Origin of the sequence: Bacteroides ilei, assembly GCF_900128495.1 — a bacterium.
In the GTDB taxonomy this organism is placed as follows: domain Bacteria; phylum Bacteroidota; class Bacteroidia; order Bacteroidales; family Bacteroidaceae; genus Phocaeicola; species Phocaeicola ilei.
Genome location: NZ_LT635801.1, coordinates 3,096,388 through 3,154,058 on the forward strand (window position 1 = coordinate 3,096,388; position 57,671 = coordinate 3,154,058).

At 44.5% G+C, this 57,671-nt stretch carries 55 protein-coding genes and 1 tRNA gene (2 of these 56 only partly in view); 36 read left to right on the forward strand and 20 right to left on the reverse strand.

The features are described 5' to 3' along the window. The 16 genes from BQ7489_RS13160 to BQ7489_RS13235 form a co-directional block, all read left to right on the forward strand. Positions 1-635, forward strand: partial view of a hypothetical protein gene (locus BQ7489_RS13160; RefSeq protein WP_072531373.1) — the 3' portion only. Its footprint begins 328 nt before the window's first position; only the last 635 of its 963 coding nucleotides appear in the window; its start codon lies beyond the left edge, outside the window; its stop codon occupies positions 633-635. Beyond that, on the forward strand, positions 632-1,279 hold the full coding sequence (locus BQ7489_RS13165) for a hypothetical protein (RefSeq protein WP_072530126.1): 648 nt from the start codon (positions 632-634) through the stop codon (positions 1,277-1,279). Before BQ7489_RS13160 ends, BQ7489_RS13165 begins: the two co-directional genes overlap by 4 nt. A 3-nt stretch (positions 1,280-1,282) precedes the next feature. Beyond that, positions 1,283-1,504, forward strand: a complete 222-nt coding sequence (locus BQ7489_RS13170) for a hypothetical protein (protein WP_072530125.1) — start codon at positions 1,283-1,285, stop codon at positions 1,502-1,504. 3 nt (positions 1,505-1,507) lie between these two features. Beyond that, positions 1,508-1,804 (forward strand): hypothetical protein, encoded by a 297-nt coding sequence (locus BQ7489_RS13175; protein ID WP_072530124.1) that lies wholly within the window; start codon positions 1,508-1,510, stop codon positions 1,802-1,804. Further along, positions 1,791-2,093, forward strand: coding sequence for a hypothetical protein (locus BQ7489_RS13180; RefSeq protein ID WP_072530123.1), 303 nt, complete (start codon positions 1,791-1,793; stop codon positions 2,091-2,093). The genes BQ7489_RS13175 and BQ7489_RS13180 overlap by 14 nt, the downstream gene beginning before the upstream one ends. After that, positions 2,069-2,869, forward strand: coding sequence for a hypothetical protein (locus BQ7489_RS13185; protein ID WP_072531374.1), 801 nt, complete (start codon positions 2,069-2,071; stop codon positions 2,867-2,869). Before BQ7489_RS13180 ends, BQ7489_RS13185 begins: the two co-directional genes overlap by 25 nt. A 2-nt stretch (positions 2,870-2,871) precedes the next feature. Continuing rightward, on the forward strand, positions 2,872-3,327 hold the full coding sequence (locus BQ7489_RS13190) for a hypothetical protein (protein ID WP_072530121.1): 456 nt from the start codon (positions 2,872-2,874) through the stop codon (positions 3,325-3,327). Next, a complete protein-coding gene (locus BQ7489_RS13195) occupies positions 3,324-4,103 on the forward strand; it encodes a hypothetical protein (RefSeq protein ID WP_072530120.1) in 780 nt (259 codons plus the stop codon). Before BQ7489_RS13190 ends, BQ7489_RS13195 begins: the two co-directional genes overlap by 4 nt. Then, positions 4,100-6,199, forward strand: a complete 2,100-nt coding sequence (locus BQ7489_RS13200; RefSeq protein ID WP_072531375.1) for a hypothetical protein — start codon at positions 4,100-4,102, stop codon at positions 6,197-6,199. The genes BQ7489_RS13195 and BQ7489_RS13200 overlap by 4 nt, the downstream gene beginning before the upstream one ends. A 425-nt stretch (positions 6,200-6,624) precedes the next feature. Beyond that, positions 6,625-7,914 carry a reverse transcriptase domain-containing protein gene (locus BQ7489_RS13205; protein ID WP_072531376.1) on the forward strand — a complete coding sequence of 430 codons (1,290 nt, stop codon included), beginning with the start codon at positions 6,625-6,627 and terminating at the stop codon, positions 7,912-7,914. A gap of 198 nt (positions 7,915-8,112) precedes the next feature. Continuing rightward, complete coding sequence (locus tag BQ7489_RS13210; protein WP_072530117.1) at positions 8,113-8,355, forward strand: hypothetical protein; 243 nt, start codon at positions 8,113-8,115, stop codon at positions 8,353-8,355. Between the two features lie 70 nt (positions 8,356-8,425). Then, a complete protein-coding gene (locus tag BQ7489_RS13215) occupies positions 8,426-9,064 on the forward strand; it encodes a thymidylate synthase (RefSeq protein WP_072530116.1) in 639 nt (212 codons plus the stop codon). A gap of 98 nt (positions 9,065-9,162) precedes the next feature. Beyond that, positions 9,163-10,020, forward strand: coding sequence for a DNA adenine methylase (locus BQ7489_RS13220; RefSeq protein WP_072530115.1), 858 nt, complete (start codon positions 9,163-9,165; stop codon positions 10,018-10,020). Positions 10,021-10,243: 223 nt separating this feature from the next. Beyond that, positions 10,244-10,699 (forward strand): radical SAM-associated putative lipoprotein, encoded by a 456-nt coding sequence (locus BQ7489_RS13225; RefSeq protein ID WP_072532194.1) that lies wholly within the window; start codon positions 10,244-10,246, stop codon positions 10,697-10,699. Next, positions 10,696-11,796 carry a TIGR04133 family radical SAM/SPASM protein gene (locus BQ7489_RS13230; RefSeq protein ID WP_072531377.1) on the forward strand — a complete coding sequence of 367 codons (1,101 nt, stop codon included), beginning with the start codon at positions 10,696-10,698 and terminating at the stop codon, positions 11,794-11,796. Before BQ7489_RS13225 ends, BQ7489_RS13230 begins: the two co-directional genes overlap by 4 nt. A 74-nt stretch (positions 11,797-11,870) precedes the next feature. Then, on the forward strand, positions 11,871-12,449 hold the full coding sequence (locus BQ7489_RS13235) for a non-canonical purine NTP diphosphatase (RefSeq protein ID WP_072531378.1): 579 nt from the start codon (positions 11,871-11,873) through the stop codon (positions 12,447-12,449). 162 nt (positions 12,450-12,611) lie between these two features. Here the strand turns inward: BQ7489_RS13235 and BQ7489_RS13240 are convergent, their stop codons facing one another. The 5 genes from BQ7489_RS13240 to polA all read right to left on the reverse strand — a co-directional run bounded on the left by BQ7489_RS13240 (position 12,612) and on the right by polA (position 18,843). Beyond that, the gene (locus BQ7489_RS13240) at positions 12,612-13,271 is read right to left on the reverse strand and encodes a chloramphenicol acetyltransferase (RefSeq protein WP_072531379.1); all 660 of its coding nucleotides are present in this window, start codon (positions 13,269-13,271) and stop codon (positions 12,612-12,614) included. Then, a complete protein-coding gene (locus BQ7489_RS13245; RefSeq protein WP_072532195.1) occupies positions 13,268-14,182 on the reverse strand; it encodes a ketopantoate reductase family protein in 915 nt (304 codons plus the stop codon). Before BQ7489_RS13245 ends, BQ7489_RS13240 begins: the two co-directional genes overlap by 4 nt. A gap of 10 nt (positions 14,183-14,192) precedes the next feature. After that, entirely contained in the window at positions 14,193-15,296 is a 1,104-nt protein-coding gene (gene ychF, locus BQ7489_RS13250; RefSeq protein WP_072531380.1) for a redox-regulated ATPase YchF, read from the reverse strand. Between the two features lie 237 nt (positions 15,297-15,533). Continuing rightward, complete coding sequence (locus BQ7489_RS13255) at positions 15,534-15,920, reverse strand: DUF3836 domain-containing protein (RefSeq protein WP_072531381.1); 387 nt, start codon at positions 15,918-15,920, stop codon at positions 15,534-15,536. Positions 15,921-16,071: 151 nt separating this feature from the next. Beyond that, positions 16,072-18,843, reverse strand: a complete 2,772-nt coding sequence (gene polA / locus BQ7489_RS13260) for a DNA polymerase I (protein ID WP_072531382.1) — start codon at positions 18,841-18,843, stop codon at positions 16,072-16,074. Positions 18,844-18,934: 91 nt separating this feature from the next. On the opposite strand from polA, the gene BQ7489_RS13265 reads away from it, so the two are divergent. After that, a complete protein-coding gene (locus BQ7489_RS13265) occupies positions 18,935-19,909 on the forward strand; it encodes a polyprenyl synthetase family protein (protein WP_072531383.1) in 975 nt (324 codons plus the stop codon). Positions 19,910-20,010: 101 nt separating this feature from the next. On the opposite strand, the gene deoC is transcribed toward BQ7489_RS13265, so the two are convergent. From deoC to BQ7489_RS13305, 8 genes are all read right to left on the reverse strand, one after another. Continuing rightward, a complete protein-coding gene (deoC, locus tag BQ7489_RS13270) occupies positions 20,011-20,967 on the reverse strand; it encodes a deoxyribose-phosphate aldolase (RefSeq protein ID WP_072531384.1) in 957 nt (318 codons plus the stop codon). Between the two features lie 9 nt (positions 20,968-20,976). Continuing rightward, positions 20,977-21,297: a nucleotide pyrophosphohydrolase gene (locus BQ7489_RS13275; RefSeq protein ID WP_072531385.1), complete on the reverse strand. Its 321-nt coding sequence runs from the start codon at positions 21,295-21,297 to the stop codon at positions 20,977-20,979. 1 nt (position 21,298) lies between these two features. Beyond that, positions 21,299-21,751 (reverse strand): D-aminoacyl-tRNA deacylase, encoded by a 453-nt coding sequence (dtd, locus tag BQ7489_RS13280; protein ID WP_072531386.1) that lies wholly within the window; start codon positions 21,749-21,751, stop codon positions 21,299-21,301. A gap of 67 nt (positions 21,752-21,818) precedes the next feature. Next, positions 21,819-23,639 (reverse strand): excinuclease ABC subunit UvrC, encoded by a 1,821-nt coding sequence (uvrC, locus tag BQ7489_RS13285; protein WP_072531387.1) that lies wholly within the window; start codon positions 23,637-23,639, stop codon positions 21,819-21,821. A gap of 91 nt (positions 23,640-23,730) precedes the next feature. Beyond that, positions 23,731-24,255, reverse strand: coding sequence for an adenine phosphoribosyltransferase (locus tag BQ7489_RS13290; protein ID WP_072531388.1), 525 nt, complete (start codon positions 24,253-24,255; stop codon positions 23,731-23,733). A 57-nt stretch (positions 24,256-24,312) separates the two neighbouring features. Beyond that, positions 24,313-26,184, reverse strand: a complete 1,872-nt coding sequence (mnmG, locus tag BQ7489_RS13295) for a tRNA uridine-5-carboxymethylaminomethyl(34) synthesis enzyme MnmG (protein WP_072531389.1) — start codon at positions 26,182-26,184, stop codon at positions 24,313-24,315. Positions 26,185-26,359: 175 nt separating this feature from the next. Further along, complete coding sequence (ybeY, locus tag BQ7489_RS13300) at positions 26,360-26,791, reverse strand: rRNA maturation RNase YbeY (RefSeq protein WP_072531390.1); 432 nt, start codon at positions 26,789-26,791, stop codon at positions 26,360-26,362. A 9-nt stretch (positions 26,792-26,800) separates the two neighbouring features. Beyond that, positions 26,801-28,033, reverse strand: coding sequence for a nucleoside recognition domain-containing protein (locus tag BQ7489_RS13305; RefSeq protein WP_072531391.1), 1,233 nt, complete (start codon positions 28,031-28,033; stop codon positions 26,801-26,803). Between the two features lie 135 nt (positions 28,034-28,168). Here BQ7489_RS13305 and BQ7489_RS13310 point away from each other — a divergent pair, with 135 nt between their 5' ends. The 8 genes from BQ7489_RS13310 (at position 28,169) to BQ7489_RS13345 (ending at position 38,603) form a co-directional block, all read left to right on the forward strand. Then, entirely contained in the window at positions 28,169-29,215 is a 1,047-nt protein-coding gene (locus BQ7489_RS13310; RefSeq protein ID WP_072531392.1) for a DUF3810 domain-containing protein, read from the forward strand. Positions 29,216-29,628: 413 nt separating this feature from the next. Then, positions 29,629-30,759, forward strand: a complete 1,131-nt coding sequence (locus BQ7489_RS13315) for a GNAT family protein (RefSeq protein WP_072531393.1) — start codon at positions 29,629-29,631, stop codon at positions 30,757-30,759. 21 nt (positions 30,760-30,780) lie between these two features. Then, positions 30,781-32,724: a DNA topoisomerase IV subunit B gene (locus BQ7489_RS13320; protein WP_072531394.1), complete on the forward strand. Its 1,944-nt coding sequence runs from the start codon at positions 30,781-30,783 to the stop codon at positions 32,722-32,724. A gap of 18 nt (positions 32,725-32,742) precedes the next feature. Further along, the gene (coaD, locus tag BQ7489_RS13325; protein WP_072531395.1) at positions 32,743-33,201 is read left to right on the forward strand and encodes a pantetheine-phosphate adenylyltransferase; all 459 of its coding nucleotides are present in this window, start codon (positions 32,743-32,745) and stop codon (positions 33,199-33,201) included. Between the two features lie 10 nt (positions 33,202-33,211). Continuing rightward, a complete protein-coding gene (locus tag BQ7489_RS13330; protein ID WP_072531396.1) occupies positions 33,212-34,795 on the forward strand; it encodes a S41 family peptidase in 1,584 nt (527 codons plus the stop codon). 311 nt (positions 34,796-35,106) lie between these two features. Further along, complete coding sequence (locus BQ7489_RS13335) at positions 35,107-35,796, forward strand: succinate dehydrogenase/fumarate reductase cytochrome b subunit (protein ID WP_072531397.1); 690 nt, start codon at positions 35,107-35,109, stop codon at positions 35,794-35,796. 33 nt (positions 35,797-35,829) lie between these two features. Beyond that, positions 35,830-37,812, forward strand: a complete 1,983-nt coding sequence (locus BQ7489_RS13340) for a fumarate reductase/succinate dehydrogenase flavoprotein subunit (protein WP_072531398.1) — start codon at positions 35,830-35,832, stop codon at positions 37,810-37,812. A 35-nt stretch (positions 37,813-37,847) separates the two neighbouring features. Further along, positions 37,848-38,603: a succinate dehydrogenase/fumarate reductase iron-sulfur subunit gene (locus BQ7489_RS13345; RefSeq protein WP_072531399.1), complete on the forward strand. Its 756-nt coding sequence runs from the start codon at positions 37,848-37,850 to the stop codon at positions 38,601-38,603. Positions 38,604-38,855: 252 nt separating this feature from the next. Here the strand turns inward: BQ7489_RS13345 and tnpC are convergent, their stop codons facing one another. The 5 genes from tnpC to BQ7489_RS13370 all read right to left on the reverse strand — a co-directional run bounded on the left by tnpC (position 38,856) and on the right by BQ7489_RS13370 (position 43,175). Then, positions 38,856-40,634 carry an IS66 family transposase gene (gene tnpC / locus BQ7489_RS13350; protein WP_072529584.1) on the reverse strand — a complete coding sequence of 593 codons (1,779 nt, stop codon included), beginning with the start codon at positions 40,632-40,634 and terminating at the stop codon, positions 38,856-38,858. An 87-nt stretch (positions 40,635-40,721) separates the two neighbouring features. Next, positions 40,722-41,066, reverse strand: a complete 345-nt coding sequence (tnpB, locus tag BQ7489_RS13355) for an IS66 family insertion sequence element accessory protein TnpB (protein WP_072529583.1) — start codon at positions 41,064-41,066, stop codon at positions 40,722-40,724. A gap of 1 nt (position 41,067) precedes the next feature. Further along, on the reverse strand, positions 41,068-41,436 hold the full coding sequence (locus BQ7489_RS13360) for a hypothetical protein (protein WP_204352755.1): 369 nt from the start codon (positions 41,434-41,436) through the stop codon (positions 41,068-41,070). Between the two features lie 222 nt (positions 41,437-41,658). Next, on the reverse strand, positions 41,659-42,771 hold the full coding sequence (gene dprA / locus BQ7489_RS13365; RefSeq protein WP_072531401.1) for a DNA-processing protein DprA: 1,113 nt from the start codon (positions 42,769-42,771) through the stop codon (positions 41,659-41,661). After that, positions 42,768-43,175 (reverse strand): acyl-CoA thioesterase, encoded by a 408-nt coding sequence (locus BQ7489_RS13370; protein WP_072531402.1) that lies wholly within the window; start codon positions 43,173-43,175, stop codon positions 42,768-42,770. The genes dprA and BQ7489_RS13370 overlap by 4 nt, the downstream gene beginning before the upstream one ends. 77 nt (positions 43,176-43,252) lie before the next feature. On the opposite strand from BQ7489_RS13370, the gene BQ7489_RS13375 reads away from it, so the two are divergent. Continuing rightward, positions 43,253-44,176, forward strand: coding sequence for a tRNA-dihydrouridine synthase family protein (locus BQ7489_RS13375; protein WP_083580723.1), 924 nt, complete (start codon positions 43,253-43,255; stop codon positions 44,174-44,176). 14 nt (positions 44,177-44,190) lie between these two features. Here the strand turns inward: BQ7489_RS13375 and BQ7489_RS13380 are convergent, their stop codons facing one another. After that, positions 44,191-45,462 carry a DUF2851 family protein gene (locus BQ7489_RS13380; RefSeq protein ID WP_072531404.1) on the reverse strand — a complete coding sequence of 424 codons (1,272 nt, stop codon included), beginning with the start codon at positions 45,460-45,462 and terminating at the stop codon, positions 44,191-44,193. Between the two features lie 81 nt (positions 45,463-45,543). On the opposite strand from BQ7489_RS13380, the gene dapB reads away from it, so the two are divergent. From dapB to secDF, 8 genes are all read left to right on the forward strand, one after another. After that, positions 45,544-46,299: a 4-hydroxy-tetrahydrodipicolinate reductase gene (dapB, locus tag BQ7489_RS13385; RefSeq protein WP_072531405.1), complete on the forward strand. Its 756-nt coding sequence runs from the start codon at positions 45,544-45,546 to the stop codon at positions 46,297-46,299. Positions 46,300-46,301: 2 nt separating this feature from the next. Beyond that, positions 46,302-47,726 (forward strand): S26 family signal peptidase, encoded by a 1,425-nt coding sequence (locus tag BQ7489_RS13390; protein WP_072531406.1) that lies wholly within the window; start codon positions 46,302-46,304, stop codon positions 47,724-47,726. 30 nt (positions 47,727-47,756) lie between these two features. Continuing rightward, complete coding sequence (lepB, locus tag BQ7489_RS13395; protein WP_072531407.1) at positions 47,757-48,668, forward strand: signal peptidase I; 912 nt, start codon at positions 47,757-47,759, stop codon at positions 48,666-48,668. Between the two features lie 2 nt (positions 48,669-48,670). Further along, the gene (locus BQ7489_RS13400; protein WP_072531408.1) at positions 48,671-49,312 is read left to right on the forward strand and encodes a WbqC family protein; all 642 of its coding nucleotides are present in this window, start codon (positions 48,671-48,673) and stop codon (positions 49,310-49,312) included. A 16-nt stretch (positions 49,313-49,328) separates the two neighbouring features. Beyond that, positions 49,329-50,009, forward strand: coding sequence for a rhomboid family intramembrane serine protease (locus BQ7489_RS13405; protein WP_072531409.1), 681 nt, complete (start codon positions 49,329-49,331; stop codon positions 50,007-50,009). Further along, entirely contained in the window at positions 49,981-50,877 is an 897-nt protein-coding gene (locus BQ7489_RS13410) for a rhomboid family protein (RefSeq protein ID WP_072531410.1), read from the forward strand. Before BQ7489_RS13405 ends, BQ7489_RS13410 begins: the two co-directional genes overlap by 29 nt. Positions 50,878-50,922: 45 nt before the next feature. Beyond that, complete coding sequence (locus BQ7489_RS13415; RefSeq protein WP_239496957.1) at positions 50,923-52,032, forward strand: endonuclease/exonuclease/phosphatase family protein; 1,110 nt, start codon at positions 50,923-50,925, stop codon at positions 52,030-52,032. Between the two features lie 182 nt (positions 52,033-52,214). Continuing rightward, positions 52,215-55,205, forward strand: a complete 2,991-nt coding sequence (gene secDF, locus BQ7489_RS13420; RefSeq protein ID WP_072531411.1) for a protein translocase subunit SecDF — start codon at positions 52,215-52,217, stop codon at positions 55,203-55,205. Between the two features lie 214 nt (positions 55,206-55,419). Here the strand turns inward: secDF and BQ7489_RS13425 are convergent. After that, positions 55,420-55,491, reverse strand: a tRNA-Arg gene (locus BQ7489_RS13425). Between the two features lie 193 nt (positions 55,492-55,684). Here BQ7489_RS13425 and BQ7489_RS13430 point away from each other — a divergent pair. Beyond that, the gene (locus BQ7489_RS13430; RefSeq protein ID WP_072531412.1) at positions 55,685-57,538 is read left to right on the forward strand and encodes a 2-oxoacid:acceptor oxidoreductase subunit alpha; all 1,854 of its coding nucleotides are present in this window, start codon (positions 55,685-55,687) and stop codon (positions 57,536-57,538) included. Between the two features lie 3 nt (positions 57,539-57,541). Continuing rightward, on the forward strand, positions 57,542-57,671 hold the start of the coding sequence (locus BQ7489_RS13435; protein ID WP_072531413.1) for a 2-oxoacid:ferredoxin oxidoreductase subunit beta. It continues 881 nt past the right edge of the window; only the first 130 of its 1,011 coding nucleotides appear in the window; its start codon is at positions 57,542-57,544; the stop codon falls past the right edge of the window.

Consider the following 57,671-nt stretch of genomic DNA (forward strand, 5'->3'; position numbering starts at 1 on the left):
TTTTCAGCAAGAAGGAAACAACGTTAAAAGAGTGTTTGAACAGTGTTTTAACGGGTGTTCAAATGGGTGAAGTCGTTGACCTGACGCTGAAGAACTTCGTCATCAACAACAAGCCAGGAAGCTGGGTGCTCGGTCTTCTGAAAAAGGAATACGGGCTGGTCGCCTACTTTGATATTGACGGCAAACTGAATGTCGGCAAGGCAAACGACGTGAAAGGCGAAACAGTGAAATACGTCCTCCGTGAGAACGTGATCAGCGACGATGAACTGAAATACCAGCTGGCAGAAGACATAAAATTGAAAGTTAAGGCTGTCTGCTATTATAAGGACGGTACGAAGATAGAAGGCGAGCTGGGCGAGGGCGGCGGAGAAACACGTACCTTTTACTATTACGATGTGAAAGACGCAGCGGAACTGAAAACGCTTGCCCGGGAAGAGCTGAAACGGTATTCGTTTGACGGCTACCGGGGCAAGATAAAAACCTTCCTGCTTCCTTTTGCCCTACCGGGAGGCGTTGCGAGCATCGAGGACAAAGTGTATAACGAACGGAGCGGCGACTACTTTATCGAAAGCGTGGAAACGGCTTTCGGGACAGGTGGCGGCCGTCGCACCGTAGAAATAGGTATCAAGGCATGAGCAAGGAAATGGAAGAATTACGCCGGAAGTTCCATGAGCGGTTCGGCGAAAGTGGCGACCAGGTATTCCTGGGAACCGTTACCGAAGTAAACGAGGATGAGTTTACCTGTACCGTCAAACGCGACGACCAGGTGGATTATTTCGATGTCCGCCTCCGTGGCCTGGTCAAGGCGGAACTGCAAGGCTTTGCCTTTATCCCACGCCTGCAAAGTACAGTACTGGTCTGCCGTATCGGGAAAAGTAACGAACTATTCGTGTGCCAATTCACTGAGATAGACAAGATGATATTTACCGACAATGATCTGGAGGTAAAGGTTGATACCGAAAACATCGATATCAAGAAAGGGAAAAAGATAACCATTCATGTGGATGCGGGAAAGTTGGAAGTGACAAATGACAAGGTGAAAGCTCTGCACGAAGCCGACAAACTAACCGTCACAGCTGACAGTACCATCGTCAAGGCATCAACAGCCGGCGTTACGATCACCCGCGGCAGCAGCGGCCTGAAAAGGACTTTGGAACAGATACTGGACGGGATTTGTGCCTTGACAGTTCCGACGGCTGTCGGTCCGTCCGGAGTTCCCATCAATATAACAACATTTCAACAAATCAAGGCGGATTTGCCTAATTATATGGAGGGATAGCGTATGGCATTAATAAAATCGACAATCAAATCAGAGATAAAGGAAGCCTTTACCCAAGTGATGAACCAGCAGGACGATGACCGGGAAGGGGCTATCGACAAGGTAGCGGACAAATTGGCTGATGCCGTCATGAATGCCATCAAGAGTGCCACAATCACCTATACAACCGGCCTGGCTACATCGATGGGCCCCGTAACAGGCACATTTGGAAACAAAATATCATAGCGTATGAAAGACTATAAGCAACAGCCAGACGGTGACCTTGATTTGACAACCGGTGATTTGCTGGTAACGGAAAGCACCTACCAGCACCAGCGGGATTTGCTGTACAGTGACAAAGGTCATATCCGGCAAAAACCGGAAGCCGGTGTCGGGGCGGTAAATTACATGATGGATAACGATCCGGAAGGCCTGCTCCGTGCCACACGCAAGGAATTTACGGCCGACGGTATGAAAGTACGGAAGGTTGCTTTTGCGGCCTATTCAAACGATTTAAATGTGGAGGCGACGTATGAAGGTGATTGAGGTACAGGATGAACAGCAACTGCTGGACATTGCCCTGCAACATTATGGGACGGCAGAGGCAATGGGTGAAATCATGGCGAACAACCCGGAGATGAAAAATGAACCTTCGGCCGTGGTTGAAGCCGGACGCTCTCTCGGCGCTTTCTACCCGGACATTAAGTTGAAGGTAGGACAGCGGATAAGCATTGACGATGACAGCCGCCTTGTAAAAAAGACGGTAGTCAAGAAAATAGACAGGGATATCACCACTTACATGGAAACGCAATGGCAAGAACAATACAACAGATAGAGGAAAGCATTACGGGAAGGCTGCAAGCGACATTCAGCCTGTCCACATCGGCCGCATCCGAGTGGCGGCTTTGGGTACACTGTGTGGCATACTGTATCTACAGTTTTGAACTGGTATTGGACGCATTCAAACGGGAAATGGATGCGGACGCGGAAAAGGAGGTGGCGGGTACGCTGACCTGGTATAACGATAAATGCTACGAGTTCCAGATGGACCATGAACTGGTGTTCGACACGGTAACCGGCCTGTTGGAGTATGAGAAGGTGGATGAATCCGCGCGTGTGGTAAAGATAGCCTCCGTGAACGTGGCAGAGGATAACACAATCATGTTTCGCGTGGCCACCGAGGACGAAGAGGGGAAGATTGTGCCGCTTACGAGCAATCAACTGTTGAACTTCAAGAACTATATCGATGCGGTCAAGTTTGCCGGCACAAAGTCGGAAATCATATCGACGGATGCCGATGAAGTGAAGTATGACATCAAAGTCTATTATAATCCGGCCAACCCGGTAGATACGGTACGCGAAGCCGTATTGGCTTCACTGGAGGAGTTTAAGACATCCCAGCGTTTTGGCGGTGTCATTTACTCCCATAAGATGCTGGAGGCGGTTACGACGGTTGCAGGCGTTGTCACGGCCAAGATGCTTTCCCTCTCCCGCAAGGGTACGGAGGATGAGGATTTCATCCCGATTGACACGATGGCCTACCTGTATGCCGGTTATTTCAACTATGCCGGGGACAGCCGGCTGGAGATGGTTTCAATAAATGATATATAGCCATGAACATTATCCTGAACTTCAAAGAACTCATCCGGCAGTATGTCGCCCCGCACCGCAGGCAACCGAACCGTCTTGCGTGGCTATGGTCGCTTGTGGACTTGGACGGTGTATGGCAGTCCTTCTCCGACTGGCGCGATTACTACCGGTATAAGGTGCATGTAACGAGCCAGCACCGCTCATTAGAGGGGCACCTGAACAAGACATTCGGCGGCGGTATCCTGATCAAGAGTTACGAGGACCAGTTCCTCGCCATCGGACTAAACTCGGAGCCGGCTCACTGGGTGCTTTTTGAACCGATGCAGGAAATAGCCCTGGAGGGTGAGGGTGGACAAAGCTTCAAAGATGTGGACTTTATCGTTTATGTGCCGGAAGGTATAGACCTGAGCCTTGTACGGGCGGAAATCGAGCGTTATAAAATTGCAGACAGAACCTATAAAATAGTAACAAAGAAATGAAACGGCATGTACAATACCCCGGCGTAAGGAAATGGTCGGGAAATGATTTGTTGGAGTTGCAGAGCGAAGGCCTTCGCATAGCTGACGACTTCTTCTCACAGTACGGCAACTGTGTAATCTGCGGCTGCGCGGTATCGGAAACCGGCATCGATGCCGGGCTGGTCAACATTGACGGCATGGTGCTGCCATTGGCGGCTACGAGTGTGGAAGTATTCCCCGTCTATTTAGTCAAGGACGAGGAACACGTCCAACGTGAATACGCAGACGACAAAGTCCGTGACATTGCCGTCCGGTATTTTGCGAAGGTGGTCCAGGCGAAACCGTCCGATACAGGCTTTATTGAGATTACAGCCGACGGATCATCCACATTCTTTGATAAAATCGAGGCTGTTTGGCTGACGGATATACTAAACCGGCTGGAGTCCCTGAAGAAGGCTGACAAATCCCTGTCCGATGCCATCGAACTGTTGAAGGAGGCTGACAGGAAAGCCGCAGAACGCATCGTCACGCTCGAAAAGAAGATGCCATCCTACCTTGACCATATCCCGACGGTAAATGATGACAGCTACTTTGTAGGAGTCGAGGTTTGGACAGTGGACGAATACGGGAATAAGACGTTCTGGAAGTGCCACGACAACACGGAAGGCAAAGCCGTATGGAAACGCAGCGGTGAAGGTTCCGGAGGTGGTGGCAGTTACGGAGGAGCGGTTTACCTTACCGGACAGACTGATTTTTCTAAAGCAACAATTATAATTAAGGAGGGCTATTTAAAATGAGTGAATCAACAACCGGTGCATACGTGTACCAGCAAATCGTGAAGAGTACGGCTCAGTGGGCAGCCGATAAAACCGTCATCGTTGAAAACGTCTGGCTTTTCGAACGCAGGAGCGACGGCAAGATTATAACCAAACTGTCCGACGGCAAGCACTGTTATGCCGACCTGGACGAATACGGCCTGAGCGCATGGGATGCGGCGCAGCTTGGCGGCTACAAGGGAACTAAGGAGGAGTTTTATTTGTCGCTTGGCACCCTTGATGAAAAAGTGGAGCAGGTGACAAACCTTGTATCATCGCTCGACGGTAAATTCGCAGAAACTCCGGATCTGCCGTCAACACCCGGGGAAGATACACTGACCTACCAGTCAGGGGAAGCAACCCGTAAATTCGCAATCGGCCAGCAGTGCCGCGTGTATGAGACAAAAGAGAAAGACTATGTCTTTTATCAGCTATACAATATCACGGAAGGGAATAAAGCCGACTGGCGTGTTGCCGGTTCCGGTGGAACATCCGCTTTTCAGGAGAAAGCCATCATAACCCTCACAAGTAACCAGGGTTTGAACGACGCCGACCTGAACGGCAAGAAGGTGACTGTTTCCTACTCCGGCCAGCACTCCGAACTGGTCTGGAACGGTGAAGCGCTGGAGATTGCCATCCCCATGCAGGTGGAATATACCGTTTCACCGGAAGCCGCCTCCGGTTATGCCTCTCCGGAAGAACAACAGTACGTGGCTGTCGGGGGTAACGAAAGACAGATAAACCTGGTTTACTCTGCGGAGAAGGTGACGGTCAATGTAAGCACGGACGACAGTGCGGACTGTTCCGGTCGTACTGTGACCATAAAGAAAACGTCAGGCGGCGAAGTGATTGGAAGCGGCAAGGGATCCAGTGTAGTTATAAAAGTGCCGTCGGGAACCGGATATACGGTATCCGTCGATGCTTTTGCAGGATACACCAAACCGGCAGACCAATCATTTACCGCAAACCCCGCGAGCCGTAACGTGTCTTTCGTGTATGCAAAAATCAAGGATGCCGGTATTGTATTTGACAAATCCAAAAGCGACCCGCAGAATATCACCGGTGAAATCAACAGCGGGGTTCTGAAAACCATCCTGTCGAAGTTCCGCCGTTGCCTCTGCAAGAAAACGAAAGACGGTGAGGTTACAATTTCGTATCTTCGTGATGACAACAGCAATTTCTACGCCGATGGCTCAGCAGCCAAGTTGGACGGCACAGAGGGCGATGTGATGGTGGATTTTCCGGAGTTCTATTACAAATGGGAGCAGGTGGACAGCAACAAATTCCGTTACCGCTTTGCCGAATACAACGTGGACGGAACATTCAAGCATGTGCCACGCTCTTTAGTCGGTGCGTATAAAGGTTATATGACTTCGAATAAGCTGTATAGCCGAAGCGGGGTTCGTCCTACAGTTAGTAAATCCACTAATGATTTTGATGGGTACGCAACGGCTCGTGGTAAAGGTTATCAGCGTATCGACTTCCAGCAGCACTGTGTGATTGCCTTTATGCTTTATGCGCGTTATGGAAACAGAAATTTACAGGCTGTTCTTGGTGTGGGCGGTGCTGTTAGTGGCTCGTCAGCAACGATGACGGGAACCAGCAATGCGACAGGAATTGCGGATACAAAGAATGAAACAAGCAAGTATGTTTGCGGCTTGGGGCTTGAAGGTGTATTCGGGGGTATTTACGAATGGGTGAAAGGCGTTGAAATTAACAATCGCGTTTGGAAAATCACTGACCCGGACGGGGCAACCCGCAATGTGAACGCCGGAACAGAAGACGGTTGGATAACGAATGTAGCTGCGGAAAACGGGCCTTTCTTCGACATGGTGCCTACGAAAGTGGGTGGCAGCGAAACGACACATTATTCGGATTACTATTGGCAGAGTTCGGGCGGCCCCCTTGTTTTGGCGCGCTCCTATAGCGACTCGAATACGTATGGCGGCGTGGCGTATGCGTATGCGTATGACGATGCCTCGTACACGAATTCGTACTACGGTTCGCGTCTCGCTTTCAGGGGCGTTATCCGCGAAGCGGCGAGCGTAAGTGCGTTCAAAGCACTGTCAGTGCTTTGATACTAATACCGGCGTAAGCCGGTCGATTTATAATATTTTTAAGTCGTTATCCATTAAAACCTTTTGGATATTAAGGATTCACGGAAAATCGAAGTACATTTGCGATGTAAATGTAAAAATGCGATGTTAAGATACAGGTAGAATTCCTCCGGCCCTTGTTTTGGCGCGCTCCTATAACGACTCGAATACGAATGGCGGCGTGGCGTATGCGAATGCGAATAACGATGCCTCGAACACGAATTCGAACTACGGTTCGCGTCTCATATTCAGGAAAGAAAATATTATATTATGGCTCTTGGCCGGGATGTGTTCCCCAGTCCAACCCATAGAGGAATGCACCTTGCCTCTTGGCAAAAAACAAATTGGGTTATGTTGTGTGGTAGGTTGATTCTCGAAGCACATAGATTTCTGAAAGCGACAATAAAATGAAGCGGTACGGACATTTGATAGAAAAGATTATAGAGGAAAGCAACCTTTTGGAGGCTTTCTCTATGGTCATGCGGGGCAAGAAGCGCAGCCGCACTGTCCGCTATTTCAAAAAGAACCGGGATAAGATCCTGGCAGACCTTGCCGATGAAATAAAGTCCGGCAAGTATGCACCGGAATGTTTCCGGGAATTTGAAGTGGTGGAAAACGGGAAGGTGCGCGAAATCCAGTCCCTGCCGTTCAAAGACCGCATCGCCCTTCACGCGATAATGGCAGTTCTATACAGGGATGTTTTAGGCGGTATGATGATTCGCGACACGTATGCCAGCTTGCCGAAACGTGGTATCCACGACGGTTTGAACAGGCTTCGAAAAGCATTAAAGGATCGTTCGAATACTGAATACTGCCTGAAACTTGACCTGAAGAAGTTCTACCATTCAGTCGACCAGGAAGTCCTTATCGGACGGCTACGTCGCAAGATAAAGGATGAAACGCTAATGCAGACCCTTATCCGTATAATCAGAAGTTATGGTCCCGGCCTGGCCATTGGCTACCATTCCAGCCAGTTGCTCGGTAACTTTTACCTCTGTCTGTTGGATCACTACATGAAAGCGGAATTGGGCGTCAAGTATTACTTCCGGTATTGTGATGATATTGTCGTTCTCGGCCCTGATAAAGCGTATCTGCATGACATTTTTGCAAAGTTGCGCAAAGTGGTGGAGGAAGAACTTCACCTTACCATCAAACAGAACTGGCAGATATTCCCGGTAGAAGCACGCGGCATTGATTTCTTGGGGTACGTTACCTGGCATGATTATGTCCTGGTACGGAAACATATCAAGCAGAAAGTTGCCCGGCGGCTACAGAAGGTGAAAAGCAAGAAACGGAAATACGTTGTGCTTGCGTCGTTTTGGGGATGGGTGAAACGCTGCAACGGGAAACACTTATTTTTTAAACTAACAAATATGAAGTCATTTAAAGATTTAGGCGTCACTTACAAACCGGCTGACGGAAAGAAACGCTTCGAAGGCAACCTTACGCCTTTGGGCAATTTGCAAAACTGTAAAGTTACTATTGTGGATTTTGAGACCGACATCAAAACAAAACAGGGTGAAGGCCGCTACGTGGTCCAATACGAGATGGATGGCCAGAAAGGCAAGTTTATTACAGCTTCGGAAGAGATGAAGAATATTCTCGACCAAATCAAAGAAATGAATGAGCTGCCATTTGAAACGGTAATCAAACGGGAAACATTCGGAGGCAATAAGACGAAGTATGTATTCTCTTAAGAAGTAACAAGCCTTTGAGGGCAAGGTGTGAAAAAGGCCCTCAGCCATTGAGTAAGTATCGACGCCAATCATATACTTATACGCAAATGCGCAAACCCGCAGAGCTGAGGGCCAAAGCCCTTTTCCACTGCGGGTTTGCGCATTTTGCGCGTATAAAATATGATTGGCACTGCAAATATACTTTAATTTTTGGAGATTATGACAATATACGAGATACTTTCTTTCAATAAAGAGCTGTTGCGCCGGCTTTCTGAGTCGGGCATACGGGTTGAAGATTACCGATATGTGGACCTTTTCCATGATTTCACGAAAATGGTAGAGGATGGAAACAAGACGACATACGCTGTTGCCGTTCTCTCTGAAAAGTATGCAATAAGTGAACGAAAGGTGTATGATGTACTCCGTCACCTCAGAACTGACTGCAAGGGGCGTTCAGTGTGATATAAGGGTATTGTTGCTCCTGTAGATAGATTTTGAAGGTATCTTTATGGTGAATCAAATCTTTAAACCCATGAACAAATATCATCAAATTCTTTGCAAGATCCTGAATGCAGGAAAGGAACAACGAAACAAAAAGGGAGTTATTCGGTATCTGTTGAATGAATGTCTTACTCTGACACCTGCCGACCTGCTCGACATCTTCGAGACGCACGGCATCGCCCGAAAGAAGCTGCGACAGGAACTTCAACTCTTCATGCAGGGAGAACGTAACGTGGAGCGTTACCGTGAAGCCGGCATCACCTGGTGGGATTATTGCGGTCAGACTCTTGTGAACAGTTATCCGACCTACTTTGAGAAACTGCCTCCTCTCATCGAAAAGATAAACCGGGAAAAGCGGACCAGCAAGAATTATGTCCTCTTCCTTGGTTCTACAGGAGCGGAAACCAACCAAGCCCCATGTCTGAGCCTTGTACAGTTCCAGATAGAAGACGGCGAACTGGTATTGTCGGCTTATCAGCGTAGCAGCGATGCCAATTTAGGCCTCCCGGCCGATATTTACCATCTCTATCTGATGGCCCGGCAAATAGACCTGCCTCTGAAATCGATTACCCTTAACCTTGGCAATGTCCATATCTATGAGAACAACCTGGAGCGTACCGGTGCCTTGCTTGCCGGTGATGAAGGGGTTCGGTTCGACCTGAATGTATAAGAAACGTTGCAAACCCTGTGCAGCATGGTTTGATTGTTTTCTTTAGACGACTGGGATAAAATGGGGAATTTTGCAATCCGTTTTAAAACCAGGAACAAATGAGAAAGCAGTATTTATCAGCCCCACTTCCGTTTGTGGGGCAAAAACGCATGTTTGCCAAAGAATTTATCAAGGTATTGAAACATTACCCGGATGATGCCGTATTCGTCGATTTGTTTGGCGGATCCGGTTTATTAGCCCATATCACGAAGTGTCAGAAGCCGGGCTCTACCGTTGTCTATAATGATTTCGACAACTACAGACGCAGATTGGAGAATATACCGCAGACCAATGCTTTGTTGGATAGGATTCGAGAGATAACCCAAATTGTACCCCGGAAGAAGGCATTGCCTAAAGAGTTGAAAGAATCTATCCTGCGTCTTATCGAGCGTGAAGAGGTAGATAACGGTTATGTGGATTACATCACGCTTTCTACCTCCCTGCTCTTTTCCATGAAGTATGCCACCAATTTGGACAGGCTGCGAAAGGAAACGTTTTATAATACCGTGCGCAAATGCAGCTACGACCTTTGCTTTGACTATCTGGACGGACTGGAGGTTGTTTCCTGTGATTATAGGGGGCTGTTCAACAAATATAAGGATATCCCGAATGTTGTATTCCTGATAGACCCGCCATATCTTTCCACTGAGGTTGGCACCTATACAATGGACTGGGGGCTTACTGATTATTTGGATGTGTTGCAGACGCTCGTAGGTACGAACTATATTTATTTCACCTCCAACAAGTCATCCATCATAGATCTATGTGAATGGATGGGCAGGAATAACACCATAGGCAACCCCTTTGCAGGCAGCGAGAAGATAGAATTTAACGCGCACATGAATTACAACTCCTCCTACACAGACATCATGCTGTTCAAGAAAGCAGATGAAACAGTACGCAAAATGGCATCTTAACCACTATGTAAAGATACGAATTTTTGCTGAATTGGCAATGGGTTTAAGGTGTTATTTTAGACTGGGGATCAAACAAAAGCGTCATTCAAATGCCATTTAAAGGTTGTTTGAGTGACGCTTGTGTTTTGATGAAAATTGAACGCTTCGTTTTGAAACCCCAGCGAAAAATAGAACGCTTCGTTTTGAAACAGTAGACCTTTCGATTTGCGGATTATAGATGGATATGAAAAGAAATTTGAGCTGGCTGAAATTTTTCAATGGCCTTTTATCATCTGTATTAGTTTTGCTGGGGTATACTTCTTGTAATTCATCGGATGGCTCGGATGAGACTCCGCTTGAATATGGCAGTCCTTATGCCAAATATGAAATTAAGGGGAAAGTGGTCGATAAGGAAAGCCAGGCTGGAGTAGAGGGTGCACGTGTCATTGTGAAGCCTCTTTTGGACTCCGAGCCGGTTTCATATTATAACGATACAGTCTATACAGACAAAGATGGCGGATATTCCTATCAGAAAGAGATGGGGGCATATAGTGATTTCCGTGTAGTATGTGAAGACCCTTCAGACACCTATAAAGCCGATTCCACACAGGTCAAGATGAGTCCTGAGGGAGGTGAAGGCTGGTATCTGGGAAGTGACAGCGAGACAGTTGATTTCGGACTGGAGAAGAAGGGCGAATGAAGACACCTGTAGAACGACTTCCCTTGCGTAAACGGCTTGCATTGGAGGTAGCCCGGCAGATACGCAAGAACCGGAAAACTTTGCATCCGCTCAGGCAGCTTTTCTGGGAATGTACGCAGCGTTGCAATGTCCGTTGCAAGCATTGCGGTAGCGACTGTAAGAGTACTACGGACATTCCTGATATGCCGGCCGAAGATTTTCTGCGTGTGATAGACAGTATCACGCCTCATGTCAATCCGCATGAGGTGAGTATAGTCATTACCGGAGGGGAACCGTTGGTCCGTGATGATCTGGAAAAGGTAGGACTGGCTCTGTATCACCGCGGTTATCCGTGGGGTATGGTAACTAACGGACTTTATCTGACGGCTTCCCGTCTGCAACGTCTGCAGGAAGCCGGACTCCATTCCATAACTGTCAGTCTGGACGGTTTTGCCGATGATCATAACTGGTTGCGAGGGCATCCTGAAAGCCATGCACGGGCGATGAATGCTATCCGTATGCTGGCCCATGAACCGGATTTGAAATGGGATGTGGTAACGTGTGTGAACCGCAGGAATTATCCTTATCTGGAGGAATTGAAGGATGCATTGTATGAAGCGGGTGTCCGTCATTGGAGGTTGTTCACCATTTTCCCGGTCGGACGTGCAGCCCGTTATCCTGATTTCCAGTTGGACGACAAGGATTTCCTGGGCCTCATGGAATTTATCAAACATACCCGTCGGGAGGGGAAAGTGATGGCTAGTTATGGCTGTGAGGGTTTTCTTGGCAGCTATGAGGCCGAAGTACGTGACGGTTTCTATGCATGTAATGCGGGGATCAGTGTCGGTTCGGTATTGGTAGACGGTTCCATATCCGCTTGTCCGAGTATCCGGGCCAATTATTCCCAGGGAAATATCTATCATGATGATTTCATGGATGTATGGGAACATCGTTTCCAGGCCTTCCGTGACCGTGCCTGGATGAAGAAGGGAACCTGTGCTTCATGCAGTTTCTTCCGTTATTGTGAAGGGAACGGGATGCATTTGCGTGACAACAATGGAGATTTGTTGTTCTGTCACCTGGAACGTCTGAAAGGGGCATCGGGCTGCAAACCGTGATTTTCAGGCCTGTAGTTTGGCCGGTAAGATTATTTCCGTATTTTTGTGGGGTTGAATACGAGTGACATTAATTTATGAGAAAATTAGTTTTTGCAACCAATAATGCCCATAAGTTGGAGGAAATCCGGGCAATTCTAGGGAATAAGGTGGAAGTCTTGAGTCTGAATGATATCAGTTGTCATGCCGATATACCGGAAACGGCCGATACACTGGAAGGTAATGCAGCATTGAAGGCCCAATATATCTATGAGCATTATGGGTTGGATTGTTTTGCCGATGATACGGGGCTGGAAGTAGAGGCATTGGGTGGAGCTCCCGGAGTGTATTCCGCGCGTTATGCAGGAGGTGAGGGACACGATTCGGAAGCCAATATGAAGAAACTGTTGAAGGAGCTTGAAGGGGGAAATGACCGTAGAGCGCAATTCCGTACCGTTATTTGCCTGATCGAAGACGGAAAGGAACATTTCTTTGAGGGCATCGTAAAAGGCGGAATAATCGAAGAAAAACGCGGTGCTTCCGGCTTTGGTTACGATCCGGTATTTGTCCCTGAAGGTTACGAAGAGACCTTTGCCGAAATGGGGGGTGAAGAGAAGAACCGTATCAGTCATCGTGCTCGTGCCGTTCGGCAGCTTTGTTCATATCTGGACAAGTGATACAAGTAAGTGTTTTTATCGTTTACGGTAGGGTGGACATACGTCTGCCGTATCATGTACGGTCGTTTGCCATACCATAGACGCCTGTTCACCATACCGTAGGCAATGTATCCAACTTGAATTATTCGCATTTCCTGTCATTGTAGATTCCGTCAGTAATAATCACCGGACTGAGATTTCTTTCAGGAACAGTTCTACTTTCTCAAAGAACAGGGCGATATGTGCTCCATCTACAAAGGCGTGACTGACTGTCAATGCTATCGGCATTACCCGTTTCCCTTCCCTTTCAATTGCTTTTCCTGCGTTCATCAGCGGATAGTCCATGGAATGTCCTACCTGGTATTGGGTATAGGTTACGGACGTGAAATATAGCTTGGGAATGGCACTTAACAAAATAACATCGAAATCTCCTTTTTCTGCAATACGTTTGTCGGTTTCATAAGGGTCTCCATCGGCTGGAATGGAGGTGATGATCCGGCGGGCCTCGTTATGGAAAGTACTGAAGTCTTTGTGATAAGGGATGCGCACCGTATAGAAGGTCTTTCCGGGAACAGCTATCGGAGTGATGACATCTACCTGGTCATGGTAAACTACATTTCCTTCCTTATCATTCCGGAAGCGGAACTCCTTGATTTCATTGGCTGCCCGCAGGATAGCATACAGATAATACAGGAAAAAGGAGCGTTCGGTTGATTTGGCCGAACTGTAGGCTTCCGTACACTCCACTTCACTGGTAATGGCAATCCATGGGTTGGCAAAGTTCTGGAAGAACCGGTAGTTGTCCTTGCGTTCCCATGTTTCTATGTCGATAATGTGTTTCATACTTTTCTGAACTTTTGGGCCACTTTATAGTAGGTGTTGAGTTTTACACCCAATTTCTCTCCCAAATCAATCATGTCAAAAAGCATCCCCTGTATTTCCGACTGATGTCCGCGTGCCAGGTCTTTCTGCATGGAAGCGGTAGAGTGGGGGTCCAGCTTGTCAATTACCTTCAGGTTGTAGGCAACCGGATCTTCGAGGTATTTTACGCCCAGTTTCCGGCCGATTGCAGCACTTTCCTGTGACAGGCCGATGAAGGTATCACGTACCTCTCCTTCGTGCTGTACTTCGCCCATAGGGACGTCGTGGTAGGCACCGGTGCAGGCCATGGCCGAAATGAACGCCCATTTGATAAAGGTATCGCGGTTTATATCGTCGGATACGTCGACTTTGATGCCACATTCACGCAGTTCTTCGGCTATGGATTCGATGCGTTCCCGGGCTATTCCCTGTTCGGGACGGGCTCCACATACCAGACGGAAGATGGTGCCCATCTGAGTAATTTCCCCTTCCCCTGAGACGAATCCTACAATGTAGATGCAGCCGTCTATGACAGTTACAGAAGGAACCATACGGCCGATACGCGGTCCGGTTCCGTAGACATTCAGGATGGGGATGACCAGCGTGTCGGGGGTTGAGGCCTTTTCCAATACATCTTTGATGGAATCGATGGAATATCCTTTTACGCAGACAAAAATGACATCGGCCTTACCTTCGAATTCTTCGGAAGTAAAGGCCTTGACGGGCAGATAGTGGTCGCCTTTCAAGTCGGATTTCAGATGAAGTCCGTTGCGGCGTATGGCTTCGAGGTGTTTTCCACGGGCAATGCAGGTGACATCCTTACCTGCCAATGCCAAGAAACCGGCGATGCTACCTCCCACACCGCCGGTTCCTATAATCAGGTATTTTCTCATTGTACAATGGTTATACATTGAAACGGAAATGCATGATATCTCCGTCTTCTACTATGTAGTCTTTTCCTTCTACGTTCAGTTTACCGGCTTCGCGTACGGCGGCTTCCGAACCGTATTTGATAAAGTCATCGTATTTGATGACTTCCGCACGGATGAAACCTTTTTCAAAGTCGGTATGGATGACACCTGCACACTGGGGAGCTTTCCATCCTTTGTGGAAAGTCCATGCGCGGACTTCCATCTTTCCGGCGGTGAAGAACGTCTCCAGGTTCAGCAGTCTGTAGGCCGAACGGATCAGACGGCTTACACCCGATTCCTCCAGACCGATTTCCTGCAGGAACATCTGGCGGTCTTCGTAAGTCTCCAGCTCGGCGATGTCGGCTTCGGTCTTGGCGGCGACAATCAGGATTTCAGCTCCTTCTTCCTTTACGGCTTCACGCACCTGTTCTACATACTTGTTGCCGGTTACGGCACTTGCCTCGTCTACGTTACATACATACATGACCGGTTTTGATGTCAGCAGGAAGAGATCATGAGCGATTTTCTGTTCGTCCTTGCTCTCGAACTGTACAGTACGGGCCGATTTCCCTTGTTCCAGCGCTTCCTTGTATCTTACCAGAACTTCGTAAGTCTGTTTTGCTACCTTGTCGCCACCAGTCTGAGCCTGTTTCTGTACACGTTGGATACGGCTTTCAATTGTTTCTAGGTCTTTCAGCTGCAACTCCGTATCGATAATTTCCTTGTCGCGTACAGGATCGACGCTTCCGTCTACATGTGTGACATTTTCATCGTCAAAACAGCGGAGTACATGCAGGATTGCATCGGTTTCCCGGATGTTGGCAAGGAACTTGTTTCCCAGTCCTTCACCTTTGCTGGCACCCTTTACCAGTCCGGCGATATCTACGATCTCTACGGTGGTAGGGACGATCCTTCCCGGATCAACCAGTTCAGCCAGCTTGTTCAGGCGGTCGTCCGGTACAGTGATTACACCCACATTGGGTTCGATTGTACAGAATGGGAAGTTGGCTGCCTGAGCCTTTGCGTTCGATAAGCAATTGAAAAGAGTCGATTTGCCCACATTCGGCAGACCGACAATACCACATTGTAATGCCATAACTATATTTAGTTTCTAATTTATTCTGTTGATAATCATGTAAGAGTGCTGCAAAGGTACTGATTTTTTTGGTATCTCACTTATTTTAGGAAGTGGAAATACAGATGACAGAGACATATAAGGATTGTTGTAGTATTATTCATAGAGGTAAAATAAAAAGGAACAAGTGGATTCGTCGCGAACTACTTGTTCCTTTTTTATAAGAGAGTTTATGAAAATGTTATTTTGCTTGTTGTTTTATTTCTGCATGGTAATGGTTCTGTTAGGTAACAGAATGAAATCATTTTTCTTATTGTTCCATTCATAATATTCTACGGTAACGTCTGAATCATTATAATGGTATTTAATGCACATGTGGTTTTGCCAGTCATTTTCACTGCTGTCCCATTTCTGCATTACATTTTCTGTAAGTTGGTTATTATCATCATATTTATAGTTGTATTTCTCATAATTAGTGAGTAATCCTCCATCCATTTTATATACTGTTTCCGAAACTTTTACTCCATCAATTTCTTCTGCGTTATAGATCAGGTTGTTTTCAGGACGATTTGCGAAAACTGTTACATTAGCGATAAATACAAGTGCAATAACTAATAAGGCTTTCAAGGAATTAATTGTTTTCATATTTTTAAATTTTAGGTTTGACTTTCATTTTGTCTTATTTGACACTACAAAAATAGTTATTATTTTGATATGGTCAATGAATTTCTGCAATAAAAATGCAGAATATTAGCAAAATGTCACAATTTAAAAATATTTTAACAATTGGTAATTATCAGTGTGCTTCCAGCCAATTTTTCCCCCATCCGCAGTCGGCAAGTAAAGGTGCTTTCATTTTGTAAGCAGATTCCATTTCTGATATTACAATTTGTTGTACTTTTTCTTTTTCCTCTGGCAAAACGCTGAAATTCAGTTCGTCGTGTACTTGGAGTATCATTTTCGATTTGATATTTTCTTCTTTAAAGCGCCGGTAAATGTTGATCATGGCTACTTTGATGATATCGGCCGCACTTCCCTGTATCGGAGCGTTGATTGCGTTCCGTTCGGCATATCCCCGTACTACGGCATTCCGTGAATTGATATCGGGCAGATAGCGTTTCCGCTTGAATATGGTTTCAATATATCCCTTTTCGCGTGCTATCTGGATACTGTGGTCCATATATTCCTTGACTTTCGGGTAGTTTTCGAAATAGCCGTCAATAAGTTCTTTCGCTTCTTTGCGGTCTACGTTCAACCGTTCTGCCAGTCCGAATACAGAAATGCCGTAGATAATGCCGAAATTAGCCGTTTTTGCCTTGCTCCGTTGTTCCCGGGTTACATCTTCCAGCTTTTCCTTATATATTTTAGCTGCTGTAGCGGCATGGATGTCCTGTCCTTTTTGGAAAGCTTCTATCATATGGGGGTCTCCGCTCAGATGTGCCATGATACGCAGCTCGATTTGTGAATAGTCGGCCGAAAAGAATTCGCATCCGTCGTCTGGAATGAAAGCTTTCCGGATTTCTTTTCCGTCCTCATTGCGTACCGGAATATTCTGGAGGTTAGGATTGCTTGAACTGAGCCTTCCGGTGGCGGTTACAGTCTGGTTGAATGAAGTGTGTATCTTACCTGTATGCGGGTTGATCAGTTGGGGAAGGGTATCTATATAGGTGCCTAGCAGCTTTTTCAATCCGCGGTGCTCCAGAATCTTTCCTACGATTTCGTGTTTGCCTTTCAGACTCTCAAGTACTTCCTCGGATGTTACGTACTGGCCTGTTTTTGTCTTTTTGGCTTTTTCAACGATTTTCAGGCGGTCGAACAGAACTTCACCTACCTGTTTGGGAGAAGCGATGTTGAACTCCATACCGGCCAATTGGTGTACTTCTTCTTCTATCTGGTGCATACGTGCCGTAAAATGCCGGGAAGTCTCTTTCAGGGCTTCGGTGTCGATGCGTACTCCATTACGTTCCATATAAGCCAATACCGGGACCAATGGCATTTCAATGGTATAGAACAGTTGCTCTACTCCGTTTTCTACCAGTTCCTTTTCCAGGATATTTTTCAATTTCAATGTTACGTCGGCATCTTCACATGCATATTTGTAGACTTGGGTAGGGGAGAGGTCACGCATGTTCTTCTGGCCTTTTCCTTTCGGGCCGATCAGTTCTTCAATCTTGATGGTGTCGTATTTCAGGTAGATTTCCGCCAGGTAGTCCATCCCGTGCCTGAGTTCGGGTTGGAGTACGTAATGGGCAATCATGGTATCGAACATGGGGCCGCTTACCGTAATTCCATAGTTCCCCAAAACAAGCATGTCGTATTTGATATTTTGTCCCACTTTCAGCGTTTCTTCATTTTCGAGTAAGGATTTGAATTTATTAACTATTTTTAAAGCTTGGTCCCGATCGGCAGGGACAGGTACATAAACTGCCTGGTTTTCGGCATAGCTGAAGCTCATTCCTACCAGTTGTGCACTGATTGGATCGGTTCCAGTTGTCTCCGTATCTAGACTAAAAATCTTCTTTGTAAGTATATTTTGTAAAAAAACATCTATTTTCTCTTCTGTATCAAGTAGTTGGTAATCATATTTGAGGTCATCAAGCCTCATGAGATTTGAATTTTTGGTTTCTTCTGCATTCCCGGCCGCAAATAAGTCAAAGAGATTGCCTTGTGTCGGGGTTGGAGAAGCAACTGTTTTCTTTTCATTCTTCAGTACCCGGTCCAACAGTGTCCGGAATTCCAGTTCTTCAAATATTTTGCGTAGTTCCTCTTCATCGGGCTCTTCCCGTTTGAGTTCTTCCATATTGAGGTTGATGGGAACATCTGTCTTGATGGTTGCCAGGAATTTTGAAAAACTGATCTGTTCTTTGTTGGTCTCTACTTTTGTCTTGATGGAACCTTTCAGCTTGTCTGTATTCGATAACAGGTTTTCGATGCTTCCAAATTCGGCTATCAGTTTTTGTGCTGTCTTTTCGCCCACTCCCGGACAGCCTGGAATATTGTCGGCTGTGTCGCCCATCAGTCCGAGCATGTCAATGACCTGGGCGGGGGATTCAATATTGAATTTTTCTTTCACTTCTTTGACTCCCATCACTTCGAATTCCTTGTCGCCGTATTTAGGCCGATACATGAATACATGGTCCGATACCAGCTGGCCGTAGTCTTTGTCTGGAGTCATCATATAGGTAGTAATGCCACGTTTTCCGGCTTCGGTTGCCAATGTGCCGATTACGTCGTCGGCTTCATACCCCATGACTTCCAGTATCGGAATGCGGTAAGCACGGATGATATCTTTGATAATAGGAACGGAGAGACGGATAGCTTCCGGTGTTTCTTCACGTTGTGCCTTGTATTGTTCGTATGCTTCATGACGGAATGTCGGTCCGGCAGGATCGAATGCAATCCCTATGTGGGTAGGATTCTCCTTTTTCAATACGTCTTCCAGTGTATTGACAAATCCCATGATGGCTGAAGTGTTGAAGCCTTTTGAATTGATCCGTGGATTTTTGATGAAGGCATAATAAGCGCGATAGATTAATGCATATGCATCGAGTAGAAAGAGTTTCTCCATTCGTGTAAAAATATTAAGTTTTGTACGTAAAAGTACAAAAAAATACCATATTAGCTGTTTTATTATTAATTTTGTCCTCAAATTAATCTCCATGGACAAGATAGCTTTAATTAAGGAACCGATAAAGAGGGAATTGAGTGATTTTAAAGAACTTTTCGATCATTCTCTTCAGAGTGATATACCCTTATTGAGAGATGTTTTAGAATACGTGAGGCAACGCAACGGTAAAATGATGCGTCCTATTCTTGTCCTGCTGATGGCCAAACTCTATGGAGGTGTAAATGATGCTACGCTCCATGCTGCCATTTCTTTGGAACTGCTCCATACGGCCAGTCTGATTCATGATGACGTGGTAGATGAGAGCGACAAACGTCGTGGCCAGTCGTCAGTCAACGCTTTATATAACAACAAGGTTTCGGTTCTGGTCGGTGATTTTATGCTGGCTACCAGTCTGGCTCATGCCGCTATCACCAATGAAATAGAATTGGTCGGAATCGTTTCACATTTGGGGCAGAAACTTTCGGAGGGAGAGATTATCCAGTTGGTAAATACGTCGAACAAAGATTTCTCGGAAAACGTGTATTTTGATGTAATCCGTAAAAAGACTGCTGCATTGTTTGCTGCGAGTGCCGAGAGTGGGGCACTTTCGGCCGGTGCGTCAGAAGATAATGTCCGGAAGGCAGCCTTGTTCGGGGAGATGATCGGCATTGCTTTTCAGATAAAGGACGATATTTTTGATTATTTTGAGAATCCGGAGCTCGGTAAGCCGACAGGAAATGATATGGTGGAAGGTAAGCTTACGCTGCCCGCCTTGTATGTCCTGAACCATACGGCAGGTGAGAAGGAGAGGGATCTGGCTTTGCGGATCCGTTCCATGAAAGCAACTAAGGAAGAGATTGCTGGATTTGTGGAATATGTCAAGGATGAAGGTGGAATAGAATATGCGGAGAAAGTCATGTGGGATTATCGCAATAAAGCGCTTGATCTGCTTCCGGAAACAACCGGAACTTCCCTGAAAGAAGCATTTGCTGCCTACATTGATTATGTGATAGAACGTAATAAATAAGAACTTTGGTTTGACTTGAATAAGAAAGTCCCGCTGTATCCGGATGGATCAGTGGGACTTTTACTTAGTTGCTTTTTTATTATTCGAGAGAAAAGTATGTCTTAGAAGAATTTGGTTTCCTGACCCAGAATGTCAGATAGTAACAGGTTGGCCAAACGACTGGTTCCTAGACGGAACAGTTTATTATTCAACCATTCCTTGCCTAATATTTCCTTTACGATTGTATAATAGATTAATGCGTCCTGTACGGTATTGAGACCTCCAGCCGGTTTGAAACCCACTTTACGGCCTGTTTCAAGGAAATACTCCTTGATGGCCTGGCACATCACATAGGCTGCTTCCGGAGTGGCGGCTGGTTTTTCTTTTCCTGTAGAAGTTTTGATGAAGTTGGCGCCAGAATACATGGCGAGGATAGAAGCTTTCTTGATGTTGCTGGCGCTTTCCAATGCACCGGTTTCCAGAATTACTTTCAGATGCTTGTCGCCGCATACGTCTTTCAGTTCCTGAATTTCGTCGCACATGCCTTCATAGTCGTTTGTCAGGAATTTACCGACAGAGATGACGATATCTATTTCATCAGCTCCCGCATGAAGTGCCATGGCAGTTTCGGCCACTTTAATTTCGGTGAAAGTTTGTGATGAAGGGAAGCCGCCGGATACACAGGCTATGTTTACGCCATCCGCTTCCAGTGTATCATTTACAATTTCGGCCATGTTCGGATATACGCAGATGGCCGCCACATTTTCCAGATCAGGATATTTATCGACGAAATCATTGACGTGCTGGGTAAATTTCATGACGCTCAGCTCGCTGTCTGTACATTTCAGTGTAGTCAGGTCAATGCAGTGGAGCAGGAATTTTTTGACTTCCTGGGTATCGTTTTCCTTTACGTACTTTTCGATGATGTGGGCTGTTTTGGCAGCTACTTCATCATCTTTCAGATCTGTGTTGTACTTGCTGAGTGCAACATGGTATTTGTCTGGCTGATGTAAATTTTCAGGATCGAGATTCTGGTCCTCGATACCGAATCCACTTTCAAGATCTTGATTATACTTCATATTCTTCGTTTATAATTTGGGGTTGTTTTTATGTCTGTCTTTGTCACGTCTTGTCTTTTTCTCCAGATTCTTGTGAAAAGCTTCGGTCAGGTCGACACCTGTCTGGTTGGCCAGGCAGATCAGCACCCATAAGACATCGGCCATCTCATCTCCTAAATCTGTATTTTCACCGGCCTTGAACGACTGGTCTCCATATTTGCGGGCCATGATTTTAGCCAGTTCGCCTACTTCTTCGGTCAAGACTGCCATATTGGTCAGTTCACTGAAATAGCGTACTCCATATTCCTTTATCCATTGGTCCACTGTTTTCTGTGCTTCTTCCAGTGTCATGTCATTCTTTGTTTTTGGTATCGATACAAATGGTGACCGGGCCGTTGTTCAGCAGCTCCACTTTCATGTCGGCTCCGAATTCACCTGTTCCTACTTCTTTACCTAGCCCTATACTTAATTCGTTGCAGAAATATTCATAGAGCGGTATTGCCGTTTCATGGCAGGCTGCCCGTATATACGACGGGCGGTTGCCTTTCTTGGTAGAGGCCATTAGCGTGAACTGGCTGATTACAAGGATTTCGCCTCCTACATTGAGGATAGACTTGTTCATTACTCCATTTTCATCATCGAAGACCCGTAATCCGATTATCTTTTTGCAAAGCCAGTCGGCGTCTTCTTTTGTATCGGCTTCTTCTATTCCCACTAAAACCATGAATCCTTCTTTGATGGCCGATTTGCATACTCCGTTAATGGTAACCGAAGCATGGCTTACACGCTGAATAACTACTCTCATTTTAGCACTACTTTGTACAAAGGTAGAAAATAAATTTATATTATCCGTTTGTTTTACAATAAATTAATTATTCATTATCTCCTAAGGCTTCTTTTACGCTTTTTGCAGCGCTTTCTCCGATTACTTTGGCCAGCTCTTCAAAACTGGCTTTCTTTATCCGGGCAACACTTTTGAATTCTTTGAGAAGGGCTGTTTTCCGTTTTTCTCCGATACCTTTTATGTTGTCGAGTGCGGAAGCTATCTGGCTTTTACTCCGCTTGTCGCGGTGGAATGTGATGGCAAAGCGATGGACTTCATCCTGAATGTTTTCAAGCAGATGGAATAGGGGAGTTCCCTGTTTGATTCCGATTGTTACCGGAGGAAATCCAAAAAGGACTTCGGATGTGCGGTGACGGTTGTCTTTGGCAAGTCCGGCTATGGGAATATCCAGTTTCAACTCATCTTCTATAACCTGTCTTACAACTTCCATCTGCCCTTTTCCTCCATCGGTCAGGATCAGATCCGGTAATTCTCCTTGTTCTTCCAATATCCGTGTATAACGACGACGTACAACCTCCTGCATGGAAGCGTAATCGTCGGGCCCTACTACAGTCTTGATGATGTATTTCCGGTAATCCTTCTTGCTTGGACGTGCTTTCTTGAATACTACGCACGCGGCTACGGCATCGCTCCCTTGTATATTTGAATTATCGAAACATTCGATGTGGACAGGCATTTTCTTCATATGTAGCTGCTCCTGTATTTCTTTCATGAGTCGCACGCTTCTTTGTTCCGGGTTGAGCTTCTCGGCTTGCTTCAACCGGTCTACCTTGTATTGCTTTACATTCAGGATGGACAGTTCCAACAGATGTTTCTTGTCTCCTCGTTGAGGGATTGTAAAGGTAACTCCATTCAGTTCCATATCAAGCTCGAAGGGTACTATTATTTCTTTCGAGAGACTTTTGTACCGTTCGCGCATTTCGATAATTCCCAGCTGCAGTAATTCTTCTTTTGTTTCATTCAACCGTTTTTTATATTCAAAAGTGAAGGCCTGGTTGATACATCCGTTAGTGATATGAAGATAATTGATGTAGGCCGAATTATCGTCTGTTTCAATGGAGAATACATCAATATTGTGGAGGATAGAGCTTACAACTTCACTTTTTGAACGGTAACCTTCAATCAGATCGTACTTCTCTTTTATTTTCTGCGCTTCTTCAAACTTCAGCTCTTCTGCCAGATGCATCATCTCATCCCGGAGCATATCACTGATGGTTTGTGTATTCCCTTTTAATATTTCTTTTATCTCTGCAATATTCTTCATGTATTCATCGTGACTTTGCAGTCCGATGCATGGTCCTTTGCAGTTTTTAATATGGTATTCAAGGCAGACGTTGAATTTTCCGTTATGTATGTTTTCTGGAGTCAGGGCCAGGTGGCAGGTACGTAGAGGATAGAGCCGTTTAATCAGGTCGAGCACTGCCTGCATACTCGGAATATGGCTATAAGGGCCGAAATAGGTAGATCCGTTCCGTATGATTTTCCTGGTTTTGAAAATCCGGGGGAAATACTCGTTGCTTACACAGATGGAAGGATAGCTTTTATCGTCTTTCAGCAGAACATTGTACCTGGGTTTGTATTTCTTAATAAGATTATTTTCCAAGAGAAGGGCGTCTTCTTCGGTGTTGACAACTATGTATCGTATGTCGGCAATCTTGCTTACCAGAATGCGTGTTTTGGCCGATTCATGTTCTTTAGAGAAATAGGAATATACCCGTCGTTTCAGGTTCTTGGCTTTTCCTACATAGATGATGGTCCCTTCCTTGTTCAGGTATTGGTAGATACCAGGCCCTGTGGGCAGGTTTAAAACGATACCTCTTAGATATTCATTGGTGTTGAGCTCTTCCATGATATGTAAGTTCTATGGTTCGAATATAAAAGCGGATTGTGCAGACGTTTGCCTGTGCCAATCCGCTTCCGGTAACTTGTACGGAATACCGTTACAGTTGTAATAATGTCTCTACTTCTACGTCGTTGGTAAACGCTTTTCTTCCATTCAGGTCTTTTAGCTCGATGACAAAGTTTACATAGGCCTTTTTAGCACCGCTCTTTTTTACAAGCCGGTAGGTTGCTGCCATAGTACCTCCTGTAGCCAGCAGGTCATCATGTAAGAGTACTACGTCGTTTTCATTGATGGCATCCTTATGGATCTGGATCGTATCTGTCCCGTATTCTTTCGCATAGGTCTCTTCAATTACTTCGGCCGGTAATTTCCCAGGCTTGCGGGCCATGATAAAGCCAGCGCCTAATCGTGCAGCCAAAGCTCCTCCTAGAATGAAACCTCTCGATTCTATTCCTACCACCTTGGTTATGCCTTTGTCTTTGTACATTTCATAGAGCTCGTCTATCATTCCTTGCAGGCATTCTGTGTTTTTGAAGAGAGTGGTCACGTCATAAAACAGAATTCCCGGGATCGGGAAATCTGGAATCTCCCGTAAGTTCTTCTTTAATGTTTCTTTATTCATATCCAGTTATTTATATATATTCTTTAAACTACTTGTTTCACGTGAAACATACTTGGTTTAACGCCCTAGGAGAACTAGCAGCACATTAACGTCGCTGGGCGAAACTCCTGGGATACGGCTTGCCTGTGCCAGCGTTTCCGGATCTATCTTGATCAGTTTCTGCCGGGCTTCGGTTGATAAGGAATTGAGGCTGGCGTAATCAAATTTTCCTTTGATCCGTATACTTTCCAGACGATGGATCTTGTCGGCTATCATACGTTCCCGGTCAATATATCCTTGGTATTTGATCAGGACCTCGGCCGCTTCGATGATTTCATCTTTCCGGTCTTCAATTTCATTGAGGATGGATTGGAATGCGGGGATATGTTCTGCTATGTTCCCGATGCTGATTTGCGGACGGCTTAACAGATCTATCAGCTTGCAGCCATGTGAGAGCCGTGCTGTTCCTAACTCTTCCAAGGTATCGTTTATCTTATCGGCCTTGATGGAGTAGGATTTGGTGAATTCAATGATCCGCCCGATCATTTCACGTTTCTTACAGAGTAGATCATATCGGTCTTGTTTGGCCAATCCTAGTTTATAGGCACGTTCGGTAAGACGCATGTCGGCATCATCTTGCCGGAGCAGGATTCTGTATTCAGCACGGGAAGTGAACATACGGTATGGCTCATCGACGCCTTTTGTTACCAGGTCATCGATCAATACGCCTATGTATGCTTCGTCGCGGCCTAGAATAAATGGCTCTCCTCCATGGCAGTTGATGTGTGCGTTGATTCCGGCAATGATACCTTGTCCGCCTGCTTCTTCATAGCCGGTTGTCCCGTTTACTTGTCCTGCAAAGAACAAGTTCTCTATTATTTTCGATTCCAGGGTATGTTTTAATTGAGTAGGGTCGAAATAGTCGTATTCAATGGCATATCCAGGACGATATACCACCAGATTCCGGAAACAAGGGATTCTTTTCAGTGCCTCTAATTGGATTTCCATAGGCAATGAAGATGAGAAACCGTTAAGGTAAAGTTCACGGGTCGTTTCTCCTTCTGGTTCCAAAAACAACTGGTGCTGGGGCTTGTCGGGGAATGTTACAATTTTAGTCTCTATGCTGGGGCAATATCTTGGCCCGATACTTTTTATCTGTCCGTTGAACAACGGTGAATCGGCCAGTCCGCTACGCAGTACTTCATGTACTTCTTCATTAGTATAGCAAGTCCAGCATTGCAATTGCTTCAGTTTCCGGGGCTCACTGGTAAATGAGAAACGATGGAAATCGTTTTCTCCGTCCTGTGTGTCCATCAGACTGAAATCTACGCTGCGTGCGTCAATACGGACCGGAGTTCCTGTCTTCATCCGGCCAGCTGTGATTCCATGGCGTGTGATGGATTCTGTAAGATGATAGGATGCAGGTTCAGCACAGCGGCCGCCTGGTAACATTTTATGTCCGATGTGCATGAGTCCGTTCAGGAATGTACCAGCGGTCAAGATTACGCATTTTGCATGAAAGGTGACTCCCCAGCATGTGAGTACACCGGTTACTTTTCCGTTTTCAACCAATAATTCTTCGACTGTATCTTGCCAGATATGTAAGTTGGGGATATTTTCCAGAACCTCACGCCAGGCCCAGATGAATTTACCTCGGTCGCATTGGGCGCGCGGGCTCCACATGGCCGGGCCTTTCGACCGGTTCAGCATACGGAATTGGATGGCGGTCTTATCGGTCACCATTCCCATATATCCTCCGAGGGCATCAATCTCTCTTACAATCTGTCCCTTGGCTATTCCACCTACAGCAGGGTTACAGCTCATCTGTCCGATCTTGTTCATATCCATTGTAATCAGGCAGGTTTTGGAACCGAGATTGGCTGCTGCCGCTGCCGCTTCACAGCCGGCATGTCCGGCACCGATAACAATAACGTCGTACTTGAATTCCATGAATCTTCAAATTATATTTCTGTTGCAAAAATACGAAAAATAAGTGGGTTAGCTTGTTTCGGCTAAAAAAAAGAGTTGGGGAGACGATTATGGAACTGGATATTGTTCCTGCAAAATCAGGGAAAGAATCTGCCTGATTTTGCAGGAATTGTAGTGAGGGATAAAGATGAAAGGATTACTTTTGTTGTTGGATATCTTTTAGCATTGCCAATGCTTTGTCTTCGGCTGCTTCCATGATTTCGCGCTCTCCCGGCCCTTTGTCATTGATGCCACATAAATGAAGGATTCCGTGGATGATGACACGGTGAAGCTCTGTGTCGTATGGAGCGTTGAACTGTTCGGCATTGGTACGGACAGTATCCAGACTGATGAACAGATCACCTGAGATACGGTTGCCTTCACAATAGTCGAAAGTAATGATGTCTGTATAATAGTCATGTTGGAGATACTGCCGGTTTACTTCTATAATCTTGTCGTCTGAACAGAAAATATAAGCAATTTCGCCGACTTTCTTCCCGTAAGTAGCTGCGACTGCTTTAATCCAGTCTGTCGTTTCACGTTTCTTGATAGCGGGCATTTCAACCCCTTCGGTCTGATAGGTAATCATATATCTGTATCAATTAAAGAATAAGTAACAAATCAAGATTGCGGCTATAATCCCGGCCAGATCAGCCAGCAGTCCGCAAGGGACGGCATGGCGGGTCTTGACTACTCCGACACTGCCGAAGTAGACTGCCAGAATATAGAATGTGGTATCGGTAGAGCCTTGGAAGATACAAGCCAGACGGCCTACGAACGAATCGGCTCCATAAGTATTCATGGCATCGACCATCAGTCCCCGTGCCCCGCTTCCGCTTAGCGGTTTCATGAGGGCGGTAGGTAGTGCTCCTACAAAATCGGTATCGGCACCGCACCATTCTACGCATTGGGATATTCCTTGTATCAGGTAGTCCATGCATCCCGATGCCCGGAATACTCCGATGGCCACCAATATGGCTACCAGATAGGGGATGATGCGTACTGCGGTAGTAAAACCTTCTTTGGCACCTTCCACAAATGAATCGTATACATTGATTTTTTTGCGTATCCCTGCCAGAATGAAAGAAACAATGACCAGAAACAGGAATACATTGGCAGTAGTTGTGGAGTAGACATTTATCTCTTCACGTCCCATTATACTGAACAAATAGATGATACTTCCGATTAGGATACTGACTCCACCAAGAAAAAGCAGGATAGTACGGTTCAAAAGATTGATCCGTTGATAAAGGCTTACTGCGATGATGCCTGCCAGTGTAGAGAAGAAGGTGGCCAGAAGAATAGGGACGAAAACATCTGTGGGTTGTGCGGCTCCCATCTGTGCACGGTAAACCATGATACTGATGGGTATGATTGTAAGTCCCGATGTGTTCAATACCAGAAACATAATCATCGGATTGCTGGCTGTATCTTTTTGGGGGTTGAGTTCCTGCAGACCTTCCATCGCTTTCAATCCGAGAGGGGTGGCGGCGTTGTCAAGTCCGAGCATGTTTGCTGCCAGGTTCATGAAGATACTTCCTGTGACCGGATGTCCTTTGGGAATTTCTGGAAAAAGTTTGCAAAATAAGGGACTTAATACTTTTGAGAAAAGATTGATTACACCACCTTGCTCTCCGATACGCATAATACCCATCCAAAGTGAAAGTACACCGGTCAGTCCCAAAGATATTTCGAAGGCTGTTTTGGATGATGAAAAGGTTGAATTGATAATTGCCGGGAAAACTTCGGTGTCTCCGTAGAAGAGCAGCCGTATTGCCGCAACGACAAACGCTGTCAGGAAAAATGCAATCCAGATATAATTTAAAACCATTCCTTGTCTTTTATTTTTTGAAGTTATTGCAAACAGGAGACGCTATATCCTTTTGTTTGCTTCTTAATCGCAAAAATAGGAATTTTATTTTTTCTTGTTTAATAATGTTCTCATAAAACATCTATCTTTGTCCGGATGAAAAGATTTTCTGCAAAATATTGGCGATGGGGAGTTTGGGCTGCACTTTTTATCTATATTGCTGTATGCCGTTATATTCCGTCTTGTGGTGAATGGTATGCGTGTCATATCTATCCAGTTGTCTCAACTGTTTTATCTGCATTGGTCTCTTTTATCCCTTTTTCTTTGGAAGAAGTGCTTGTGGTAAGTGTGGTTTTATTTCTGTCCATTTATCCTTGCTATGCACGGAGGCGGAAGGTGGCATGGCGGATTGTTATAAGGCGTGAACTTGAAATACTGGTGGGGATGTATTGTTGGTTTTATGTAGGTTGGGGGATGAATTATTATCGCCATGATTTCTTCACCCGTTCCGGAATACAGCCATTGGCTTATGACTCTGTCTGTTTTCATCGGTTCGTTACTGGGTATATAGAGAGGTTGAATGATTCTAGGTCGCCAGACGTGCGTTTTGATTGCGATGGTCTTGAAAAGAATGTGAAACAATTATACGGACAGATATCCGATGGTTTCGGATTGTCGGATCCCCAATCCTGGCAACACCCTAAGAGGGTCTTGTTCAACCCTCTTTATTCAGGTGTCGGAGTTTTGGGCTATATGGGGCCGTTCTTTGCCGAATCTCAATTGAACACAGAACTTTCTCCGGTTCAATATCCGTTTACGTATGCGCATGAGTATGCACATCTTTTAGGGGTAAGTAGTGAGGCCGAGGCCAATTTCTGGGCATATCAAGTGTGTACCCGTTCTTCTTCAGCGTCTGTACGCTATTCAGGATATTTCGGATTGTTGCCTTATGTGTTGATAAATGCGCGGTCTGTCCTTAATGAACAGACTTATCGGAAACTTTTTGAATCGATCAGTCCGGAAGTGAGGAAGGATCTGGTGCAGACACAAGAATATTGGCAAGTACGTTATAGTCCGTTGGTAGGTAAAATACAGGATGTAGTTTATTCTTGGTATCTAAAAGGAAATAAAATTTCTTCCGGGCAGAAGAATTATTCTGAAGTGATAGGCATGATAATCTCCTTGCCTGAGCATTGGTGGTGATGCCGGCTTCTGAGAATTTGAAAATTCCGTAAAAGTATATGGTTCAGATGAAATTTTTGATTCTAAGGAATTGCAGGAGTGACTTTATGCTGCGCTATATTTCAAGTTGTTTTCTTTTATTTGTGCCTTTGGCGTATTTTATGTTTTTTTGATTTATAAATTGTCTATTTATCTGTCTTTTTGTTTTAAAAAATGTGTCGGGCAAATATATGGCATTAGAATGAAATGCTTATAAATGTAAACAGATGCTTTAAAATGTTAATTACAGTTCCCGCTCTTTCTTTATTTATGGATATAGCAATGACATAAACCTTTTTCGTCGGGCTGATTTGTCAAATTTCGGGAAAACACAACGTCTCTTCAGATAAAAAATCGTATATTTACCGCTTGAAATTTCATTTAATAACGAACAGATGGCCATTACAGTCAAAAAAGTAAGCTCTAAGAAAGAGTTGAAGACATTTATTCGCTTTAATTACGAATTATATAGAAACAATCCATATTCTGTACCCGATTTGTATGATGACATGCTGAATACATTCAGTACAGAAAAAAATGCGGCATTTGAATTTTGTGAAGCCGATTATTTTCTTGCCTATAAAGATGGAAAGGTTGTAGGCCGTGTAGCTGCTATCATCAACAACCGGGCTAATGAAACGTGGGCAAAGAAAGAGGTTCGTTTCGGATGGATTGATTTTATTGATGACCTGGAGGTCTCAAAGGCATTGTTGGATAAAGTTGAGGAATGGGGCAAAGAACGTGGAATGGAATCCATTGTCGGTCCGTTAGGTTTTACAGATATGGATGCCGAAGGTATGTTGGTCGAAGGCTTTGACCAGTTGGGAACAATGGCTACAATCTATAACTATCCATATTATCCGGTACACATGGAGAAGCTAGGTTTTGTAAAAGATGCAGATTGGGTAGAATATAAACTGATGGTACCCGACAAGCTTCCCGAAAAATTTGTACGCATTTCAGAAATTATCCTACAGAAATATAAACTGAAGATAAAGAAGCTGAAGCGGAAGGAAATCAAGGAGGGTAATTATGGTCAGAAGATTTTTGATCTGATAAATGAGGCTTACGCTCCTTTGTTCGGCTATTCTCAAATGACTCAGAGGCAGATTGAACAATATATAAAGATGTATTTGCCCTTGATAGACCTGCGTATGGTTTCTTTGGTTGAAGATGAAGAAGGGAACCTGATCGCGGCAGGAATTTCAATGCCTTCACTATCGGTGGCTTTGCAAAAGGCTAAAGGGCGGTTGCTTCCTTTCGGATGGTTTTATCTGTTGAAAGCATTGTTTATCAAGAAACCGAAAATACTGGATTTGTTATTGGTAGGAGTCAAACCGGAATATCAGAGCAAAGGTGTGAATGCTCTGTTGTTTTATGACTTGGTACCTATTTACCAGCAAATGGGGTTTGAATATGGTGAAAGTAATCCCGAATTGGAATTGAACAAGAAGGTCCAGGCACAATGGAGTGCATTCGAATCGGTCCAGCATAAACGCCGCCGGGCCTTTAAGAAAATATTTTAATCTGTACACAGGAGGAGCAGTATGGAAGAAAATATAAATGAACAGCAGACAAATCCTGTATCCTATACCGAAGAAAATATCCGGCATTTAAGTGATATGGAGCATGTGCGGACTCGTCCGGGTATGTATATTGGCCGTTTGGGAGACGGTTCTCAGGCAGAAGACGGTATCTATGTACTTTTGAAAGAAGTGGTGGATAACTGTATTGATGAGTTTAAGATGGGAGCCGGGAAGCGGATTGATATTCATGTGGAAGATAACTTGCGTGTTTCTGTGCGTGACTATGGACGAGGCATTCCGTTGGGAAGCCTGGTCAGTGCTGTTTCCATGCTGAATACCGGTGGTAAATATGATACGAAGGCATTTAAGAAAAGTGTCGGGTTAAACGGTGTGGGTGCCAAAGCCGTAAATGCCTTAAGTTCCCGGTTTGTGGCACGGAGTATCCGTGACGGCCAGATGCGTGAAGCCGTTTTTGAAAGGGGGGAGTTGAAGAGTGATGTTACCCAGACAACCGAAGAAGAAAACGGTACATATATTTTCTTTGAACCGGACGATACATTGTTTGTGAATTATCATTTCCGTCCGGAGTTCATTGAGACAATGCTGCGTAATTATACGTATTTGAATACGGGTCTGGCAATTTATTATAACAATCACCGTATTATCAGCCGTAATGGTCTGGAGGATCTTTTGAATGACAATATGACTTCTCCGGGGTTGTATCCTATCATTCATCTGTCGGGTGAGGATATTGAGATTGCTTTTACACATAGTCCCCAATATGGAGAGGAGTATTATTCATTTGTCAATGGACAGCATACTACTCAGGGAGGTACCCATCAGAGTGCCTTTAAGGAACATATAGCCCGTACCATCAAGGAGTTTTACGGGAAAAATCTGGAATATCAGGATATCCGTAATGGTCTGGTTGCCGCAATTGCCATCAATGTGATTGAACCTACGTTCGAGAGTCAGACCAAGATAAAGCTGGGATCTCTTACCATGGCACCAGAGAAGGATTCGGACGGTAACCCGTATCCATTGTCGGGAGTCAGTGTAAATAAGTTTGTAGGGGATTTCATCAAGGAGAATGTCGATAATTATCTGCATAAACATCCTGATGTAGCTGAAATCATGTTGCAGAAGATTCAGGAATCGGAGAAAGAACGGAAGGCGATAGCAGGTGTTTCCAAGATAGCGCGTGAACGGGCCAAGAAAGCCAATCTCCATAACCGGAAGTTGCGTGATTGTCATATTCACCTCAATGATGTCAAGGTAGCCAAAAAAGGTGATAAGGATGAATCAGACCCGCGTCTGGAGAGTTCGATCTTTATAACGGAGGGTGATTCGGCAAGTGGTTCCATCACTCAAAGCCGTGATGTGAACATACAAGCTGTGTTCAGTTTACGTGGTAAGCCTTTGAATACTTTCGGGCTGACCAAGAAAGTGGTCTATGAGAATGAGGAGTTCAATCTGTTACAGGCTGCTTTGAATATTGAAGACGGATTGGATGGTTTACGATATAATAAGGTGATTGTTGCTACCGATGCTGATGTGGATGGTATGCATATCCGTTTGCTGATGATTACTTTCTTCCTGCAGTTTTTTCCTGACCTGATCAAGAAAGGGCATGTATATATCTTGCAGACTCCGTTGTTCCGTGTCAGAAACCGGAAGAAAGGTGTCTATGAAACAATATACTGTTATTCGGAGGAAGAAAGATTGGCTGCAATTGAAAAATTGGGTCCAAATCCTGAAATAACCCGATTTAAGGGGCTTGGAGAAATATCGGCTCCTGAATTCAAGCATTTTATAGGTAAAGATATGCGTTTGGAACAGGTGACCCTGCGTAAGACTGATGCTGTAAAGGAATTGTTGGAGTTCTATATGGGTAAGAATACGATGGAACGTCAGAACTTTATTATCGATAATCTGGTAGTCGAACAGGATTTGATAGAAAATTAATGGATATAAAAGAATATTATGAAGCGAGCGATATTTCCAGGGACATTTGATCCGTTTACAATCGGTCATTTTTCGGTGGTGCAGCGGGCATTGACGTTTATGGATGAAGTTGTGATAGGAATCGGGATAAATGAAAGCAAGCGTACCTGGTTCCCTACAAGTAAACGTTTGGCCATGATTTCAAAACTATATGCGGGCGAACCTCGTATAAAGGTTAAATCGTATACTGGACTGACCGTTGATTTTGCCAAAGAAGAACAGGCGGGATTCATTATACGTGGTATCCGTACGGTCCATGATTTCGAATATGAGGAGACGATTGCTGATATTAACCGGAAACTGGCTGGAATAGAGACTATTCTGTTGTTTACTGAGCCCGAACTTACATCTGTCAGCTCGACTATAGTCCGTGAATTACTTCAGTTTGGTAAGGATGTCACTCCTTTTTTACCAGAAGGTCTGGATATTAATTTATAAGGTGGAGAATATGAAAAAACTAGGATTGATGGTTGGGCTGATGATATGTCTGTTTACAGCCCAGGCACAGAATAGATTGCTGGATTCACCCTCACGCAAATTGCAGTTGGCCGAGTTTGCCATTGCCAATCTGTATGTAGATAAAGTGGATGAGGATAAGTTGGTTGAAAATGCGATTGTGGGTATGTTGGAACAGCTTGACCCGCATTCAACCTATTCGGATCCGGAAGAAGTGAGAAAATTAAACGAGCCTTTGCAAGGGAATTTTGACGGGATTGGGATTCAGTTCAATATGGTGACGGATACTTTGTTTGTCATCCAGCCGGTATCGGGAGGTCCTTCGGAAAAGGTTGGAATTCTGGCCGGTGACCGTATCATTGAAGTGAATGATACCGTTATTGCGGGTGTCAAGATGAATACAGAGGAAGTCATGAGACGTCTGCGCGGTAAGAAAGGTACCAAGGTAGATGTGAAAGTTATGCGTAGAGGGGTTAAGGAACTTCTTCCGTTTACAATCAAACGTGATAAGATTCCCGTTTACAGTCTTGATGCGGCGTATATGGTAAATGGGTCAATTGGATATATACGTGTAAGTCGTTTTGCCGCTACTACGGGACAGGAGTTTACTGATGCGTTGCACCGCTTGCAGAAACAAGGAATGAAGGATCTTATTCTTGATTTGCAGGGGAATGGAGGAGGCTATCTGAATGCTGCCATTGAACTTTGCGACCAGATTTTGGGCAAACAGGAATTGATTGTGTATACGGAAGGACGCCGTAATCCCCGGTCGGAATTCAGTGCGAAGGGAGATGGTGATTTCTGTGAAGGTCGCTTGATTGTATTGGTGGACGAATATTCGGCATCGGCCAGCGAAATTGTTACCGGGGCTATTCAGGATTGGGATAGAGGTATTGTTGTGGGACGTCGTACGTTTGGTAAAGGACTGGTGCAACGTCCGATTGATCTGCCCGACGGTTCCATGATTCGTCTTACCGTGGCCCGCTACTATACTCCTTCAGGACGTTGTATCCAAAAGCCCTATGAGAGTATTGAACAGTATAACAAAGATCTGATTGACCGTTATAACCGTGGGGAAATGATAAGTGCCGACAGTATTCATTTTCCGGATTCTTTGAAAACCCAGACATTAAAACTGAAACGTACTGTTTATGGTGGAGGTGGTATTATGCCCGATTATTTTGTGCCTATTGATACGACAATGTATACCGACTATTACTTGGCTTTACGTGATAAGGGGGCTATTGTACAGATGAATTTGAAGCTGGTCGACGCCCATCGTTCGGAATGGATGAAGAAATATAAAAATTTCGGAAAGTTCAACCGTGATTTTGAAGTGACTGACGGTATGTTGCAGGACTTGATCGGACTTGGTAAGGAGTTGGGGGCAGTGTATGATGAAACACAATACAAGACGGCTTTACCTTTGATCAAAACGCAAATGAAGGCTTTGATAGCTCGAGACTTATGGGATATGAGCGAATATTTTCAGGTTATTAATACGTTGAATAACAGTATGAAGAAGGCGGTTGAGCTGCTCTCGGAACCGGGGATGAATTTCCCTAGGCAGAATTAGTGCATACGGTATTTATATATGTTTGAAATTTGTTGGGAATCATCCGGCCGGAGTGGTTGTTTCTTCCGGTCGGATGATTCTTTATTTGGATGAACAACTCTTTTCTCCAAACAGACTGTCGCATATTCCTGTTTGTAAATCAATTGAGCTTCTTGAGTTTATTAAAACCTGACTTTCTTTCTCCGGATTAAAGAATTATTTCCGTAATTTTTTGTATTCTCTGAGAAAACATCTAATTTTGTATCGGTATTATCCAGATTGTGGAAGAAAATTTTAGTTCTAACAATTAAATAATTTAAATTCAATCATTTATGTGGTTAAGTAATTCATCTATTGGAAGGAAAGTGGTGATGAGTGTAACAGGTATCGCCCTTGTCCTGTTTCTGACATTTCACATGGCGATGAACCTTGTTGCGCTTTTCTCGAAAGAAGGTTACAACATGGTTTGTGAATTCCTGGGTGCTAACTGGTACGCATTGGTTGCTACTGTAGTATTGGCTGCCTTGTTTGTCATTCACATCATCTACGCTTTCTGGTTGACTATGCAGAACCGTGCTGCCCGTGGTAGTGAACGCTATGCGGTTAATGTAAAACCTAAAAATGTAGAGTGGGCTTCTCAGAATATGTTGGTTCTGGGTATTATTGTGATTTTAGGTCTGGCTTTACACTTTGCCAATTTCTGGTACAAAATGCAGTTCGCTGAAATTATCGGCAATCCGATGATGGGAGGTCTTCATGCAGCCGACGGTTATGGCTATATCATGCAGACATTCTCTAATCCTGTATTCTTCGTATTGTATATTATCTGGCTGATTGCTTTGTGGTTCCATTTGACTCATGGTTTCTGGAGTGCTATGCAGACTTTGGGTTGGAATAACACTATCTGGATTAACCGTTGGAAATGCATCTCTAACATCTACTCTACTATCGTCGTACTCTGCTTCATGTTAGTAGCTGTTGTGTTCTTCCTGAAGAATATGATGGGTTGCGGTGCTTGCTAATTTAAGTGTAACTGATTAAAATTGAAAAACATTATGACTAAGATACTTGATTCTAAGATTCCTGAAGGCCCGATAGCTGAGAAATGGACCAATTATAAAGCTCATCAGAAACTGGTGAACCCAGCTAATAAACGTCGTCTGGATATCATTGTTGTAGGAACTGGTCTGGCCGGTGCTTCTGCTGCCGCTTCACTCGGTGAAATGGGTTTCCGTGTATTTAACTTCTGTATTCAGGATTCTCCACGTCGTGCACATTCTATCGCTGCACAAGGTGGTATCAATGCTGCAAAGAATTATCAGAACGACGGTGACTCTGTATATCGTTTGTTCTATGATACAGTGAAAGGTGGTGACTACCGTGCCCGTGAAGCAAATGTTTATCGTTTGGCTGAAGTCTCAAACAATATTATTGATCAATGTGTGGCACAGGGTGTTCCTTTCGCTCGTGAATATGGAGGTATGTTGGCTAACCGTTCATTTGGTGGTGCACAGGTATCTCGTACTTTTTATGCAAAAGGTCAGACTGGTCAGCAGCTGTTGCTGGGGGCTTACTCAGCATTAAGTCGTCAGGTTGGTGCTGGTACCGTGAAGCTGTATACCCGTTATGAAATGGAAGACATTGTCATCATCGACGGTCGTGCACGTGGTATCATTGCCAAGAACCTGGTTACTGGTAAGCTGGAACGTTTCGCTGCTCATGCAGTAGTTATTGCTACCGGTGGTTACGGTAACACTTATTTCTTGTCTACTAACGCCATGGCTTGTAACTGTACAGCTGCCATGTCTTGCTACCGTAAAGGTGCCTTCTTCGCTAATCCGGCTTATGTACAGATTCACCCGACTTGTATTCCGGTACACGGTGACAAGCAGTCTAAGCTGACTTTGATGTCTGAATCTTTGCGTAACGACGGTCGTATCTGGGTTCCGAAGAAACTGGAAGATGCAAAAGCTTTGCAGGCTGGTAAGATGAAACCGACAGATATTCCGGAAGAAGATCGTGACTACTACTTGGAACGTCGTTATCCGGCATTCGGTAACTTGGTTCCGCGTGACGTTGCTTCACGTGCCGCTAAGGAACGTTGCGACCACGGTTACGGTGTAAACAATACTGGTTTGGCTGTATACCTCGACTTCTCTGAATGTATTGAACGTCTGGGTCTGGATGTTGTTCGTCAGCGTTATGGTAACCTGTTCGATATGTACGAAGAAATCACCGACGTAAATCCGGGTGAAGTAGGAAAAGAAATCAATGGCGTTAAATATTATAATCCGATGATGATCTATCCGGCTATCCACTATACAATGGGTGGTATCTGGGTTGACTATGAACTTCAGACTACTATCAAGGGTCTGTTCGCTATCGGTGAATGTAACTTCTCTGATCACGGTGCTAACCGTTTGGGTGCTTCTGCTTTGATGCAGGGATTGGCTGACGGTTACTTCGTATTGCCTTATACTATCCAGAACTACTTGGCTGACCAGATTACTGTTCCTCGCTTCTCTACCGATCTGCCGGAATTTGATGAAGCAGAAAAGGCTGTTCAGGCTAAGATCGATCACCTGATGAATATCAAGGGTAAGAAGTCTGTAGATTCTATCCACAAGGAATTGGGCCGCGTAATGTGGGAATATGTTGGTATGGGACGTACTGCAGAAGGTTTGAAGACAGGTTTGGCTAAACTGAAGGAAATCCGTAAGGAATTTGAAACCGAATTGTTTATCCCAGGTTCTAAGGAAGGCATGAACATTGAATTGGATAAGGCTATCCGTCTGAACGACTTCATCACAATGGGTGAACTGATTGCATACGATGCATTGAACCGTAATGAATCTTGCGGTGGTCACTTCCGTGAAGAATATCAGACTGAAGAAGGTGAAGCTAAACGTGATGATGAAAACTTCTTCTATGTTGCTTGCTGGGAATATCAGGGAAGCGATGACAAGGCTCCGGTATTGTATAAAGAACCGCTGGTATACGAAGCTATTAAAGTTCAGACTCGTAACTACAAGAGCTAATCAGTGAAGTTAAACATTTAAAGAATCTAAGTAAAATGGATAAAAATATATCATTTACGCTGAAAATTTGGCGTCAGAACGGACCTAAGGAAAAAGGTCATTTCGATACATTCCAGATGAAAGATATCCCAGGTGATACTTCTTTTCTGGAAATGCTGGATATCTTGAACGAACAGTTGATTGAAGAAGGCAAAGAACCGATCGTATTCGACCATGACTGTCGTGAAGGTATCTGCGGTATGTGTTCTTTGTATATCAACGGACATCCTCACGGACCTGCAAAAGGTGCCACTACTTGCCAGATCTATATGCGTCGTTTCAAGGATGGTGATGTGATTACTGTTGAGCCTTGGCGTTCAGCCGGTTTCCCGGTTATCAAGGACTTGATGGTAGACCGTTCTGCTTACGATAAGATTATGCAGGCAGGTGGTTTCATCAGCGTACGTACTGGTGCTCCTCAGGATGCAAATGCCATCCTGATTCCGAAACCGGTTGCTGACGAAGCTATGGATGCTGCAACTTGTATTGGTTGTGGTGCTTGTGTAGCAGCTTGTAAGAATGGTTCGGCTATGTTGTTCGTTTCAGCTAAGGTTAGCCAGTTGAACTTGTTGCCTCAAGGTAAGCCGGAAGCTTTGCGCCGTGCAAAAGCTATGTTGTCTAAGATGGACGAACTGGGCTTTGGTAACTGTACGAATACACGTGCTTGTGAAGCTGAATGCCCGAAGTGCGTTTCAATCAGTAACATTGCCCGTTTGAACCGCGACTTTATTAAGGCTAAGCTGAAAGATTAATCAGGCAAAAGCTTTTATTTGATAAACTTCGAATCCCTGTCGGTTTTGTCCGGCAGGGATTTTTGTTTTCTAATTTCTAATGTTATAATGACAGGTTGTGGGCGCAAACGCATCTAAAATGCAAAAGAGTTTTAAACAATTTGTAATTGTGTTGCATGCTATTGCGTAACCATTCTATTTTCCGCTACGACAATTTTATCGGCTGTTTTTCAGCCGATAAAATAAAAAAGTCCGTAAAAAAATATTTTTGTTTTAACATTCCGGTTTATAAAAACATGGCAGAAGAGTCTTCTTGTCGCAGACCTTACCATGAAGAATACATTCAAACAAGTGCTTCAGGTAATCCTGAGGATCTATGTCATTAAGTTTGCAGCTTTCTATCAGCGAGAAGATGAATGCCGAGTTTTCTGCCGCATCCTCACTGCCGATATTCATACAGTTCTTGAGCAGCAGCTTTACAGGTTTCATCCTTTGCTCACAGAGGTTGTTCGATATTTCCGCTGCACCGTCCTTGAGGATATTTTTCAGGGATTTCCACTGGTTTAACGTATAGTTCACAGCCTTTCTCATCAGTTCGTTTGCCATGAGTTTGGTATCCTGCATCATCATGACCACCTTATGATGGATACGTTCAAGAATCGGTCCTGTAAGTTTAAGTCTTTTTTCCTTAATCTGCTCACCGCTGAGTTTCATTGTGCGGAACAAGTCTTCATTTCTGAACATATCACCGATAGGGTCTATTATATCCATCGCAGTTCTGTCTGAAGGCAAGGCATCAACCCACAACCTCCTGCAGTGCGTCCAGCATCCTATGTGAAGCACCTTTGAGGCTTCTCCGTCAAACATCCTGTAAACCGTATATCCGTCAGTGGATATGGTTCCCATAAAATATTCCAGGAACGACTTTGCCGTATCGGAAGACCTGCTGCCGTTGTTATAGTGATAATAGACCATCTTTATATGCTTTGCAAAGAAAGCCCATAAGTACTTTCTCCTGTAAGCCTTACCTTCCGGTGTTTCAACTCCAACGAGTTCGGTAGTCTCATCAACCATAAGGTATTTTGCCCTCTGTACAAACTCCTTGAATGCATCTCCGATAAATTCCTTTAGTTTGGCGATTCCGTTATGGATATAGCTGTTCAGCGTGGTGTTGCTTATATGGATACCTTCTCTTGCAAGCAGCCTTATCTGTCTATTTTCAGGCATGCTGAAGTCATATTTCAGACAAAGCAGACGGGCAAGCAAATCAGGGGAGAAGATTCCTCCAAGGTTTTTCAAGGGATGCTCCATGGTGCTTGTGAAAGTGCCGTCTGCAAGCTTTACCCTTGCCACCTTGTACACATGCTCCACGTTATGAGCCCTTACATGTTCTACAACCCTGTATTCCCACACATCAGGCATACCGTTGCGGTTCATAAACCTTGCACCTTCAGGAAGCTGATAATAGTCTTCTATTTCATGAACAACTACCTTATCCACCTTCAGCCTGGTCTTTTCTGCACGGGGAGCTGTTTCCTTTTTCCTTGAAGGCCTGCAGTTCTGTGCAGGTACGTTACCGGAAGAGGTATTGCTGCCAGTACCGTTACCATCTGCCTTATTATTATCATCTTTCTTATCAGAGCCGTCATACTCGGACTTCTCCATCGCAGACTTGTCAATGTTACGGTTGTTCAGCAGCCTTCTTTGCTCGGAGGTACGGCCGAAACGGTGTTTCCTGCTATCCTCAAGCTGAAGCCTGAGATTGGATATCTCATTTGCCAGCATCATGTTCACCTCGTCTTTTGCCTCAAGCTGCTTTCTCATAAGTTCTATTTCTTTCCTGTAATGTTCAACTGTGGTTGATTGCTTTTCGAGGGAATCTTTGAGATCATTGATTGTATCAATCAGAGCCTTTGAGTTCTCCCTGTTGGATTTTTCAATAGACTCAAGCCTCGCAATCAGTTCTTTATTCTGTTTGCGGAGCCCTGCCTTTTCTTCATTCGCCAGACCCAGCTGGCAGCAAAGTAACTCGTATGCTCTTTCATCAATCATGATATAAAGGTACGAAAAATCAAGCAGTTACGCAAACTTTTTATCAATTATTTTTGCATTATTTTATTGATAATCAATGCATTAATATTACTCTTTAGGACTGACATACATCTTGTCGACTACAATACTCTCCGTAAGATAGGCCATGTCCGACCATTGTATCCGGTAGCATTTGGAGACCTCATCAAACACCGGTTTCTTGAATCTCCCCATGATAGGACGTTTCTCGTAAAGCACATAAAAACCACGTTCGTAATGAAGTATCTTCACGACCTTGCGGTTACGGGACATGAACATATATACATTGGATGCATCACTCGGGTCAAGTGACATATCTTCCCTTATACTCTCACACAGACGGAAGATTCCTTTCCGCAAATCCACATTACCGTTGAACAGGTAATAGTTCAGGTTAGCACTCAGTCCAAGCATATCATCCTATCATTTTATTAAGCAACAGACTCAAATCAAGAACTGTGGTGTTTCTCAGAAACAGTGTCGCTCCGGATGTCAATTGCAGTTTTACCCACTTAATCGGAGATTCACCTTCAGGCTGTTTCACTTCCAACTTTACAGTTGGACTGTTGCAAGGCTTGTCGGTTATCTGGACTTTGGCAACCTTAGGTTGTTCTACATGAACAGTCTTGCCTAACTTCTCGCTCCACAGTTGATGACGCTGCCAGTTCATGAACTTGTCGTAGTTTACTCCATAATCAGCACAGAACTCCCGAAGATCCTTGGTCTCGCTGCATAACTGATAGAGGTCATATACCTCCTGATAGTTTACTTTTTCTTTCGCCATAATCATTGTTGTTATTTGGTTATGGCGCAAAGGTAGGTTTGTGAATAATGTGCGTCAAGGCGGAAAATAGTATGGTTACTGCTATTGCGTATATAGGGACGAAACTCTATATTTGCATTGTGATTTTTTTCATAGTATTAGATTTAAGGTTAACAAGGTTGGGAGAAAGCGTTCTCCCATTTTTTTTGCCCATATGTTTCCCGTTAAATAGTTTCTTAGACTTTATATCAGTCTATAGATTCCTCCCGCCAAGACTTTTACGATACCTTTCATCTCCAGACCGAACAGAACTCCAGTAAGGTGATTTATGGCCATGTTACTTTTTACTACCAGTGTATTTACTTGTATACCTTCTGGATATTTTTGTAGGATTGAAACTATATTCTGTTCTTTGTCGTCCAGCTCGGGAAACAGTTGGCGCTGTACAGCCTGTGGTATTGTGTGACGGCTATTCCAGTTCATTGCAGCTATCAACTCTTCTGCGCTCTGTAGTAGTGCGGCTCGGTTGTTTCTGATAAGGTTATTACATCCGGCCGAATATGTATCATTAATTCTGCCTGGGAATGCAAAACAATCTCTATGGTAACTTTCCGCTATATCTGCAGTGATGAGAGAGCCTCCTTTTTCGGCTGATTCTACTACAATGGTAGCGTCACAGATGCCGGCTACAATTCTGTTGCGTTTGATGAAATTCTGTCGGTCGGGATTAGTCCCACTCATAAACTCAGTCAGTAATCCTCCATGTGTGACCATCTCTGTTGCTGTCTTCCGATGAGCGGACGGATAGATTCTGTCCAGGCCGTGTGCCAAGACACCTATGGTTTCCATTCCATTCTGCAAAGCTGCCCGATGGGCATTGATATCGATACCGTATGCCAGTCCACTTACAATGAGTACATCGGGCATCAGTTCTTTCAGTTCTCTGATAAAGCGGATACAGATATCTTTCCCGTATTCTGTGGCGTTCCGTGTCCCTACCATATTGATGACATGTGTCTTGTTTAAGTTAGCGTTGCCGCGATAAAAAAGTACCAGTGGAGCATCTTCACATTCTCGAAGTCTGGAGGGATACTCTTCGTCCGTTTCACAAAGACATTCAATCCGGTTCTTTTCTGCAAATTTGAGCTCTGCCTCACACAGACGGATCGCATCTTTACAGTCCAATATCTTTTTCAGGGTGGAGGAGGCTTCGGGTATGATATCTGTCAATATGTCCTTATGCTCGAATAGAGTCGTTGCATTTCCTGCTGCCCGTATCAGATTACGGGCGCTGATAGGGCCTATGCCGGGCAGTTGGGTTAAAGCCAACCGGTATAAAAGCTCTTGCGTGATCATTCTGATAAAAATGGGGCAAATGTAGTATCGAACAATTCACTGTTTCCTAACCGTCCGTTGATCAGGCAGACTGCTTCTACGGTAGATTTAATGACCGTCTTCATGTCGGGTAGCCGGAAGATGTCCTGATAAAAGACATATTTGATTCCTTCTTTCTTGAGATATAGTTTGGATACAAATTCGTCTCCGCTTTTGAGTGGTGTCTTGAATGCCATGTTCAAACGGGCAACGACCGGATCTATCCCTTCTTCATGCAGACGTGCAAAGTTAAGTCCTGTCGAGTTCAGGAACTCATGACGGGTGTGCTCGATGTAATGTTGGTAATTGGCATTGTTGACAATGCCCTGGAGGTCGCATTCATAGTCGCGTACCTTCATTTTCAGTTCGAAAATATATTTGTCCATAATTTAAGTAAAATGTTGTATTCTACAAATATAACGGAAAATAACCTATATTTGTAGAATAAACCGGCTAGAATATGATAGAAATAAATGCGGCTCCTTTACAGGGATTTACAGAAAGTGCCTGGCGTAATGCTCATTCACAGGTGTTCGGTGGAATAGACAGATATTATGTCCCTTTTATACGTCTGGAGAAAGGGAGTATACGTAACAAAGATCGTCGTGAAGTCTCTTTGGATAGGAACAATGTGCAGTCACTGGTTCCGCAGATAGTTGCCGGTGAAACGGAAGAGTTTACGTTGCTGGTTGGATTCTTGCACGGATTGGGTTATAGGACGGTTGACCTGAATATGGGGTGTCCGTTTCCTCTAATTGCCAATAAGGGTAAAGGCTCCGGGATTCTGCCTTTCCCGGATAAGGTAGAATCGTTGTTGAAAGCCATGGAAGAATTTCCGGATATCAGCTTTTCTGTCAAGATGCGTCTGGGGTGGAAGGAGGTTTCGGAATGGCGTGCTGTATTACCCTTACTGAACCGTTCTTGTGTCAGGTCGGTAACCTTACACCCCCGTGTAGGAAAGCAACAGTATAAAGGTCTGGTAAATAAGGATGAGTTCCATGCTTTCTATGAGGCTTGCGAATTACCTTTATTCTACAATGGTGATCTGCGTACAGTATCTGGCATACAGGAGTTGGTGGAGGAATTCCCTCGTCTGAAGGGTGTCATGTTGGGGCGTGGGTTATTGGCTGATCCTTCGTTGGCAAAAGCGTTTCGTGAAGGAAAAATGTCTGAAGCGGAATTGAAGAATAAGGTAGCCGAAATGCATGAATTAATGTATTTGTATTATCGGCGGATCATAGAAGGTGGAGATTCACAATTGTTGGCCAAATTAAAGACTGTATGGGAGTATTTGCTTCCCGATCTCGACAGGAAAGCCCGGAAGGCTATCCTGAAGAGTAATCGTCTGGATGTCTATTTAAAGGCGGTGGAAGATGCACTGCGGTAAAAGGACGGGCTTGGTCAGTCTCTCTGCTTTTTGAAATATTCATATCCGATTCGGCAGAACAGACATTTCTTGTTGTCACAATAGGTCTTTTTTAATTGGATAAGAGCTTGTGAATCACCGGCATGTTCCGCTTCCAGTCCACATTCTTTCCACATCCGGATAATATGATTGTTTTCAGGCTTCAATTCTTCCAGAAATCTTGCTGCCCGCTCGCATAGGATTGGTTTTGACCTATGTTTTCCATAGGCATATAAGAAGGGAATGACAGTATTGATGACAATCAGCTCGATGGAATTCCGGCTGAGACTTTTAGGGAGGTGGAGAGAAGGTTCTCCGAAACGGTAATGGTCAATCCAGTATTCGGAGGTTCCCCCTTTCAGTTCATCGGATAATTCTTTCAGCTGCTCCTTTTCCATCAGGCGTGACAATAGTCCTTCTGCACGGTAATACAGGCATGCCAGTTGTGCTATACGGATGTAAGGGAAATTACCAGGCCTTGACCGGAGAAATTTCCATCGGCATTCATTAACCGGTTCCAGGTTAAACTTATGGGCCAAATAAGAGTATTCTTTTATGAGTTGTGCTGAATAGTTGTCTGTGGGTAATTCTTGCAGAAGCCCGGCTTGTCCGAAGAAAATGGCTTCTATCTGGAAAAGGTTGTCCCGGTGTTTGTTTATAGCCTGGAGGGGAATATGTTTCGCCCAGAGTTCGAATGTATCGCTGTTTATTCCAAAGCCGAAATTCCTGGCCAGTGTAATAAAGAACACCCGTTCCCAGTCGTTATTGTAGGCTTTCAGGCGGTTCTCGATACATGCAGTCTTCTTTTCAAACCGCTCAATCTGTAAAGCTGATAACCAGTTGTGCAAAAAGAAATGCGACAATTCGGGTATTATCCGGTAGCAGGCCGGATACTTGTCTTCTTGTAACAGCTCCTCGTAATTCTTTTGCAGATAGGGAGGAAAATGGAGTTCCATTTGTGGTATGGGCTCCCCGTTGGTGCGTGTCGGATGTGCATCTATGTCGGATGCTACATGTAGGATTACCGAATCATAAGTAATATCGGTATGGTGCTTATGCTTGAACCAGTCGGACGACCGTAGATGTATTTCAACGTTTCCTACCCAAAGCACACCGTTTATTTTGATTTTTGCATTAAAGAAATCGGGGCCTGCATCATTGTTGGACAGGCCGGGGTCAATGATTTCCAGGTTTTGTCCGTTGGTGGTGTGTAACGGTTGTAGAGCGAAAAGTTTGTGTTTCCATACATAGTGTAATAGTTGTTCCATGTTAACGAGCTGTAAATGTTCACTAATTGTAATGATTTATAACGAAAAACGTTATCTTTGTACCTAAAAACGCAGATATTTATGAAAATTGCATTGATAGGATATGGAAAAATGGGTAAAGAGATTGAAAAAATCGCTGTTGCCCGTGGTCATGAAATTGTATGTGTGATTGATATCAATAATCGTGAAGATTTCGGTTCGGAGGCTTTTCGTTCGGCCGATGTAGCGATTGAGTTTACGGCTCCTTCCGTTGCTTACGGTAACTGTCTTGAAGCTTTCCGCCAGGGAGTGAAAGTTGTTTCGGGCAGTACAGGCTGGATGGGTGAACATGCCGATGAAATGCGCCGTTTGTGTAAGGAAGAGGGCAAGACTTTATTCTGGTCGTCTAATTTCAGCCTGGGAGTCGCCATCTTCTCGGCAGTAAACAAGTATCTGGCACGCATCATGAATAAATTTCCGAATTATGACGTTTCGATGGTCGAGACACATCATGTGCACAAACTGGATGCTCCTAGTGGAACTGCTATCACCTTGGTTGAAGGTATTTTGGAAAACCTGGACCGTAAGGACAAGTGGGTTATGGGTACGTTGACGGCTCCTGACGGAACTGTGACAGGAACGACAAAATGTGCTCCGAATGAAATACCGGTAAGTGCTATCCGTGAAGGTGAAGTTCCGGGTATCCATACTGTACGTTATGAGTCTGAAGCCGATTCCATTATCATTACCCATGATGCCAAGAACCGGAAAGGTTTTGCCTTGGGAGCGGTTCTGGCTGCAGAATATACCGCTGGACATGAAGGCTTTTTGGGTATGGATGATTTATTTCAATTTTAATTATGGTACAGATATCTCGTAGACAATGGATTAAGTTTGGAATCGTTATGGTCCTTTACCTCCTGTTCTTGCTGTGGCTGAAGAGTTGGTTGGGGTTGATTGTTGTTCCATTTCTGTTTGACGCGTACATTACGAAAAAAATACCTTGGACCTGGTGGAAGAAGTCGAAGAATAAGACTGTCCTTACGGTCATGGGATGGGTTGATGCCATCGTATTTGCCTTGGTGGCTGTTTATTTTGTCAATCTGTATTTTTTTCAGAACTATGTCATCCCGTCTTCTTCCCTTGAGAAATCGTTGCTGGTCGGTGATTATCTGTTTGTCAGTAAAATGAGCTATGGGGCACGTATTCCGCAAACTCCGTTACATATGCCGCTTACCCAGCATACCTTGCCTGTCTTTAATTGCAAGTCGTATCTGGAATGGCCTAAATGGGACTACAAACGCGTCGGTGGTCTGGGTAAGGTGAAACTGAACGATATTGTTGTGTTCAATTTTCCGGCTGGTGACAGTGTTGCCAGTGCCGTACAGGCAGAAGACTTGTATCGGTTGAGCTATCAGGCCGGCAAGGAGCTGTCTCAGCCGATAGATATGGCTTCCTTGACACCGGAACAGGAACGTCAGGTATATGATTTCTATTATCAGGCCGGCCGTAAATACATTGATGAAAATCCCCAGCAATATGGTAGGATCATCACTCGTCCGGTCGACCGTCGGGAGAATTATGTGAAACGGTGTGTCGGATTGCCGGGACAGACGTTGCAGATTAAGAACAGGATCATTTATCTGGACGGAAAGCCGAATAAGGAACCGGATAATGTGCAATATCGTTATTGGGTTCATACAAAAGGAATGTTACCCGATGACGTTTGTCATGAACTGGGTATCAGTCATGAGGACTTGATGGCTTATTATACGGATGAGTCGGTCTATAATATGCCGTTGACAGAAAAAGCGAAGGCTGCGTTACTGGCCCGTAAGGATCTGGTGATTTCGATTGAGGATGTTCCTGATGATGATGCCGGAGGTTTATACCCGTTGAACAAGAACACGGGTTGGACTATAGATAACTATGGACCGATATGGATTCCGAAGAAAGGTGCTACAATTGATCTGACACTTGACAATCTGCCGATGTACGAGCGTCCGATAAAGGTATATGAAGGGAATAGTCTGGACGTGAAGGACGGTAAGATTTACATCAATGGCCAACCAGCCGATAAATATACGTTCAAGATGGATTACTATTGGATGATGGGTGATAACCGTCATAATTCGGCAGATTCCCGTTTCTGGGGATTTGTACCTGAGGATCATATTGTAGGGAAGCCCATATTTATCTGGTTATCTCTAGATCAGGACCGCAGCTTGTTTGACGGTAAGATTCGTTGGAACCGTCTGTTCAAGTTTGTCGATTCGATCAAATGAGTATAGGTTAGGATAAAATTCAGATTAACTGTGTGTAAGGACTGGAAGAAATGGCTGAAGCTGGCTTTGGGCATTATCATTGTGGTAGTGTTGGTCAAGGCTTTTCTTGTGACCTCTTGTATTATTCCTTCATCCGGTATGGAAAACAGCCTGTATAAAGGTGAAAGGGTATTGGTTAACAAGTGGAGCTATGGTTTGCGTACGCCGTTTCCTTCCTGGTTCGGATATCATCGCATAGGCAGACAGGAAGTTAGGAAAGGTGATATCGTCTTGTTCAATGATCCTTCTCCGGCTGGTCGGAACAAGAGATTGGAAAACCGTAATCTGTTTATAAGCCGTTGTGTCGGTGTACCCGGTGATACTTTGATGTTGAATAAGGAGCTGTTGAATGTCCAGGGAGAGATTTTAAGTCCTGATGCCAAGTCTCTCTATTCTTATCCTTCTTCTCAGGAAGACGTTGTTCTGGCTTTGTTGGATGTGACGGGTATTCGGGATAATTCATTGTTGGGATATACTCCTGAAGGTGATTACATCCGCAGTTTCAGTCATTATGAGTTTTATTTGCTTTCCCAGAAGGCTGACGGGGCGGTTCATTTTACTTCTATGAATAGCAGCCTGTCGGATGATGTACATCCTTATGAGGTACCGGGGAAAGATATTTCTGTAAAAGTATATCCTTGGAATGTTGTTTTGCTCTGTAACACAATCAGGTGGCATGAGGGGCGTAGGGCGGATGTGAAAGGAGATACATTGTTGGTAGACGGACGGGCTGTTACTTCTTACAGGTTCAGCAGGAATTACTATTGGATGGCAGCCAATGATCCGGTGAATCTGTATGATTCACGTTTGTTCGGCTTTGTTCCTGAAGAGTATGTGATCGGGAAAGCCTGGCGTATTTGGTTTACTTCCCGTAAGGGGAGATTCTTTCAGCGTGTACAATAAAAATGGGAAAGGAAGTTATACTTAGTTCGGCTTATTTGGCGCCTGTTGAATATTATACGAAATTGTATGCCTATGACAAGGTATATGTGGAGCGTTATGACCATTATATCAAACAGACATACCGTAACCGTTGTGTCATTGCTTCGGCTGAGGGAATGCTGTCTCTGACCGTACCTACGGAAAAAGGAGACGAAGTCAAGTGCCTGATGAAGGATATCCGGATTTCGGATCATGGCAACTGGCGTCATGTGCATTGGAACGCATTTGTAGCGGCTTATAAGCACAGTCCTTTTTTCGATTATTATGCCGATGAATTCCATCGTTTTTTTGAGCATAAATATGAGTTCCTGTATGATTTCAACAGTGAGTTATGTCATTGGGTCTGTGAACAGATCGACTTGCAGCCCTGTATCGTACCGACTGATGACTACGGGATGGATTTGAAGGAGGTGGATGATTTCCGTGAGATTATCCATCCTAAAAAAGATTGGAAATCGGCCGATCCGGCTTTTTCTCCTAAAACCTATTATCAGGTATTTGATGCGAAGCTAGGTTTTCTTCCTAATTTGAGTATAGCCGATCTGCTGTTCAATATGGGGCCGGAAAGTTTGCTGGTTTTACGTGACAGTATGAAGAATGAATAATTAATTTGAATTATATATGAATAATTTACCTACAGTAACAAAGAACCTGTTGATCATTAACGTACTGTGTTTTTTCGGTACAATCGTGGCGAAACGGTACGGAATAGATGTTGAGGCGTTGTTGGGCTTGCATTTCTTTCTGGCCGATACGTTTAATCCTGCACAGTTGATTACTTATATGTTCATGCATGCCAATTTCCAGCATATTTTCTTCAATATGTTTGCCGTATGGATGTTCGGCCGTGTATTGGAACAAGTGTGGGGACCGAGACGTTTCCTGTTCTATTATATTTTGTGTGGTATAGGAGCCGCTTTGATACAGGAAGGTGTATATTACATGGAATATGTGACAGACTGGTCGAATTATACGATAGTAGATTATGGAGGTGGAATTGTGGCTCCAATGCAGGATTTCCTGAATAAGTTGAATACGGTTGGAGCATCTGGAGCGGTTTATGCCATTTTGTTGGCGTTCGGTATGCTGTTTCCAAACAGTCAGATGTTTATATTTCCGATTCCGTTTCCGGTTAAAGCGAAGTATTTTGTTATAGGGTATGCTGTTCTGGAAATGGTGTTGGGAATAACAGGAAGCGATGGAGTCGCTCATTTTGCCCATCTGGGAGGTATGCTTTTTGGTTTTATTTTGATCATTTATTGGAGAAAGAAAAATGGTGGCGGACAACAGATTTATTTCTAACCTGAAAGAGAATTTCAAACGCGGTGATATTGTCATCCGGTTGCTTTATTTGAATATAGGTGTTTTTGTTCTCGTTTCATTGGTATCGATCATACTGATGTTGTTTAAGATTCCGGCTGTTGCATGGGTCAATTATCTTGAACTTCCAGCCGATTTCGGGCGGTTTATTTTCCAGCCTTGGTCTATTATTACATATATGTTCATGCATGCCGGATTGCTGCATATCCTGTTTAATATGCTGTGGTTGTATTGGTTCGGCCGTCTGTTCCTGCAGTTCTTCTCTTCCAGGCATTTACGTGGATTGTATGTGTTCGGAGGTATTGTCGGTGGCATTTTCTATATGTTGGCTTATAACATATTTCCTTATTTTGAAACGGCCGTACCTTATTCCTATTTGTTGGGGGCTTCGGCTTCGGTGCTGGCTATCGTATTGGCAACGGCTGAGCGGGAGCCGAATTATCCGGTACAGTTTATGTTTATAGGAACTGTACGCTTGAAATATGTGGCAGTTTTCATGATTGTGCTTGACCTGTTGTTTATGACATCGGGGAATGCCGGCGGGCATATTGCCCATTTGGGGGGTGCACTTGCCGGATGGTGGTTTGCGTCTGGATTACGGAAAGGTTATGATGTTACTGCATGGATCAATGCCATTGTCGACTTTTTCAGTGGGAACCGTACCGGCAGGTCGCGTAAGCCTAAAATGAAGGTTTATTACAGTGACAAACAAAAAGATTATGAATTCAACGCACGTAAAAAGGAACGTTCGGATGAAATAGACCGGATTCTCGATAAACTCCGTCAGTCGGGATATGCCAGTCTGACCGATGAAGAGAAGAAGAGCCTGTTCGATGCGAGCAAGAAATGAGATCAGCGGGTAGAAGGTAGTTGGATTAGAAAAACAGAACCGGATATGGTAATGAAACTACGGTATATCAAGCATTTTGTATGGATGATATTGGCTGCTTGTAATATCTTGGTAGCTATAGGTTTTTTGTTGAGTGCCTATAGTCCTTATATTAATCCGGTCCATCATCCGGTATGGGCGTGTGCCGGTCTGTTTTTCCCTATTTTTATTTGTCTTAATGTTGCTTTCCTGCTCATCTGGCTGTTTGTTAAGCCGCTATACGCTTTATTTCCGTTAGTCATATTCCTGATGGGTTTGTCCAGTCTCCGTACTTATACTCCGTTTGGATGGCCGGATAAGGGTACGGGTGAGGATACGATTAAAGTGCTGACTTATAATACACAGGGAATATTACGCGGAAATACTGATGATATGGAAGAACGTAGGATGCTTGATTATCTGAAGGATAGTGAAGCCGACATTATCTGTCTGCAGGAATATATTCCTGGACGGGGGGAGAGACAGATTAAAAAGATGCTTTCCGGTTATTCTTATTATAAGCGTATCGGTTTTGACGGAGCTAATGGGGTGGCTTGTTTTTCCCGTTATCCTATTATTTCTGCCGAGCGGATAAATTACAGGTCGTCGGTGAATGGAAGCGCCTTATTCCGTTTAAGGATGGGGAAAGATACTTTAGTCTTGATAAACAATCATCTGGAATCAAACAAGTTGAATACGCACGATAAGGAACTGTATAATGATATTCTGAAGACTCCACGTGAGGATGTCGTTAAACAGAACGGCAAGTTCCTGTTGAAGAAACTGGCTGATGCCGTTGCCATCAGAGCTTTTCAGGTCGATACCATAGCCCGTACAATCCGTGAGAATCGGTCGAAGTACATGGTTGTCTGTGGTGATTTCAATGATTCTCCTGTTTCGTATGCCCATCGTGTAGTAGGCAAAGGGCTGAGCGATGCTTATGTTGAGGCCGGGAGTGGTCCGGGTTTCAGTTATAATCAAAATCATTTTTATTTCCGTATTGACCATATTTTTGTCAGCAAATCCTTTAAAGTCTTGCAGTGTGAGGTCGACCGTACGATTGATGTGTCCGACCATTATCCGGTATGGTGCCTGTTGGAAAAGGCTGGATGTGATATTCTTTCTCCGGTGTCATGAAGGAAAAATAAACGGCTACGTAATAGTCTTATATGCCGTATAAAAAATGAGATATGTTTTTTTTACCTCCTAAAATTTAAATATTTGGATGCCATTCCTTATATAAATGAAAAAAAAACTATATTTGCAACCTTGAATAAACGCATATTAATAAAAAAGGTAAAATAAATAAATTAAGTAACATGCAAAACAAAGGATTCGTAAAAGTTTTTGCGTTATTACTGACCCTTGTTTGTGTATTCTATCTTTCATTCTCTTTTGTCACCCGCTATCATATGAATAAGGCGGCGCAGGATCCGAAAGGTGAAGCACATTACCTTGATTCAATACAGAATGAAAAGGTTTGGTTGGGTAGTTATACGCTGAAACAGTGTCGTGAGATGGAAATCGGCCTGGGATTGGATTTGAAGGGCGGTATGAACGTCATTCTGGAGGTCTCTGTTCCGGATGTGGTGAAGGCATTGGCCGACAATAAGCCGGATGAGGCTTTCAATAAAGCAGTGGCCGAAGCTGCCAAGCTGCAGGTAACCAGTCAGGATGATTTTATTACATTGTTCATCCGTGAATATAAGAAGCTTGTTCCGAACGGGAAATTGGCCGAATTGTTCGCTACCCAGCAGCTGAAGGATAAAGTTACTACCCGTAGTTCTGATGCGGAAGTCGAATCCGTATTGCGTGAGGAAGTCAAGGCTGCAGTAGAAAATTCATATAATGTATTGCGTACCCGTATCGACCGTTTCGGTGTGGCTCAGCCGAATATCCAGACTCTGGAAGGTAAGATGGGCCGTATCATGGTTGAGCTGCCGGGTATTAAGGAGCCGGAACGTGTGAGAAAACTGTTGCAGGGTTCTGCCAATCTGGAATTTTGGGAGACTTTCGAAGCTAAAGATATTGCACCGGTACTGATTTCTGCAAACAGCCGTGCCCGTGACATCCTGGCCGGTACTTCTTCTGCAGATTCTGTTGCTGTCGATACTACAGCCGTAGCACAGGCTGCTGCCGTTTCTGCAAAAGACAGTCTGACCGCCGCTTTGAAGTGTGAAAGCCTTGACAAGACATCTTCTGCCGATGAGGAACAGTTGAAGAAGGAAAATCCGTTATTGTCTGTATTGTCTGTCAATCAGGCTGGAGTAGGTCCTGTAGTTGCTTATGCCGATTATAGAGATACGGCTGCAGTAAACCAGATTCTGAACATGAAGGAAGTGAAAGAAATCATGCCTCGCGACTTGAAACTGATGTGGGGTGTGGCCGCTTCCGATATGGATAAATCAGGACGCATCTTTGAACTGTATGCCATTAAGTCGACAGAACGGAACGGACGTGCTCCTCTGGAAGGTGATGTGGTTACTGACGCCCGTGATGAATACGACCAGTATCATAAACCAAGTGTAAGTATGTCTATGAACACGGAAGGTGCCCGTCGTTGGGCTACCTTGACCAAGGAAAATATCGGTAAGTCTATCGCAATCGTATTGGATGGTTATGTATACAGTGCTCCGCGTGTGAACAGTGAGATTACTGGAGGTAACTCAAGTATTACGGGTTCATTTACTCCGGAACAGACCAAAGACTTGGCCAATGTGTTGAAGTCAGGTAAGATGCCGGCACCTGCACGTATCGTACAGGAAGATATTGTTGGTCCGTCGTTGGGTCAGGAATCAATCAACCAGGGTATCGTTTCATTCGTTGTGGCGTTGGTTGTGCTGATGATCTATATGTGTGTCATGTACGGCTTCATTCCGGGTATGATTGCTAACGGTGCGTTGTTTGTCAACTTCTTCTTCACATTAGGTATATTGTCGTCTTTCCAGGCTGCGTTGACAATGTCTGGTATTGCCGGTATGGTGCTGTCGTTAGGTATGGCGGTAGATGCCAATGTGTTGATCTATGAACGTACCAAGGAAGAATTGAGAGCCGGTAAAGGAACACGTCAGGCTTTGTCGGAAGGTTATTCTAACGCATTCTCTGCTATTTTCGACTCTAACTTGACATCTATCATTACAGGTATTATCCTGTTCAACTTCGGTACAGGTCCTATCCGTGGATTTGCCACTACATTGATTATCGGTATTCTCTGTTCATTCTTTACAGCTGTGTTCCTGACACGTCTGGTATATGAACATTATATGAATAAGGACAAATGGTTGAACCTGACATTCACTACAGGAATTTCCAAGAACCTGATGCAGAATGTACATTATAACTTTATGGGTATCATCAAACGTTCATTCAGTGTTTGGGGTATCATCATCGTTATCTGTATCATTTCGTTCTTTGTCCGTGGATTGGCCCAGAGTATTGATTTTACCGGTGGACGTAACTTTGTCGTTCAGTTTGAGCAGGTTGTCCAGCCTGAAACTGTACGTAGCCTGTTGCAACCGAAAGTGGGTGATGCCAATGTCCAGGCCATCGCTTTGGGTACCGACGGTAAGACGATCCGTGTAACGACCAACTATCGTATCGAAGAAGATTCTCCTACGATTGACGCCGAAATTGAAGAGTTCCTTTATGAGGCATTGAAGGAAGGTAATTTGCTCGGTAAGGGTACTACGTTGGAAATCTTCATCGACCGTGATAACCGTACCGGCGGTTCAATCATCAGTTCCCAGAAGGTTGGTCCGAGTATCGCCGACGATATAAAGACCTCGGCTATCTGGTCGGTTGTTCTGGCTTTGATTGCTATCGGTCTGTATATTCTGATCCGTTTCCGTAACATTGCGTATAGTGTAGGTGCAACGGTTGCCTTGTGTGTCGATACTGTATTGATTATCGGTGCTTATTCATTGTGTTATGGCTGGATGCCGTTCTCACTCGAAATAGACCAGACATTCATTGGTGCTATTCTGACGGCAATCGGTTATTCAATCAATGATAAGGTGGTAATTTTCGACCGTGTACGTGAATTCTTCCACCTTTATCCGAAACGTGACCGTGCCAAGTTGTTCAATGACTCGTTGAATACTACTTTGGCCCGTACAATCAATACTTCATTGAGTACATTGATTGTGTTGTTAAGTATCTTCATTCTGGGTGGTGACAGTATCCGTAGCTTCGCGTTCGCGATGATTCTGGGTGTTGTTATCGGTACCTTGTCTTCATTGTTCGTTGCTGCTCCGGTAGCTTATCTGACTATGGGACATAAAATGAAAGATGCCGAAAAAGCTGAAGCGTAATAAGATTTTTTGAAATAATGGGAAAGTCGGTCAGTTTGAAAAAGCTGGCCGGCTTTTTTTTATCTGTTCGGTTGAGGGAATCTTTCGGGTAGTCTTGAAAAAACGTATCGGCTGTAAGCATGAACCTACAGTTTGTTGCCGGTTAAGAACGGTGGAAGAAAATTCAGAATTTGCTGTCCGGATGGACTTTTTTAGAGATAATCTGATAAGAGAGTACCCTCGTCGGGAATCGAACCCGAATTTAGCGTTTAGGAAACGCTTGTTCTATCCGTTGAACTACAAGGGCGGTTTCTATAATGGATCCTGCCATTTGGAATGGCATTGCAAATGTACTGAAATAATCAGATATCCCAATACTTTTGCTTGAAAAACTAGCTTTTGAAGTAGCTAAGTGAAATAAACCTCTAAATTATTTTGATTTTTAATGGAACTTAGCGAATTTTGTAACTATTGATTATGTGAACTTTAAATACTAGATTATGGCAGAAGAAATGATTGTCAAGGAGCTGGATGATGTGGTTGTCCGCTTTTCGGGTGACTCCGGCGATGGGATGCAGCTGGCTGGTAACATGTTTTCCAACATTTCGGCTACTGAAGGGAATGATATCAGTACGTTTCCCGATTATCCGGCTGATATCCGGGCCCCGCAAGGTACTTTAACCGGTGTTTCGGGGTTTCAGGTACATATCGGTTCGGGAAAGGTGTATACTCCCGGTGATAAATGTGATGTTCTGGTCGCTATGAATCCGGCAGCATTGAAAACCCAATATAAGTTCTGTAAGCCTCAGACTGTTATTATCATTGATACGGATTCTTTCACCAAACGTGATCTGGAAAAGGCGAAATTCCAGCTTGACAATCCGTTTTCTGAACTGGGAATCAAGAATGAAGTGGTAGAGGCTGCTATCACTACCATGTGCAAGGAAAGTCTGAAGGAAAGTGGTCTGGATAACAAGTCCATCATGCGTACCAAGAATATGTTCGCACTGGGACTGGTGTGCTGGCTGTTCCATCGTGACATTGAGGTAGGAGCCAAACTTCTCCGTGAAAAGTTTGCCAAGAAACCGGCCATTGCCGAAGCTAACGTCAAGATCTTGTTTGACGGCTATCATTTCGGTGAAAATACCCATGCTTCTGTCTCTATCAGCTATAAGGTACCCTGTAAGGAAGGTAAGGCGCCGGGCCGCTATATGGATATTAACGGGAATAAGGCCACAGCCTATGGCCTGATAGCCGCAGCCGAGAAAGCCGGACTACAGTTGTATCTGGGTTCTTATCCCATTACTCCTGCAACGGATATTCTGCATGAACTGGCCAAGCATAAATCGTTGGGTGTAAAGACTGTGCAGTGTGAAGATGAAATTGCCGGATGTTCATCGGCTGTGGGAGCTGCATTTGCCGGAGCGTTGGCTGTCACTACCACTTCAGGCCCTGGTATTTGTCTGAAAAGTGAAGCGATGAACCTGGCTGTCATTACCGAGCTTCCTTTGGTCATTGTCGATGTGCAGCGTGGAGGTCCCTCAACCGGTCTGCCTACCAAGTCGGAACAGACCGACCTGTTACAGGTTCTGTTCGGGCGTAACGGTGAAAGCCCGATGCCGGTAATTGCCGCAACTTCTCCTACCGACTGTTTCGATGCAGCGTATATGGCTTGTAAGATTGCCTTGGAACATATGACGCCGGTGGTCTTGCTGACCGATGCATATATTGCCAACGGATCGGCTGCATGGAAGTTGCCCGACCTGAAAGAATATCCTGATATCAAACCTCCCTATGTAACACGGGATATGGCTGGGACATGGACTCCGTTCAAACGTAATCCTGAAACCGGTGTCCGTTATTGGGCGGTTCCGGGACAGAAGGATTTTATGCACCGTATCGGCGGTCTTGAGAAGAGTAACGAGACCGGTGCCATCTCTACCGATCCGGAAAATCATAACCTGATGACCCGTCTGCGTGCCGAAAAGGTTGAGAAGATAGCCTATTCCCTGCCTTTGCTGCAGGTGGAAGGTGATCCGGATGCCGATTTGCTGATTGTCGGTTTTGGTGGAACTTACGGTCATTTACATTCGGCAATGGACATGATGGCTTCCAGAGGAAAGAAAGTGGCTTTGGCTCACTTCCGTTATATCAACCCGTTGCCTAAGAATACGGCCGATGTATTACGCAGATACAAGAAGATTGTAGTTGCCGAACAGAATATGGGTCAATTGGCCGCTTATCTCCGTATGAAGATAGAAGGTATCCATTTGCACCAGTTTAATCAGGTTAAGGGCCAGCCGTTCGTTGTACAGGAGCTGGTTGATGCATTCACTAAAATCATGGAGGAATAAACGATGAGCGAAATTAAATATACTGCTGCCGACTATAAGGCAGGGCAGCCGCGCTGGTGTCCGGGATGTGGCGACCACGCATTCTTGAATTCATTCCACAAGGCTCTGGCCGAGATTGGTGTACCTCCTCATG

Coding starts and splice junctions, on each gene's coding strand:
- BQ7489_RS13165 (WP_072530126.1), top strand. CDS start 632: ATGAGCAAGGAAATGGAAGAATTACGCCGGAAGTTCCATGAGCGGTTC.
- BQ7489_RS13170 (WP_072530125.1), top strand. CDS start 1,283: ATGGCATTAATAAAATCGACAATCAAATCAGAGATAAAGGAAGCCTTT.
- BQ7489_RS13175 (WP_072530124.1), top strand. CDS start 1,508: ATGAAAGACTATAAGCAACAGCCAGACGGTGACCTTGATTTGACAACC.
- BQ7489_RS13180 (WP_072530123.1), top strand. CDS start 1,791: ATGAAGGTGATTGAGGTACAGGATGAACAGCAACTGCTGGACATTGCC.
- BQ7489_RS13185 (WP_072531374.1), top strand. CDS start 2,069: ATGGCAAGAACAATACAACAGATAGAGGAAAGCATTACGGGAAGGCTG.
- BQ7489_RS13190 (WP_072530121.1), top strand. CDS start 2,872: ATGAACATTATCCTGAACTTCAAAGAACTCATCCGGCAGTATGTCGCC.
- BQ7489_RS13195 (WP_072530120.1), top strand. CDS start 3,324: ATGAAACGGCATGTACAATACCCCGGCGTAAGGAAATGGTCGGGAAAT.
- BQ7489_RS13200 (WP_072531375.1), top strand. CDS start 4,100: ATGAGTGAATCAACAACCGGTGCATACGTGTACCAGCAAATCGTGAAG.
- BQ7489_RS13205 (WP_072531376.1), top strand. CDS start 6,625: ATGAAGCGGTACGGACATTTGATAGAAAAGATTATAGAGGAAAGCAAC.
- BQ7489_RS13210 (WP_072530117.1), top strand. CDS start 8,113: ATGACAATATACGAGATACTTTCTTTCAATAAAGAGCTGTTGCGCCGG.
- BQ7489_RS13215 (WP_072530116.1), top strand. CDS start 8,426: ATGAACAAATATCATCAAATTCTTTGCAAGATCCTGAATGCAGGAAAG.
- BQ7489_RS13220 (WP_072530115.1), top strand. CDS start 9,163: ATGAGAAAGCAGTATTTATCAGCCCCACTTCCGTTTGTGGGGCAAAAA.
- BQ7489_RS13225 (WP_072532194.1), top strand. CDS start 10,244: ATGAAAAGAAATTTGAGCTGGCTGAAATTTTTCAATGGCCTTTTATCA.
- BQ7489_RS13230 (WP_072531377.1), top strand. CDS start 10,696: ATGAAGACACCTGTAGAACGACTTCCCTTGCGTAAACGGCTTGCATTG.
- BQ7489_RS13235 (WP_072531378.1), top strand. CDS start 11,871: ATGAGAAAATTAGTTTTTGCAACCAATAATGCCCATAAGTTGGAGGAA.
- BQ7489_RS13240 (WP_072531379.1), bottom strand. CDS start 13,271: ATGAAACACATTATCGACATAGAAACATGGGAACGCAAGGACAACTAC.
- BQ7489_RS13245 (WP_072532195.1), bottom strand. CDS start 14,182: ATGAGAAAATACCTGATTATAGGAACCGGCGGTGTGGGAGGTAGCATC.
- ychF (WP_072531380.1), bottom strand. CDS start 15,296: ATGGCATTACAATGTGGTATTGTCGGTCTGCCGAATGTGGGCAAATCG.
- BQ7489_RS13255 (WP_072531381.1), bottom strand. CDS start 15,920: ATGAAAACAATTAATTCCTTGAAAGCCTTATTAGTTATTGCACTTGTA.
- polA (WP_072531382.1), bottom strand. CDS start 18,843: ATGGAGAAACTCTTTCTACTCGATGCATATGCATTAATCTATCGCGCT.
- BQ7489_RS13265 (WP_072531383.1), top strand. CDS start 18,935: ATGGACAAGATAGCTTTAATTAAGGAACCGATAAAGAGGGAATTGAGT.
- deoC (WP_072531384.1), bottom strand. CDS start 20,967: ATGAAGTATAATCAAGATCTTGAAAGTGGATTCGGTATCGAGGACCAG.
- BQ7489_RS13275 (WP_072531385.1), bottom strand. CDS start 21,297: ATGACACTGGAAGAAGCACAGAAAACAGTGGACCAATGGATAAAGGAA.
- dtd (WP_072531386.1), bottom strand. CDS start 21,751: ATGAGAGTAGTTATTCAGCGTGTAAGCCATGCTTCGGTTACCATTAAC.
- uvrC (WP_072531387.1), bottom strand. CDS start 23,639: ATGGAAGAGCTCAACACCAATGAATATCTAAGAGGTATCGTTTTAAAC.
- BQ7489_RS13290 (WP_072531388.1), bottom strand. CDS start 24,255: ATGAATAAAGAAACATTAAAGAAGAACTTACGGGAGATTCCAGATTTC.
- mnmG (WP_072531389.1), bottom strand. CDS start 26,184: ATGGAATTCAAGTACGACGTTATTGTTATCGGTGCCGGACATGCCGGC.
- ybeY (WP_072531390.1), bottom strand. CDS start 26,791: ATGATTACCTATCAGACCGAAGGGGTTGAAATGCCCGCTATCAAGAAA.
- BQ7489_RS13305 (WP_072531391.1), bottom strand. CDS start 28,033: ATGGTTTTAAATTATATCTGGATTGCATTTTTCCTGACAGCGTTTGTC.
- BQ7489_RS13310 (WP_072531392.1), top strand. CDS start 28,169: ATGAAAAGATTTTCTGCAAAATATTGGCGATGGGGAGTTTGGGCTGCA.
- BQ7489_RS13315 (WP_072531393.1), top strand. CDS start 29,629: ATGGCCATTACAGTCAAAAAAGTAAGCTCTAAGAAAGAGTTGAAGACA.
- BQ7489_RS13320 (WP_072531394.1), top strand. CDS start 30,781: ATGGAAGAAAATATAAATGAACAGCAGACAAATCCTGTATCCTATACC.
- coaD (WP_072531395.1), top strand. CDS start 32,743: ATGAAGCGAGCGATATTTCCAGGGACATTTGATCCGTTTACAATCGGT.
- BQ7489_RS13330 (WP_072531396.1), top strand. CDS start 33,212: ATGAAAAAACTAGGATTGATGGTTGGGCTGATGATATGTCTGTTTACA.
- BQ7489_RS13335 (WP_072531397.1), top strand. CDS start 35,107: ATGTGGTTAAGTAATTCATCTATTGGAAGGAAAGTGGTGATGAGTGTA.
- BQ7489_RS13340 (WP_072531398.1), top strand. CDS start 35,830: ATGACTAAGATACTTGATTCTAAGATTCCTGAAGGCCCGATAGCTGAG.
- BQ7489_RS13345 (WP_072531399.1), top strand. CDS start 37,848: ATGGATAAAAATATATCATTTACGCTGAAAATTTGGCGTCAGAACGGA.
- tnpC (WP_072529584.1), bottom strand. CDS start 40,634: ATGATTGATGAAAGAGCATACGAGTTACTTTGCTGCCAGCTGGGTCTG.
- tnpB (WP_072529583.1), bottom strand. CDS start 41,066: ATGCTTGGACTGAGTGCTAACCTGAACTATTACCTGTTCAACGGTAAT.
- BQ7489_RS13360 (WP_204352755.1), bottom strand. CDS start 41,436: ATGGCGAAAGAAAAAGTAAACTATCAGGAGGTATATGACCTCTATCAG.
- dprA (WP_072531401.1), bottom strand. CDS start 42,771: ATGATCACGCAAGAGCTTTTATACCGGTTGGCTTTAACCCAACTGCCC.
- BQ7489_RS13370 (WP_072531402.1), bottom strand. CDS start 43,175: ATGGACAAATATATTTTCGAACTGAAAATGAAGGTACGCGACTATGAA.
- BQ7489_RS13380 (WP_072531404.1), bottom strand. CDS start 45,462: ATGGAACAACTATTACACTATGTATGGAAACACAAACTTTTCGCTCTA.
- dapB (WP_072531405.1), top strand. CDS start 45,544: ATGAAAATTGCATTGATAGGATATGGAAAAATGGGTAAAGAGATTGAA.
- BQ7489_RS13390 (WP_072531406.1), top strand. CDS start 46,302: ATGGTACAGATATCTCGTAGACAATGGATTAAGTTTGGAATCGTTATG.
- BQ7489_RS13400 (WP_072531408.1), top strand. CDS start 48,671: ATGGGAAAGGAAGTTATACTTAGTTCGGCTTATTTGGCGCCTGTTGAA.
- BQ7489_RS13405 (WP_072531409.1), top strand. CDS start 49,329: ATGAATAATTTACCTACAGTAACAAAGAACCTGTTGATCATTAACGTA.
- BQ7489_RS13410 (WP_072531410.1), top strand. CDS start 49,981: ATGGTGGCGGACAACAGATTTATTTCTAACCTGAAAGAGAATTTCAAA.
- BQ7489_RS13415 (WP_239496957.1), top strand. CDS start 50,923: ATGGTAATGAAACTACGGTATATCAAGCATTTTGTATGGATGATATTG.
- secDF (WP_072531411.1), top strand. CDS start 52,215: ATGCAAAACAAAGGATTCGTAAAAGTTTTTGCGTTATTACTGACCCTT.
- BQ7489_RS13430 (WP_072531412.1), top strand. CDS start 55,685: ATGGCAGAAGAAATGATTGTCAAGGAGCTGGATGATGTGGTTGTCCGC.